The 54062-nt window shown below is 67.0% G+C and carries 61 protein-coding genes (2 of these 61 cut by a window edge); 36 read left to right on the top strand and 25 right to left on the bottom strand.

Annotated elements, in window-relative coordinates; all coding sequences use genetic code 11:
- The 3 genes from ACOGXD_RS05345 to tatA form a co-directional block, all read left to right on the top strand.
- Window positions 1-34: the end of a hypothetical protein gene (locus tag ACOGXD_RS05345; RefSeq protein WP_419916874.1), read on the top strand. 278 nt of this gene lie to the left of the window's left edge; 34 of the gene's 312 nt are visible here — the last part of the coding sequence; the start codon falls outside the window, past its left edge; it ends in the stop codon at window positions 32-34.
- A gap of 144 nt (window positions 35-178) precedes the next feature.
- Complete coding sequence (locus tag ACOGXD_RS05340) at window positions 179-457, top strand: WhiB family transcriptional regulator (protein ID WP_323672114.1); 279 nt, start codon at window positions 179-181, stop codon at window positions 455-457.
- Between the two features lie 149 nt (window positions 458-606).
- Window positions 607-801 carry a twin-arginine translocase TatA/TatE family subunit gene (tatA, locus tag ACOGXD_RS05335; RefSeq protein ID WP_419917358.1) on the top strand — a complete coding sequence of 65 codons (195 nt, stop codon included), beginning with the start codon at window positions 607-609 and terminating at the stop codon, window positions 799-801.
- 1 nt (window position 802) lies between these two features.
- On the opposite strand, the gene ACOGXD_RS05330 is transcribed toward tatA, so the two are convergent.
- On the bottom strand, window positions 803-1105 hold the full coding sequence (locus ACOGXD_RS05330) for a WhiB family transcriptional regulator (RefSeq protein ID WP_419916873.1): 303 nt from the start codon (window positions 1103-1105) through the stop codon (window positions 803-805).
- A 109-nt stretch (window positions 1106-1214) separates the two neighbouring features.
- Here ACOGXD_RS05330 and ACOGXD_RS05325 point away from each other — a divergent pair, with 109 nt between their 5' ends.
- The 9 genes from ACOGXD_RS05325 to ACOGXD_RS05285 all read left to right on the top strand — a co-directional run bounded on the left by ACOGXD_RS05325 (window position 1215) and on the right by ACOGXD_RS05285 (window position 9874).
- Window positions 1215-1514 (top strand): hypothetical protein, encoded by a 300-nt coding sequence (locus ACOGXD_RS05325; RefSeq protein WP_419916872.1) that lies wholly within the window; start codon window positions 1215-1217, stop codon window positions 1512-1514.
- An 88-nt stretch (window positions 1515-1602) separates the two neighbouring features.
- Window positions 1603-2730: a PstS family phosphate ABC transporter substrate-binding protein gene (locus ACOGXD_RS05320; protein WP_419916871.1), complete on the top strand. Its 1128-nt coding sequence runs from the start codon at window positions 1603-1605 to the stop codon at window positions 2728-2730.
- Between the two features lie 142 nt (window positions 2731-2872).
- Window positions 2873-3805, top strand: coding sequence for a phosphate ABC transporter permease subunit PstC (gene pstC, locus ACOGXD_RS05315; RefSeq protein ID WP_419916870.1), 933 nt, complete (start codon window positions 2873-2875; stop codon window positions 3803-3805).
- A complete protein-coding gene (pstA, locus tag ACOGXD_RS05310; protein ID WP_419916869.1) occupies window positions 3805-4743 on the top strand; it encodes a phosphate ABC transporter permease PstA in 939 nt (312 codons plus the stop codon). Before pstC ends, pstA begins: the two co-directional genes overlap by 1 nt.
- A gap of 144 nt (window positions 4744-4887) precedes the next feature.
- Window positions 4888-5688, top strand: a complete 801-nt coding sequence (gene pstB / locus ACOGXD_RS05305; RefSeq protein WP_419917357.1) for a phosphate ABC transporter ATP-binding protein PstB — start codon at window positions 4888-4890, stop codon at window positions 5686-5688.
- Between the two features lie 46 nt (window positions 5689-5734).
- Window positions 5735-6442, top strand: a complete 708-nt coding sequence (gene phoU / locus ACOGXD_RS05300) for a phosphate signaling complex protein PhoU (RefSeq protein WP_419916868.1) — start codon at window positions 5735-5737, stop codon at window positions 6440-6442.
- On the top strand, window positions 6439-7740 hold the full coding sequence (locus ACOGXD_RS05295) for a sensor histidine kinase (protein ID WP_419916867.1): 1302 nt from the start codon (window positions 6439-6441) through the stop codon (window positions 7738-7740). Before phoU ends, ACOGXD_RS05295 begins: the two co-directional genes overlap by 4 nt.
- Entirely contained in the window at window positions 7737-8441 is a 705-nt protein-coding gene (locus ACOGXD_RS05290) for a response regulator (protein WP_419916866.1), read from the top strand. Before ACOGXD_RS05295 ends, ACOGXD_RS05290 begins: the two co-directional genes overlap by 4 nt.
- Window positions 8442-8536: 95 nt before the next feature.
- Complete coding sequence (locus ACOGXD_RS05285) at window positions 8537-9874, top strand: hypothetical protein (protein ID WP_419916865.1); 1338 nt, start codon at window positions 8537-8539, stop codon at window positions 9872-9874.
- On the opposite strand, the gene ACOGXD_RS05280 is transcribed toward ACOGXD_RS05285, so the two are convergent.
- Window positions 9871-11007 carry a zinc-dependent metalloprotease gene (locus tag ACOGXD_RS05280; RefSeq protein WP_419916864.1) on the bottom strand — a complete coding sequence of 379 codons (1137 nt, stop codon included), beginning with the start codon at window positions 11005-11007 and terminating at the stop codon, window positions 9871-9873. The genes ACOGXD_RS05285 and ACOGXD_RS05280 overlap by 4 nt on opposite strands.
- 140 nt (window positions 11008-11147) lie before the next feature.
- Between ACOGXD_RS05280 and ACOGXD_RS05275 the strand changes: the two genes are divergently transcribed.
- The 5 genes from ACOGXD_RS05275 to ACOGXD_RS05255 all read left to right on the top strand — a co-directional run bounded on the left by ACOGXD_RS05275 (window position 11148) and on the right by ACOGXD_RS05255 (window position 15662).
- The gene (locus ACOGXD_RS05275; protein ID WP_419916863.1) at window positions 11148-12095 is read left to right on the top strand and encodes an NAD-dependent epimerase/dehydratase family protein; all 948 of its coding nucleotides are present in this window, start codon (window positions 11148-11150) and stop codon (window positions 12093-12095) included.
- Complete coding sequence (locus ACOGXD_RS05270) at window positions 12095-12565, top strand: molybdenum cofactor biosynthesis protein MoaE (RefSeq protein WP_419916862.1); 471 nt, start codon at window positions 12095-12097, stop codon at window positions 12563-12565. Before ACOGXD_RS05275 ends, ACOGXD_RS05270 begins: the two co-directional genes overlap by 1 nt.
- Window positions 12562-13179 (top strand): hypothetical protein, encoded by a 618-nt coding sequence (locus ACOGXD_RS05265; protein ID WP_419916861.1) that lies wholly within the window; start codon window positions 12562-12564, stop codon window positions 13177-13179. The genes ACOGXD_RS05270 and ACOGXD_RS05265 overlap by 4 nt, the downstream gene beginning before the upstream one ends.
- A 34-nt stretch (window positions 13180-13213) precedes the next feature.
- Entirely contained in the window at window positions 13214-14173 is a 960-nt protein-coding gene (locus ACOGXD_RS05260; RefSeq protein WP_419916860.1) for a rod shape-determining protein, read from the top strand.
- A 124-nt stretch (window positions 14174-14297) separates the two neighbouring features.
- Entirely contained in the window at window positions 14298-15662 is a 1365-nt protein-coding gene (locus tag ACOGXD_RS05255; protein ID WP_419916859.1) for a hypothetical protein, read from the top strand.
- A gap of 119 nt (window positions 15663-15781) precedes the next feature.
- Here ACOGXD_RS05255 and ACOGXD_RS05250 read toward each other — a convergent pair whose 3' ends face one another.
- From ACOGXD_RS05250 to ACOGXD_RS05240, 3 genes are all read right to left on the bottom strand, one after another.
- Window positions 15782-17095 carry a hypothetical protein gene (locus tag ACOGXD_RS05250; protein WP_419916858.1) on the bottom strand — a complete coding sequence of 438 codons (1314 nt, stop codon included), beginning with the start codon at window positions 17093-17095 and terminating at the stop codon, window positions 15782-15784.
- A 153-nt stretch (window positions 17096-17248) separates the two neighbouring features.
- Window positions 17249-18025 carry a HEAT repeat domain-containing protein gene (locus ACOGXD_RS05245; protein WP_419916857.1) on the bottom strand — a complete coding sequence of 259 codons (777 nt, stop codon included), beginning with the start codon at window positions 18023-18025 and terminating at the stop codon, window positions 17249-17251.
- A 55-nt stretch (window positions 18026-18080) separates the two neighbouring features.
- On the bottom strand, window positions 18081-18305 hold the full coding sequence (locus ACOGXD_RS05240) for a hypothetical protein (RefSeq protein WP_419916856.1): 225 nt from the start codon (window positions 18303-18305) through the stop codon (window positions 18081-18083).
- A gap of 71 nt (window positions 18306-18376) precedes the next feature.
- On the opposite strand from ACOGXD_RS05240, the gene ACOGXD_RS05235 reads away from it, so the two are divergent.
- On the top strand, window positions 18377-19717 hold the full coding sequence (locus ACOGXD_RS05235) for a PDZ domain-containing protein (protein WP_419916855.1): 1341 nt from the start codon (window positions 18377-18379) through the stop codon (window positions 19715-19717).
- A gap of 165 nt (window positions 19718-19882) precedes the next feature.
- Entirely contained in the window at window positions 19883-21508 is a 1626-nt protein-coding gene (locus ACOGXD_RS05230) for an RCC1 domain-containing protein (protein WP_419916854.1), read from the top strand.
- A 53-nt stretch (window positions 21509-21561) separates the two neighbouring features.
- Here ACOGXD_RS05230 and ACOGXD_RS05225 read toward each other — a convergent pair whose 3' ends face one another.
- From ACOGXD_RS05225 to ACOGXD_RS05215, 3 genes are all read right to left on the bottom strand, one after another.
- On the bottom strand, window positions 21562-22140 hold the full coding sequence (locus tag ACOGXD_RS05225) for a hypothetical protein (RefSeq protein ID WP_419916853.1): 579 nt from the start codon (window positions 22138-22140) through the stop codon (window positions 21562-21564).
- 95 nt (window positions 22141-22235) lie between these two features.
- Entirely contained in the window at window positions 22236-22382 is a 147-nt protein-coding gene (locus tag ACOGXD_RS05220; protein ID WP_419916852.1) for a hypothetical protein, read from the bottom strand.
- 79 nt (window positions 22383-22461) lie between these two features.
- On the bottom strand, window positions 22462-22650 hold the full coding sequence (locus ACOGXD_RS05215) for a hypothetical protein (RefSeq protein ID WP_419916851.1): 189 nt from the start codon (window positions 22648-22650) through the stop codon (window positions 22462-22464).
- A 203-nt stretch (window positions 22651-22853) separates the two neighbouring features.
- On the opposite strand from ACOGXD_RS05215, the gene ACOGXD_RS05210 reads away from it, so the two are divergent.
- Window positions 22854-23510: a GNAT family N-acetyltransferase gene (locus tag ACOGXD_RS05210; RefSeq protein ID WP_419916850.1), complete on the top strand. Its 657-nt coding sequence runs from the start codon at window positions 22854-22856 to the stop codon at window positions 23508-23510.
- Between the two features lie 67 nt (window positions 23511-23577).
- Here the strand turns inward: ACOGXD_RS05210 and ACOGXD_RS05205 are convergent, their stop codons facing one another.
- A complete protein-coding gene (locus ACOGXD_RS05205; RefSeq protein WP_419916849.1) occupies window positions 23578-23835 on the bottom strand; it encodes a hypothetical protein in 258 nt (85 codons plus the stop codon).
- Between the two features lie 335 nt (window positions 23836-24170).
- A complete protein-coding gene (locus ACOGXD_RS05200; protein ID WP_419916848.1) occupies window positions 24171-24830 on the bottom strand; it encodes a DUF6338 family protein in 660 nt (219 codons plus the stop codon).
- 401 nt (window positions 24831-25231) lie between these two features.
- On the opposite strand from ACOGXD_RS05200, the gene ACOGXD_RS05195 reads away from it, so the two are divergent.
- A complete protein-coding gene (locus ACOGXD_RS05195) occupies window positions 25232-25417 on the top strand; it encodes a hypothetical protein (protein WP_419916847.1) in 186 nt (61 codons plus the stop codon).
- Window positions 25418-25496: 79 nt separating this feature from the next.
- On the opposite strand, the gene ACOGXD_RS05190 is transcribed toward ACOGXD_RS05195, so the two are convergent.
- The 6 genes from ACOGXD_RS05190 to ACOGXD_RS05165 all read right to left on the bottom strand — a co-directional run bounded on the left by ACOGXD_RS05190 (window position 25497) and on the right by ACOGXD_RS05165 (window position 29970).
- Window positions 25497-26789 (bottom strand): RCC1 domain-containing protein, encoded by a 1293-nt coding sequence (locus tag ACOGXD_RS05190; RefSeq protein ID WP_419916846.1) that lies wholly within the window; start codon window positions 26787-26789, stop codon window positions 25497-25499.
- A gap of 219 nt (window positions 26790-27008) precedes the next feature.
- The gene (locus ACOGXD_RS05185) at window positions 27009-27389 is read right to left on the bottom strand and encodes a hypothetical protein (protein WP_419916845.1); all 381 of its coding nucleotides are present in this window, start codon (window positions 27387-27389) and stop codon (window positions 27009-27011) included.
- Complete coding sequence (locus tag ACOGXD_RS05180; RefSeq protein ID WP_419916844.1) at window positions 27373-27672, bottom strand: hypothetical protein; 300 nt, start codon at window positions 27670-27672, stop codon at window positions 27373-27375. Before ACOGXD_RS05180 ends, ACOGXD_RS05185 begins: the two co-directional genes overlap by 17 nt.
- Window positions 27673-27716: 44 nt before the next feature.
- On the bottom strand, window positions 27717-28901 hold the full coding sequence (locus ACOGXD_RS05175; protein ID WP_419916843.1) for an ATP-binding protein: 1185 nt from the start codon (window positions 28899-28901) through the stop codon (window positions 27717-27719).
- A gap of 223 nt (window positions 28902-29124) precedes the next feature.
- On the bottom strand, window positions 29125-29523 hold the full coding sequence (locus ACOGXD_RS05170; protein ID WP_419916842.1) for a VOC family protein: 399 nt from the start codon (window positions 29521-29523) through the stop codon (window positions 29125-29127).
- Window positions 29524-29775: 252 nt separating this feature from the next.
- Entirely contained in the window at window positions 29776-29970 is a 195-nt protein-coding gene (locus tag ACOGXD_RS05165) for a hypothetical protein (RefSeq protein WP_419916841.1), read from the bottom strand.
- A 163-nt stretch (window positions 29971-30133) separates the two neighbouring features.
- Between ACOGXD_RS05165 and ACOGXD_RS05160 the strand changes: the two genes are divergently transcribed.
- The 6 genes from ACOGXD_RS05160 (at window position 30134) to ACOGXD_RS05135 (ending at window position 35658) form a co-directional block, all read left to right on the top strand.
- Entirely contained in the window at window positions 30134-30379 is a 246-nt protein-coding gene (locus ACOGXD_RS05160; protein WP_419916840.1) for a hypothetical protein, read from the top strand.
- Window positions 30380-30530: 151 nt separating this feature from the next.
- Window positions 30531-30728 (top strand): hypothetical protein, encoded by a 198-nt coding sequence (locus ACOGXD_RS05155; RefSeq protein WP_419916839.1) that lies wholly within the window; start codon window positions 30531-30533, stop codon window positions 30726-30728.
- Window positions 30709-31377 (top strand): hypothetical protein, encoded by a 669-nt coding sequence (locus tag ACOGXD_RS05150; protein WP_419916838.1) that lies wholly within the window; start codon window positions 30709-30711, stop codon window positions 31375-31377. The genes ACOGXD_RS05155 and ACOGXD_RS05150 overlap by 20 nt, the downstream gene beginning before the upstream one ends.
- Window positions 31378-31465: 88 nt before the next feature.
- Window positions 31466-34279 carry a cell wall-binding repeat-containing protein gene (locus ACOGXD_RS05145; protein ID WP_419916837.1) on the top strand — a complete coding sequence of 938 codons (2814 nt, stop codon included), beginning with the start codon at window positions 31466-31468 and terminating at the stop codon, window positions 34277-34279.
- Between the two features lie 207 nt (window positions 34280-34486).
- On the top strand, window positions 34487-34816 hold the full coding sequence (locus ACOGXD_RS05140) for a hypothetical protein (RefSeq protein WP_419916836.1): 330 nt from the start codon (window positions 34487-34489) through the stop codon (window positions 34814-34816).
- 131 nt (window positions 34817-34947) lie between these two features.
- On the top strand, window positions 34948-35658 hold the full coding sequence (locus tag ACOGXD_RS05135; protein WP_419916835.1) for a fibronectin type III domain-containing protein: 711 nt from the start codon (window positions 34948-34950) through the stop codon (window positions 35656-35658).
- 42 nt (window positions 35659-35700) lie between these two features.
- Here ACOGXD_RS05135 and ACOGXD_RS05130 read toward each other — a convergent pair whose 3' ends face one another.
- The 6 genes from ACOGXD_RS05130 to ACOGXD_RS05105 all read right to left on the bottom strand — a co-directional run bounded on the left by ACOGXD_RS05130 (window position 35701) and on the right by ACOGXD_RS05105 (window position 41815).
- Window positions 35701-36114 carry a type II toxin-antitoxin system VapC family toxin gene (locus tag ACOGXD_RS05130; protein WP_419916834.1) on the bottom strand — a complete coding sequence of 138 codons (414 nt, stop codon included), beginning with the start codon at window positions 36112-36114 and terminating at the stop codon, window positions 35701-35703.
- Entirely contained in the window at window positions 36111-36392 is a 282-nt protein-coding gene (locus tag ACOGXD_RS05125; protein WP_419916833.1) for a type II toxin-antitoxin system prevent-host-death family antitoxin, read from the bottom strand. Before ACOGXD_RS05125 ends, ACOGXD_RS05130 begins: the two co-directional genes overlap by 4 nt.
- A 159-nt stretch (window positions 36393-36551) precedes the next feature.
- Window positions 36552-36989 carry a hypothetical protein gene (locus ACOGXD_RS05120; protein WP_419916832.1) on the bottom strand — a complete coding sequence of 146 codons (438 nt, stop codon included), beginning with the start codon at window positions 36987-36989 and terminating at the stop codon, window positions 36552-36554.
- A 311-nt stretch (window positions 36990-37300) separates the two neighbouring features.
- Window positions 37301-37798 (bottom strand): hypothetical protein, encoded by a 498-nt coding sequence (locus ACOGXD_RS05115; protein WP_419916831.1) that lies wholly within the window; start codon window positions 37796-37798, stop codon window positions 37301-37303.
- The gene (locus tag ACOGXD_RS05110) at window positions 37795-38610 is read right to left on the bottom strand and encodes a ParA family protein (protein WP_419917356.1); all 816 of its coding nucleotides are present in this window, start codon (window positions 38608-38610) and stop codon (window positions 37795-37797) included. The genes ACOGXD_RS05115 and ACOGXD_RS05110 overlap by 4 nt, the downstream gene beginning before the upstream one ends.
- A gap of 454 nt (window positions 38611-39064) precedes the next feature.
- Complete coding sequence (locus ACOGXD_RS05105; RefSeq protein ID WP_419916830.1) at window positions 39065-41815, bottom strand: cell wall-binding repeat-containing protein; 2751 nt, start codon at window positions 41813-41815, stop codon at window positions 39065-39067.
- A gap of 205 nt (window positions 41816-42020) precedes the next feature.
- On the opposite strand from ACOGXD_RS05105, the gene ACOGXD_RS05100 reads away from it, so the two are divergent.
- Window positions 42021-42620 (top strand): hypothetical protein, encoded by a 600-nt coding sequence (locus tag ACOGXD_RS05100; RefSeq protein WP_419916829.1) that lies wholly within the window; start codon window positions 42021-42023, stop codon window positions 42618-42620.
- Window positions 42617-43189, top strand: coding sequence for an RES family NAD+ phosphorylase (locus tag ACOGXD_RS05095; protein WP_419916828.1), 573 nt, complete (start codon window positions 42617-42619; stop codon window positions 43187-43189). Before ACOGXD_RS05100 ends, ACOGXD_RS05095 begins: the two co-directional genes overlap by 4 nt.
- 343 nt (window positions 43190-43532) lie before the next feature.
- Here ACOGXD_RS05095 and ACOGXD_RS05090 read toward each other — a convergent pair whose 3' ends face one another.
- Window positions 43533-43694: a hypothetical protein gene (locus ACOGXD_RS05090; RefSeq protein WP_419916827.1), complete on the bottom strand. Its 162-nt coding sequence runs from the start codon at window positions 43692-43694 to the stop codon at window positions 43533-43535.
- Between the two features lie 354 nt (window positions 43695-44048).
- Here ACOGXD_RS05090 and ACOGXD_RS05085 point away from each other — a divergent pair, with 354 nt between their 5' ends.
- From ACOGXD_RS05085 to ACOGXD_RS05055, 7 genes are all read left to right on the top strand, one after another.
- Complete coding sequence (locus ACOGXD_RS05085; RefSeq protein WP_419916826.1) at window positions 44049-44714, top strand: helix-turn-helix domain-containing protein; 666 nt, start codon at window positions 44049-44051, stop codon at window positions 44712-44714.
- Window positions 44711-45463, top strand: coding sequence for a hypothetical protein (locus ACOGXD_RS05080; RefSeq protein WP_419916825.1), 753 nt, complete (start codon window positions 44711-44713; stop codon window positions 45461-45463). Before ACOGXD_RS05085 ends, ACOGXD_RS05080 begins: the two co-directional genes overlap by 4 nt.
- A 1478-nt stretch (window positions 45464-46941) precedes the next feature.
- Window positions 46942-47550 carry an NYN domain-containing protein gene (locus ACOGXD_RS05075; RefSeq protein ID WP_419916824.1) on the top strand — a complete coding sequence of 203 codons (609 nt, stop codon included), beginning with the start codon at window positions 46942-46944 and terminating at the stop codon, window positions 47548-47550.
- A 261-nt stretch (window positions 47551-47811) separates the two neighbouring features.
- Window positions 47812-48084: a prevent-host-death protein gene (locus ACOGXD_RS05070; RefSeq protein ID WP_419916823.1), complete on the top strand. Its 273-nt coding sequence runs from the start codon at window positions 47812-47814 to the stop codon at window positions 48082-48084.
- Window positions 48084-48515, top strand: coding sequence for a type II toxin-antitoxin system VapC family toxin (locus ACOGXD_RS05065; RefSeq protein WP_419916822.1), 432 nt, complete (start codon window positions 48084-48086; stop codon window positions 48513-48515). Before ACOGXD_RS05070 ends, ACOGXD_RS05065 begins: the two co-directional genes overlap by 1 nt.
- 98 nt (window positions 48516-48613) lie before the next feature.
- The gene (locus ACOGXD_RS05060; RefSeq protein WP_419916821.1) at window positions 48614-48928 is read left to right on the top strand and encodes a type II toxin-antitoxin system prevent-host-death family antitoxin; all 315 of its coding nucleotides are present in this window, start codon (window positions 48614-48616) and stop codon (window positions 48926-48928) included.
- Window positions 48925-49347 carry a PIN domain-containing protein gene (locus ACOGXD_RS05055; protein ID WP_419916820.1) on the top strand — a complete coding sequence of 141 codons (423 nt, stop codon included), beginning with the start codon at window positions 48925-48927 and terminating at the stop codon, window positions 49345-49347. Before ACOGXD_RS05060 ends, ACOGXD_RS05055 begins: the two co-directional genes overlap by 4 nt.
- On the opposite strand, the gene ACOGXD_RS05050 is transcribed toward ACOGXD_RS05055, so the two are convergent.
- Window positions 49344-52277, bottom strand: coding sequence for a cell wall-binding repeat-containing protein (locus ACOGXD_RS05050; RefSeq protein WP_419916819.1), 2934 nt, complete (start codon window positions 52275-52277; stop codon window positions 49344-49346). The two genes, ACOGXD_RS05055 and ACOGXD_RS05050, sit on opposite strands and share 4 nt — an antisense overlap.
- A gap of 265 nt (window positions 52278-52542) precedes the next feature.
- Window positions 52543-54062: the 3' portion of a cell wall-binding repeat-containing protein gene (locus ACOGXD_RS05045; RefSeq protein WP_419916818.1), read on the bottom strand. The gene runs 1369 nt beyond the window's last position; 1520 of the gene's 2889 nt are visible here — the last part of the coding sequence; its start codon lies off the right edge, out of view; its stop codon occupies window positions 52543-52545.

The following is a 54062-nucleotide window of genomic DNA, read 5'->3' as shown; positions in this document are numbered from 1 at the left end:
CGCGGCGATGCCCGACGAGCGCCCGCATCGCTAGAGAACAGCCGCCGAAATTGCCGCTTGCGCATGTCACACCCATGGGGTTCAATGGCAAGTCACACACCTGTAATTACAGGCGAGCGATCTCGGCCGCCGATGAGCGCAGCGGACACGGCCGCCGAGTTGAAATCGGGGAGGGCCCATGGCATTCGCAACTGACGTAGCAGTCGAGCTACCAGCAGGGAACTGGTGGGACGAGGCAAATTGCCTCGGGGTCGATCCCGACCTGTTCTTTCCCGAGCGCGGGGCGAGCACCCGCGAGGCCAAGGCGGTCTGCCGCGGCTGCGTCGTCAGCGATGAATGCCTCGAATACGCACTCCAGAACAGCGAGAAGTTCGGCATCTGGGGCGGCATGAGCGAGCGGGAACGCCGCCGGGTGCGCCGCCAGCGAGCCCTCACGAGGCGCGCCGCCGCCGGCTGATGCCGCGCGCCGCCGCGTCATCGGCTGGCCGTTAGCCGACGGCAGAGCAAGTGCGGTCGCCGGCTGACCTGTTTCAAGCCGGCTGACCTGTCCCGGCTGACCTGTCTCGGCTATCGGTCTGATCGGGCACTGGTACGCTCGCGAGCGTGATGGCCATCGCGCTCGGACCACCCGAACTGCTCATCCTGCTCATCATCGTGCTCGTGCTGTTCGGAGGAGCCAAGCTGCCCAAGCTGGCGCGCTCGCTGGGCCAAGCTCAGCGCGAGTTCCGTGAGGGCGTGAACGACGAGGACAAGGCGGCCGGCGACAAGACGTCTGGCGACAGCTCGTCAAGCGATTCCTGATTCAGGCAGCGCGGGCGGCCTTGCTGGCCCGGCGGCGATCTCGCAGGATCCGGCGGCGCTGCCGCTCTGAGGTGCCGCCCCACACGCCGTGGGTGATGTTGTTGGCTAGCGCGTACTCACGGCAGGCGTCGGCCACGGGGCACTGGGCGCACACCTTCTGAGCCACGATCACGCCGGCGCCGTCATTGGGAAAGAACACGTTGGGATCCATGTCCGCACACCTGCGGAACGGGACCCACTCCGCGGCCAGGCTCTCGGAGCCCTGAGACATCTGCGGCTCGTACACCGGATTGATCTGCAACATCACAAGAACCAACGCCCCAACCAGCCAACCGGTTCCCTGATTCAGCCACTCTCACCGAATTCTCATGTAGCGCGTCGGTACCCTTGCGCCACCGCAGACAAGGACAACCGTGACCGACATCGCCACCGAAGCCGAACAGCTCCCGCCTGAGGTCGGCATCCGCATCATCTACCTGGGCCCCGTCGCACCGCACTGGGAGATCGAGGGCATCTACGGCGACGAAGCAGCCGTCGACGAGTTTCGCCGCCGGACGAACGCGCGCCTGCAGCTCCTGCCGCCTCACGACCCGCAGTTCCGCCGCAACCGCGAGCGGGTGGTGCGTGACGCCGAGCGTGAGAACTACGAGCTCCACTGGGACCTCGGCATGCCCGAAGAAGAAGACGAAGAGACGCGAAGAGACGCGAGTTAACGCGTTCACGGATTGTTCACGGCATCCGTTCCCGTCGTTCACCACGAACCCGCGAGGCTGTCACCGTCCGTTCGTAGCGTGCGCGTCCATGCGAAAGACCCCCTTGTCATCCCGCCGCGGCACGAAGCTGCTAGCGGCACTGCTCACCGCGTTCGCTCTGATCGCCGCTGCATGCGGCAGTGACGACGACTCGTCTGACGACGGCGCCGCCAGCGCTCCTGCGACGACAGCCGCAGCGGCGGCTCCCGCCGCGACCCAGGCCCCCGCGGACGACATGGCCGACGACATGTCGATCAGCGGTTCCATCGACGTCACCGGCTCCTCGACCGTCGAGCCCGTCACCAACCTGCTGGCTGAGGCCTTCTCCGAGCAACATCCCGACGTGGCGTTCTCGGTCGCAGGACCCGGCTCGGGCGACGGCCACAAGGCCGCAGCGGCCGGCGAAGTGCCCATCTGGAACAGCTCTCGCCAGATCAAGGACTCCGAGGCCGAAGACATCAACGCCGCCGGCATCGAGTTCATCGAGCTGCGCGTCGGCATCGATGGCATCTCGGTGATCACCGCCGCCAGCAACGATTCAGTCGACTGCCTCAGCTTTGAAGACCTCTACAGCCTGGTCGGCATCGAGTCGACCGGATTCGACTCATGGGCAGATGCCAACAGCCTGAACGCCGAGCTCGACGGCAGCGGTCCATTCGCCGACGGCGCGCTCGAGATCTTCGCGCCGGGCGAGGAGTCGGGCACCTTCGACAGCTTCATCGAGATCGCACTCGAGGACGTCTGGGAGCACCGGGTCGAAGAGGGCCACGCCGATGAGAACTTCGCCGTGCGCCCCGACTACAACGCTTCGGCCAACGACAACGTGATCATCGACGGCATCGCCGGCAACCAGCACAGCCTCGGCTGGGTGGGCTTCGCCTTCGCCGACGAGAACCGCGACAAGGTGAAACTGGTGGAGGTCGACGGCGGCGACGGCTGCGTGGCGCCCACGCCCGAGACCATCGCGTCGGCCGAGTTCCCGATCGCTCGTTTCCTCTACACCTACATCGACGCTGCGCAGGCCTCCGACCCCGCCATCAAGGCGTTCGTCGACTTCATGCTGAGCGACGAGGGGCAGACCTACGTGGTCGATGCCGGCTACGTGAACCTCGACCCTGCCGACCTTGAGCAGTCGCGCAGCAACTGGGCCAACCTGACCACCGGCAAGACGTTCTAGCCACCGGCAGGCTCAGCCCACTGATCCGGGAATCCCTCCCTCCCGCTGATGGTCCCCCTCTGGTGCCCTCTCCCTTGCGCACATGCGCAGCGGTCGGGGTACCCGAGGGGGACATCGGCGTGTTTCTAGAATGACACCGCCCATGCCACAGGACACCTCCGACCTGAGCGTCGCCGACTTGCGGACGTCGGCGAGCCGGCGAGCTTGGTCAGCAGGGGCACGCTGGGCCTTCGCGCTGGCCGCGCTCGCCACGGTGATCGTGAGCGCGCTCATCATCTGGACAGTGGCGTCGGGGGCGTGGACGTTCATCAGCCAGGTGGCTTGGGGCAACCTCACCGAGATCGGCTGGTTCCCCCGCCGGGGCCTGTTCGATCTCAGCACGCTGCTGGTCAACTCGGTGCAGATCTCCGTCATCGCGATGCTCGTGGCGGTGCCGTCGGGATTCGGCGCTGCGATCTACCTCTCTGAGTATGCGCATCCCAAGGTGCGCAAGGTGATGAAGCCCACCCTCGAGCTGCTGGCCAGCGTGCCCAGCGTGGTGCTCGGCGTGTTCGCCATCAGCTTCATCACCCCGTCGATCCTCAGCAACTTCTTCAGTGAGATCAACTTCTTCAACAAGCTGGCGGCGGGAATCGCGGTGGGCCTGCTGGTGATCCCCCTCATTGCCTCGATTGCCGAAGACGCGCTGCGCGCCGTGCCGGTGGCACTGCGGGAAGCCTCCTCGGGCCTCGGCGCTCGCAAGGTCACCACGTCCATCCGGGTGGTGCTGCCCGCCGCGATGTCGGGGCTGATGGCGGCCATCATCGTCGGCTTCAGCCGCGCCATCGGCGAGACCATGGTGGTGACGATCGCGTCGGGCGGCGGCGACACGTCGCTGTTCAACCTGTCGCTGTTCGAGTCGGGCGGCACCCTCACGTCCGCCATGGCGGCGCTGGGCCTGGGCACCGACCAGGTGGCCGGCAGCACCCTGGCGTTCCAGAGCCTCTACTTCCTGGGCGCCCTGCTGTTCGCCATCACGCTGGTGCTCAACATGCTGGGCGATCTGATCGTGCGGCGACTGCAGAACAAGTACTGATGGCTGTTCTCACCACTCCCGCAGGCATCGCCACCGGCGCCGCCGATGCCCTGCGCCGCCGCCCCGGCGCCGACGTGGCCGGCTCAGCCTTCAAGTGGCTGCTCATCGGCGCCACCGTGTTCGCCACGGGCTTCCTGGCCGTGCTGCTCGCGGTGATGATCGTGGACGGCTGGGACGTTCTGTCGGGCAACCTCTGGCACTTCCTCACCCACGGCTTCTCCCAGCGCTCCGCTGGCGAGGCCGGCGTGTGGCAGGGCATCCTCGGCAGCCTGCAGGTGGCGCTGGTGACCGGGGTGTTCGCCGTGCCGACCGGCGTGGCCACGGCGATCTATCTCGTCGAGTACGCCCAGGGCAGCCGCTTCGCCCGCATCGTCGAGCTGAACATCCGCAACCTGGCCGGCGTGCCTTCGATCGTGTACGGGCTGCTCGGCTTGGCGGTGTTCGTTCAGACGATCGACGGCTTCACCAAGGGCAAGACGGTGATCGCCGGCGGCATGACGCTGGCCGCCATGGTGCTGCCGATCGTGGTGATCACCTCGGTGGAGGCGCTCAAGGCCGTGCCCGATTCGCTGCGCGAAGCTGCCTACGGTGTAGGGGCCACCAAGTGGGAGGTGCTCTCACGCCAGGTTCTGCCTGCGGCCTTGTCGACGATTCTCACCGGCACGGTGCTGGCGCTGGCGCGCGCCCTGGGCGAGGCTGCCCCGCTGATCTTGGTGGGGGCGGCCACCGGCTTCATGAGCTTCGGCGATGCCAACGTCTTCGAGACCTTCACCGGCCCCTACACGGCACTGCCGGTGCTCATCTTCAACTTCGCCCGCCAGCCCGGCGCCGACTGGGGGGCGAATGCCGCTGCGGCCAGCGTCATCATCCTGGCGCTGGTGCTGGCCGTGAACGGCCTGGCCATCTACCTGCGCAATCGCTTCGAGAAGCAGTGGTGACGGCGCCGCCATGAGATCATCCGGAACAGGTGAAACGTGAATCCCGAGAAGGCCCTGATGACCGACGAGTCCGAAGCACCAGAGATCCTGGCGCCATCGGCACCCCACACGCAGACCCGCATCGACGTGAGCGCGGTCGCGGCCATGGCCGGCCAGCGCGCCGATACCGAGACGGTGTTCGAGTGCGGCGACATCAACGTGTACTACGGCGACTTTCTGGCCCTGCGTGATGTCACTCTCGACATCGCAGCGCATGAGGTGACCGCGTTCATCGGCCCGTCGGGCTGCGGCAAGACCACGTTCCTGCGCTGCTTCAACCGGATGAACGACCTCATCGAGGGCGCCCGGGTCGACGGCACCATCCACTACCACGGCGTCAACCTGTATCAAGACGAGGTCGACCCGGTGGAGGTGCGGCGGCGGGTGGGCATGGTGTTCCAGAAGCCGAACCCGTTCCCCAAGTCGATCTACGACAACATTGCGTACGGGCCGCGGCTGGCGGGCGTGAAGCGATCCGCGCTGGACGACGTGGTGGAGGGCTCGCTCATCCGGGCGGCGCTGTGGGATGAAGTCAAAGACCGTCTCAAGATGTCGGCGTACGGCCTGTCGGGCGGCCAGCAGCAGCGGCTGTGCATTGCCCGAGCCATTGCGGTGCAGCCCGACGTGGTGCTGATGGATGAGCCCTGTTCCGCGCTCGACCCGATCGCCACGGGCCGCATCGAGGAGCTCATCGCCGAGCTGAAGACCGAGTACACGATCATCATCGTGACCCACAACATGCAGCAGGCCGCTCGTATCAGCGACATGACGGCCTTCTTCTCGGTGCAGGCCAACGAGATGGGTCACCGCACCGGCGAGCTGGTCGAGTACGCCCCGACCTCGCTGATCTTCACCAACCCCGACGACCCCCGCACGGAGGCCTACATCACCGGGCGGGTCGGCTAGCCAGAGAACTGCGACCGAGCAGCGCAAATACGCCACACTGCATGACATGACCGAAGAAGTACGGACCGAGTTCCATCAGCTGATGGACGAGGTTCGTGCCGATCTCGTGCAGATGGGCGGCATGGTGGCCGAGGGGATCTCGGCGGTGAGCGCTGCGCTGCTCGCCGGCGACATCGGCGGGGCCGACCAGATCATCGCTGCCGACGACGAGCTCGACCTGCTGAGCCTCGAAGCCGAGGAGAAGTGCGTGCAGCTGCTGGCCCTGCAGCAGCCGGTGGCGGTGGACCTGCGCACCATCCTGACCGACCTGCGGATGATCTCCGAGATCGAACGCAGCGGCGACCTGGTCACCAACATCGCCAAGGCGGTGGCCCGGCTGCACGGGGCGGAGCTGGAGCCCCGGGTGCGGGGGCTGATCGACCGCATGCGCGAGCAGGCGGTGAAGCTGACGGCCAGGGCCATGGATGCTTACGCCGAGCGCGACGCCGGCCTGGCGTCGGTGCTCAACGACATGGACGACGTGCTCGACGACCTGCACAACGAGTACATCGTGTCGGTGTTCGCCTCGCACGAGCTCGGCAAGATCAGCATTCAGCATGCCGTGCAGCTCGCGGTGGTGGGCCGCTTCTACGAGCGCATCGGCGATCACGCCGTGAACGTGGCCGAGCGCGTCGAGTTCCTGGTGACCGGAGAGCTGCCCGAGCATCTGGGCGCCAACCGGGCCCGAGCCCGCCGGGAGCAGGACGAGATGTGATTGCGGCGCTGGTGGCGGTGGCAGCCGCACTGGCAGTTGCGCTGGTTGTGGTGTTGCTGCTGGTGCGAGGGCGCAGTTCGGCCGCGGAGCGGCTGGGGCGTGTGGTGCACCGGTTTGCCGGGGAGGGCGAGGCGCCCCGTCCGGGCGAGGCACGGCTCGACCACAACAGCCTCGACGACTGGATCACCTACCTGGAGTCGGTTGCCACCACCGCGGCCATGACGGCCAACCTGGCCGAGCGCGACCGGGCTCGCTGGCAGCTGGCGATGAATGAGCTGTCGGTGGGCGTGGTGCTGGTGGACGAGGACGGCAACGTGTGCGCCAGCAATGCGCTGGCCGACGAGATGATGTCGGCCCGTGATGCGATGGCGCTGGTGGGCGCGGGGGTCACGCAGCTCCTGGAGTCGGCCCAGGAGGGGCAGGCTCGTTCCCGCACGGTGAAGCTGACCGGGCCGCCGCCGCAGGTGATCGAGATCAGCGCGCATCCGGTGGCGGGCGACAGCCATGCGCTGGGCGCGGTGGCGGTGATGGCCGACCGCACCGACGGCGTGCGGGTGGACGAGGTGCGCCGGGATTTTGTGGCCAACCTCAGCCATGAGCTGCGCACGCCGGTGGGTGCCATTGCGCTGCTGTCGGAGACGCTGGCCGGGGAGGATGACGCTGCGGTGCGCACCCGGCTGGTCGACCGCATTGGCACTGAGGCCGACCGGGTGAGCCACATCATCGACGACTTGCTGGAGCTGAGCCGGGTGGAGCTGGAGGGCTCGATGCGGCAGGAGCCGGTGCCGGTGGTGCCGCTGCTGGGCGAGGTGGCGCACCAGTATTCCGAGCACGCTCGCAAGCACGACGTGTCGCTGGTGAGCCCGGCGGAACCTGAACAGCTCGTTCTTCATGCCGACCGGGGTCAGCTGCTGCGGGCGGTGGGGAACCTGGTCGACAACGCCATCAAGTACAGCGACCCGGGCGCGGAGGTTCGGCTGTCTGCCGCGCCGAGTTCTCGTGCCGATGGGCCCCCGTCGGAGGTGCCGGCCGATGCCGATGAGCAGGCGTGCGTGGATGTCGTGGTTGCCGACGACGGCATCGGCATTCCCGCCGACGAGACCGAGCGGGTCTTCGAGCGCTTCTACCGGGTCGACAAGGCCCGTGCCCGGGCCACGGGCGGCACCGGGCTGGGCCTGAGCATCGTGCGACACGTGGTGATGAACCACGGCGGCGAGGTGATGCTGCACACCCGTGAAGGCGTGGGCACCACGTTCACGCTCAGGCTGCCGGCAGAACAGGACGGGGCGAGCACATGACATCGGTACTGGTGGTCGACGACGAGCCGTCGTTCACCGAGGCCCTCACGGTGGGCTTGCGGCGCGAGGGCTTCGAGGTGCGCACGGCGGCAGACGGCCGGGCGGCGCTGGCCGAGATCAGCGAGTCCGAGCCCGATCTGGTGTTGCTCGACGTGATGCTGCCGGGCATGTCCGGCCTCGACGTGTGCCGTGAGATTCGCAAGCAGTCACGCGTGCCGCTCATCATGGTGACCGCGCGGGCCGAGGAGATCGACGCCGTGGTGGGCCTGGAGGTGGGGGCCGACGACTACGTGGCCAAGCCGTACCGGATGCGTGAGCTGGTGGCCCGCATGCGGGCGGTGCTGCGGCGTGCTTCGGGCCAGCCGCCGGCGCAAGCCGACTCTGCGTGCTTGGCGGAGGGCGATGTGGAGCTCGACATCGACCGGCACGAGCTGCGGGTGCGAGGCGAGCTGGTCACCCTGGCGCTGAAGGAGTTCGAGCTGCTGGCGTACCTGCTGGCCCACGCCGGGCGGGTGGTGACCCGTGACAGCCTCATGCAGAACGTGTGGGAGTACAACTACGTGGGCGACACCAAGACGATCGATGTTCACGTCAAGCGGCTGCGGGCCAAGATCGAGGACGACCCGTCGAACCCGCAGCGCATCACCACCATTCGTGGGCTGGGCTACCGCTACGAGCGGGCCGCGCCGCCTGTTGCTTAGAACGTGCGCCGACTGGCCCTGCTTGCTGAGTAACGCACAGCCTGTTTGTCACATCGAGGGCGCACAATGGTGCTGATGACCTGGGGCAGCGGCTGATGCAGCCGTTCACGTGGCTTGCGCGTACGCATCTGCTGTCTGCTGCCGGCGATGCGCTGATTGCGATCGCGCTGGCCGGGTCGCTGTTCTTCAACCTCGATCCGGCGGCTGCGCGGCCCAGGGTGGCGCTGTACCTGTTGGTGACGATGGCGCCGTTTGCGGTGGTGGGGCCGCTGATCGGGCCGCTGGTGGACCGAAGCCGTGGCGGGCGGCGGGGGATGATCATCGGCGCCGGCATTGCCCGGGCGGTGCTGGCGCTGCTGATGGTGCGCCATCTCGATTCGCTGTTGCTGTTCCCCGAGGCGTTCGGCGCGCTGGTGGCGGGCAAGACGTATCACGTGGCCAAGAGCGCGGTGGTGCCGGGGCTGGTGCGCGAGGAGCGCGACCTGGTCGAGGCCAATTCGAAGCTGATGCTGCTGAGCGGGCTGGGGGGTGCGCTGGCTGCGGGGCCCGGTGTGCTGCTGAGCCTGGCGTCGTCGCGCTGGGTGCTGGTGCTGGCGGCGGTGGTGTTCGTGCTGATGACGTTCCCGGCACGGCGGCTGCCCCGCTTTGCCGTGCGGCCGCGGACCTTGGACGACGCGCCGCCTGCAAGTCCAGCACCGGAGCCGCCGAGTCCGCCGCCTCAGCGCTGGCGCCGTCCTTCAGACAACTACACCGGTCCATGGGTCGATCCCCCCCACGACATGAGACCAACGCCCGCCGCAGCCACACGACGGCGAGGCGGGATGCTGCTGGCGGGTTCGGCCATGGGCGTCGTGCGGGCCATGACCGGCTTCACGCTGTTCCTGATCGCGTTCTGGCTGCGCACCGACGACGCAGCGCCGTGGTGGTTCGGCTTCATGTTCACCGCCAGCGCGGTCGGCCAGCTCATCGGCGCCGTGGGTGCGCCGTGGCTGAGACGCCGTGTCCGTGAGGAGGTGCTGCTGGCCAGCACGCTGCTGCTGGCGGCTGCGGTGTCGTTCTATGTGGTGACTGCGCCCGACCGCTTCTCGGTGCTGGTGCTGGCCATGGTGATCGGCCTCATGTCTGCGCTGGGGAAGCTGTGCTTCGACGCGATCGTGCAGCGCGACGAGGTGCCCGCCGACCGGGGCCGCACGTTCGCCCGCTTCGAGACCCGCTTCCAGCTCATGTGGGTGATCGGCGGGTTGGTGCCGGTGGCGGCGCCCAGCGGCATCCTGCCGCTGCGGGCCGGGGTGATGCTGCTGGGCATTGCCGGCCTGGTTGCGGTGGTGCTGTATGCGGGCGGGCTGTGGGCGCTGGCGCGGGGCCGGCGTCCGCCGTCGGAGATCATCGCCACCCGGGTCCGCACCCGCATCCGCCGCCCCAGGGACAGCTAGAGCGGCAGGTCGAGGCGGGCGAGCCAGAGGCCGGGTGCGACGAGCTCGTTTGGCGTGGGAAGGCCGCCGGGCTCGAAGAGGCGGGCCAGCCCCTCGCGGCCGGCTCGCTCGATCACGCCGGCGATGAAGCTGTCTCCCCGGTCGCGTGCCTCGGCGGTCAGCCGCACGCCGAGCAGACGGTCGGCATAGTCGGCGCCGGCGAGGGCGCGGCGGCGCACGGCCTCGCTGAGCGCGCCGAATCCGCCGATGAGGCGGGGACCTGCCTGGGCCACCACGTCGTCGACGTAGGCGGTGAGCACGCAGATCAGCGTTTCGAGGTGAGTCTGTTGCTCGTCGCGGGTCACGCCGAGCAGCAGCTCGGGATTGCCGAAGATGCGCTGGAGCTGTTCACCGAACTGCGCCTGGAGCTGCTGCGGGTCGCTGGCGTCGTCGAGCGACGGCAGCTCCAGCTCGCCGAAGTCCATGGGGTCGCCGCGGCGGAAGCCGTCGACATGTTCGACCAGCAGCCGGTCGAGCTGTTCCCGGATGTCGGGCTCGGCCAGCACGGCGTGCATGGTGTGCTCCCGGATGGCCACCCACAGCATCACGTCGTCGACGTCGAGGCTCCATTCGTTGGCGAACTCGGCGATGTTGGCGGTCACGATGAGCACGCGGGGCATGGGGATCATGAGGTCCGAATTGCCGAACGCGCTGGTGGCGAGGTGGCCGGCCATCATGCCGGCGGTCATCGCCACGGTCATGGGGCTCATCATGGCGAGCAGGCCGGCGAAGGGATCTTGAGCCGTGGTGCTCGCTGGATCGGGTTGCTTCAGCCGTTCCGACAGCCGGTCCATGAGCGGGCGGATGGTCTCCAGCGCGCTGGTGGCCCAGCCCGAGCGGGTGACCGGCTCGAGCTGCGGTGCGACCTGCAGGCCGGCGACATGTGCCACGTGCAGCTCTGCCACCCGGCTGATCTCGCTGAGGCGATGCCGCTCGACCGGATCGACGTTGTGCTCGAGCTTGCCGCCGGTGGCGAGCTGGTTGGCGGCCTGGCGGGCGCCTTCCCAGAGCTGCTCTTCGTTGCCCCCGAAGATGGATGCGATGTCGCCGAGGAACGGGATGCCCGAGAACGGGTTGTCGTCATCGTCGGCCACAACGGCATCGTACGACGGGTCACGGTGCACCGGAGCAGCGCCCCTGCCGCTGTGTGCTGCGATCGACTACGGCTGCCAACCGCCGCTGCTGTGGGGCGCAGTGACCGGGGGCAGGGTCATGAGTGAGGCATCGTAGGGGTATGAGCCGGATTGCCGTGTCGGGTGCAGGCGGCGTGATCGGCGCCCGGGTGCTTCAGTGGCTGGCCCAGTCGTTCGATGTGCTCGACGTCGACGCCGCCGATGCCGACCGTCAGCACGACCTGGGCGGCGCCGAGGTGCTGGTGCACCTGCGGCTGACCCGGGAGGTGACCTCCGACCGGGTGCGGCGGGTGCTGGCCGCGGCCCACGGCGTGCGGCACCTGACCATGGTGTCGAGCGCCAGCGTGTACGGGGCCTGGCCGAACCATCCCACGCCGATCTCGGAGGATCTGCCCGTGCGCCCCAACCTGGAGGCGTCGTGGGCTGTGCATCATGCCGACGCCGAGCGGATGGTGCTGGAGTGGTGCGATCAGGGTGATCGCTCGGTGGCGATCCTGCGGCCGGCGCCGGTGGTGTCGAGCGGCCTGGGCGGCCCGATCGGCGAGGCGATGCTGGCCGCGGCCCCGATCCGCACGGGCAGCGACGACCCGCCGGTGCAGTTCCTCCACCTCGACGATCTGGCGTCTGCTGTGGTGCTGGCCACGCAGCGCCGGCTGTCGGGCGTGTTCAACGTGGCTCCCGACGGGTGGCTGTCGCCGGGAGAGCTGCGGGCGCTGCTGGGGGCTCGCCCCAAGATCCGTCTGCCGATGCCGCTGCCCAAGCGGCTCGACCGCTACGTGGCCCGGCGGGTGGGCCACGCGGCGCCCGAAGGACTGCTCCCGTACACCCGCTACAGCTGGGTGGTGGCCAACGACCGGCTGCGGGCGGAGGGCTGGGAACCCCGCTACAGCAGCGCCCAGGCGTTCGTGATCGCCGACGTCGGGATGCCTTGGGACGACCTCAATGCTCGCCAGCGCCAGTACGCCACGCTGGTCGGCGCGGGGGCCGCGGTGGCGGCAGGCGGCTGGGCTGCCGCGGCCTGGCTCCGGCGCTCCTACGCTTTGCGATGATGTCGCCCGACGGGATCCATGCCGACACGTGGGTGGAACTGACTCACGACGAGCTGCCGATTGCCGCCATCTATGCATGGGCGCTTGATCCGGCGGCGGGAGCGGTCGTGCTGTTCTCCGGCACGGTCCGGGATCATGCCGAGCACCGCACGGGTGTGACCCAGCTGGTGTATGAGGCGTACGAGTCGGAGGTGGCGCCTCGCTTTGCCGACATTGCCGCCGAGTTGCGTCGGCGGTGGCCGAGCGTGCGCAAGGTGGCGCTGCTGCACCGGGTGGGCATGTTGAGTCTCAAGGAAAGCTCGGTCGTGGTGGCTGTCTCGGCACCACACCGGGGTGAAGCATTCGAAGCTGCCCGGTTCGGCATCGACACGTTGAAGGCCACGGTGCCGATCTGGAAGCAGGAGCATCATGACGCCGGCACCGACTGGGGCCTGCAGTCGCAGCCGATCGCGCAGGTGCCCCGGTCATGAGCCCGCTGTTGTTCCTGGCGATCGCAATCGTGGTGCCGTTGCTGGGGATGGTCGTCTTGGGCATCGGCGCTCGCATCAAGCACCAGAAGGCGACCGACGACGAGACAGGGCTGTTCCGGCGCAAGCTCGAGTCGATCGCCCCTCCCGATTCGCAGGACATGCCAGCGGGCACACCGGGACTCGTTCGGGCGATGCGCAGGCGCAGAGGCAGCAGTTCCCGCGAGCAAGCACCCGGCACTGCTGACGCCGTGTCCGACGACGCCGAGCACGCCGGTCATACCGCTGCCGCGATCGAGCCAGCCGTTGCCGCGACGACTGACGCCGAAATCGACGGGCGGCGCGGCCGACGCCGAATTCGGCGAGCGGCACAAAGGCCTGGAGCACTCATTCCGGTCCAGAAGCCATCAGCGCCGGCCAGCATCCGGCTGGTCGAGCGCGACTACTCGGTGCCGCTGCTGCCGCCGCTGAGCGCCGACCTCGAAGAGCTCCCGCTGCAGCCAGGCGAGCGGCGGAGCCGTCGGGCGGTACCCCGCCCACTCGAAGCCGAACGGCGGCACGACCGCGTGATCTCCGCCAACCAGAGGCCCAACCAGAGGCATCGTTCTGGCTCGTGACCTGGCGATCGATCTCGGCACCGCGAACACGCTGGTGTACGAGCGGGGGCGCGGCATCGTCTTCAACGAGCCGTCGGTCATAGCGCTCAACGAGCGTTCTGGCGACGTGCTGTCGGTGGGGCGCGAGGCCTGGCAGATGATCGGGCGCACGCCGAGCTACATCATCGCTGCGCGGCCGCTGCGCCATGGCGCCATCACCGACTTCGACATCACCCAGCGCATGATCCGGCTCATCCTGCAGGGCGTCGGCGTCGGCCGTTTCGGCCGCACCCGTGTCGCCGTCTGCGTGCCGTCGCTGATCACCCCGGTCGAACGGCGAGCGGTGATCGAGGCGGCCCGGCGTGCCGGGTCGTCAGACGTCCGGCTCATCGAGCAGCCGATCGCTGCGGCCATCGGCTCGGGCCTGCCGATCCACGAACCCACCGGCTCCCTGGTGATCGACATCGGCGGCGGCACCGCCGAGATCGCCATGGTGTCGCTCGGCGGCCTGGTATCGCTGCGTGCGGTCCGTGTGGGATCGTTCGACTTCGACACCGCGCTGATGAACTACTCCCGCCGCGTGCACGGCATCGCCATCGGCGAGCGCACGGCGGAGGAACTGAAGATCAGCATCGGCTCGGCATGGCCGGTCGACGACAAGTTCGACGCCGAGGTGAAGGGCCGTGACCTGTCGACGGGTCTGCCCCGCACTTTCGTCATCACCCCCACCGAGGTGCGCTCCGCATTGGCCGACACGGTCGAGCTCATCGTGGAAGCTGTCCTGGAGTGCCTGGGCGAGGCGCCGCCCGAGCTGGCACAAGACCTCATCCACACCGGCGCCCTCATGGTCGGCGGCGGCTCGCTGCTGCAGGGCCTTGACCAGCGCATCGCGTCCGAGGCACGTGTGCCCGTGCTGCGCTCGGAGTCGCCGCTTGAGACGGTTGTGCTGGGCGCTGGCCGGGCGCTCGAGAACTTCGAGTCGCTCCACGCTTCGCACACGATTCCCGGCCGCTGATCCGTCCCGGCGGTGGGGCACGCTGGTTGGGCGTGCTCATCGGTTTGCTGTTCATGAGGTCATGCTTTCGCGGGGGTGTGACACGACGAGGCCTGCACGAGGCTGAGTCGATGGAGTTCGGCGCGTGTTGAACGCTGTGCTGGCGCGATTGGCGGTGCGTCGGGCTGCGGCGCTGCTCGCAGCGGTGCTGCTCGCCGCAGGCTGCTCGGAATCGCTCCCCGAGGTCAGCCCGCCGGTGCAGCCGCAGCTTGCTCCTGCCCACGGCTATGACGCCGGCGTGTTCACGCTGGGCGTGCTGGTTGACCTGACGGCCGCTGCTGCGGAGGCTGAGAGTGCGGCGCTCGCCGGCGTGCAGGCCTACTGGGCCGGCGTCAATGCCCGCGGCGGCATCGCCGGGCTCTACCCGGTTGAGCTGTCGGTGAAACACCTCGACGCCGTTGGCACATCGGCGGGCGACGCCACTGCACTTGGCGACGGCGGCGCCGCCGCAATCGGTGAATGGGATGTCGCAGCGCTGGCCTACGTCAGCAGCGTGATCGACGCCGCCGACGTGACGGCCGGGCTGCCGTTGCCGGTAGTGCCGGCCGTGGCCACGCTGGCCGGCGAGGATCTGGACTGGGTGCTCACATCGGCCGCGCCGGTCGAGCTGACCACCGTGGCGTTGCTGAACCGCTTCCGAGCGAGCGCACCAGGCGCCACCTGGTGCGTCATCGTCGACGGTTCACCCCCGGGCCGCCGGGTCGCCACGGCGGCCTATGCCGCAGGCGCTGCCCGTGAGACGGTGCCGGCAATGCTCGACCTCGACGTGGGCGAGATCGAGGTGCTCGATCTGGACGCGTCCGTCTTCGACGTCACCGACGCGGTCAGCGACCGCCAGTGCGGGTACGTACTCGTCGAGGCGGCCGAGCCCGGAGCAATCCACGTGCTCGAACGGCTCCCGCCGAACCTGACCGTCGTACGACGCTCCACCCTGGCCGCTGGCCTTGAGCTGCCAGGACAGGTGGAGCTGCTTATCGACCCCGCCCCGCCCTGGCAGACCGGCCGCTCCGCCGTGATGGATGCGTTCGCCGCCGACTGGACGAGGTTCCACGCCGACACCGCAACCGAGCCGCTCACGCAGCCTGCGTCGCCCACTCAGCCCGACGGCCGCCCGCTGGCAGACCCCCGGGTACGGGCCGGATGGCTGTCACAGCTGCGCCTGCACCTGTTGCTGGAGCAAGCGGTCGCTGCCGGCGATGTGAGCCGGGAACGGCTCGTCGCTCTCGCTCCGCAGGTCGATCCGGTCGACCCTGACCGCAACACGCTGCCCGGCGTGCCTCGCATCGGCATGGACATCTCCGAGCCGATCGGCGGCGGACCGCTGCGCACCCTCCGTCTCCACGGCCGCAGCGATGTCGCCGCCGACGAGCTCGGGCTGCGCCAAGTGCTTGCCGTCGATGTGACTCACCTGGTGGAACTGCTGCGAGACCGCCTGAGCGACGTGGGTTAGCTGGCGTCTCGTTCTCTCAGAATGCCGCGGTTCTGGTACGGCCGCGGTTCTGGTACGGCCGCGGTTCTGGTCCGGCCGCGGTTCTGGTCCGGCTTCAGTTCTGGCCCGGCCCGAGCGGGTCACGGGGCCCTCGGTTGTCGGACATAGGCTCCCTGCTCGACCTTCCGACGCTCGACGGCCTTTTGCCCTGGCGTCCAGCCGTCGGGGCCCACAACGAGTTCGAAACCGTGCTCGTGAAGGTGCTGGTGGTGGGTGTGGCACAGCAGCACCAGGTTGTCGAGATTGGTGGGGCCGCCGTCGGCCCAGTGGACGACGTGGTGCGCATCGCAGCGCGAGGGGGGCGCATGGCAACCCGGCCACTGGCAGTGCTTGTCGCGTGCGATAAGCAGCCGCCTGAGCCGCAACGGCACGGTGCGTCGTGCCCAGCCGATGTCGGCGGATCCACCTCGCCCGCCCAAGATGATCGGAATGATCTCGGCGTCGCATGCGAGGCGCCGCACAGTCTCCGGCGCGAGCTCGGTGCCGGCGTCGGTGACGCCGGCCTGGTCGGTGTGGCCGCGCAACGCATCAAGGCCAATGAGCACGCTGATCTGCGCGGGAGACAGCCGCTGCGCCTGCTCGGCATGCCCGTCGCGACATGCGCGTGCATGCAGACGGTCGACCGCAGCGGCGTCCTGCTCGGTGAGGGTGACGCCAGCCAGCGCGTACGCGAGCGTGTCGGCGTCGCGTTGCGCCGGTGTGCGCTGGTGCTTGTCGTCTTGCCACAGGGCGCGGCGCAGCGGTTCGAGCGCCGCTTCGATGCCGGCTCCCGTCTCCGGATCGAACGTTGCCCACAGCTTGAGCATTCCTTCGTGATCGCGGCCCCATCCAGCGCCCCGAGCCGCGCGCTGGCGCAGGAATCGCTCGGTCGGCGTCTCGACGCCGTGTGTGGCTTCGGCTTCGCGTAGACATCGACGGGTGGTGTCGGTGTCGTGTGAGGCGGCAGCGGCCACCAGCTCCGTGCGCACCTCGTCGGGGACGCGAGCGTCGCACAGTGATTCAGCCTGATCGGCGTTGATGTCGCCCGCCGCCAGCGCGTCCAGAACGGCTGCGTGCTCGCGAGCCTTGCTCGCGACGCGGCACAGCCGGCGTGCTTCCCGCTCGGATACGCCGGTGGCGTCCCGCAACGTCAGATGTGGCATCGGATCCGGAGCCACGCCCGAGCGGCTCAGCTCGTGCAGCGCGCCGAGCACTTCGGCCCGGTAGCCCGCCAGCCGGTTGGCGAGCTGTTCGATATCACCCAGCGCATTGACCAGCTCGTCCCGGCGCAGCAGCGTGAGCTCACCCCGGTCGAGGCGCCGCAACACGAGCATTCCTGGCCGATCGGTCGTGAGATCGATGGGTCGGGGGGCTGTCGGGGTTGCCTCGGCGCTGCCAGAACCGCTTCTCAACATGGGAACAACCGTAGAAGCGGGGTGTGACACGAATGACTGAAAACAATCGAACAAACAGAAATGAGAGGGAATGATTTGAACCGGTGTCGCAGGGGGTCGGGGTGGTATGTGCGGCCCGCCGACTGAGGTTGCGTTGGCGTCGAGCGACCCCGCTCAGCGCACGGGCACGCCGAGCAGTTCGCCGGCGATGGCCCGCACCTGGCGGTCACGATCCTCGAGCGCTGCCCGCACGGCATCGGCGGCCCGGTCGTCGTCGAACTGGTACAGCCCGAGCAGCGCACGGCGGCGGATCTGCGGCCGGTCGTCCATGGCGGCCAGCAACATCTCGAGCGCCATCCCACGGGCAGCGACGTGCGCCGCACCTGGCTCGGCCTGCTTGCTTGCCGCAGCGGTGGGGGTCGCACCCGGTCCGGCCACTGGGTCGGCGGCAGCCTCCTGGGGCGCGCCCGCTTCGGCGTCCAAGCCAGCAGCGATCGCCCCCAATGCCGCCACAGCGCTCTCCCGGCACAGCGGATCGTCATGGCCGCCCGCCACCCGGCACAAGTCCTCGACTGACCCAGGATCCCGGTCACGCTCGCCGAGCGCCGCCGCTGCCACCTCAACCACCGACGCATCCGGATCGCTCAGCAGCTCCACGAGCTCGACATCGGGCGGCGCCAGCTCCGCGGCCCGGCACCGCACCGCCACCGCCTCGTCCCCCAAGGCCCGCCTGACCTGCTCCGCTTGCAGCGCCCCGCACCGAGCCAGCGCTCCGAGCGCCGCCGCCCGCACGCCCGGATCGTCGTCGTCCAACAGCCGCTCCGCCACGGCTGCCTCGCCCCGATGACCCGCCACGACCGCTTCCAGCCGGCGTGCGTACGCCTCGCCCTCCGCCCTGCTGTCATCGCCTGCCATCAAGAGATCACCGAGACCGTCCGCGGGCTCACCCACAAGTCATCAGACCAGCGCCAGTGCTCTCGCTCGTAGCCCGTGGCCTCATTGCTGCTCACCCGATCAGCGCTTCGAGCACCAACGCACCTACCACTGCGCCGACCAGCACCAGCGCCACCAGGGCAATCACACAGATCGCTGTGAACGCCCCCAACCCGAGCACTGCAACCAGCTTGCGCCAGATCGCAGTGGGCTTGTATGGCCACCGCCCCGGTTCTGTGCACCCAGATTCCAAGTGCCCCGGCTCGACCCGCTGCGCTTCGATGCGCCCCGGTTCCATCTGCCCAATATGCCCCATCTGCGACCCCACCGCGCGTGCCCTCGCCAAGGCGCATGGCACGCTGTGCGCCTGTGACCGATACGACCGGCGGCCTGCCGGAAGACGATCCCGGCGACGGTCCCGACGACCGGCTCGACGATGGGTCCGACGATGGCCCGGACCTCGGCTGGCGCGCCCTCGCTGGCTCACTTGACGACCTCGGCTTCGCCCTGCCGCCCGCCGCCGACACCGCGGCGCCAGCCGCTCCCGCTCCCGCCGCCGAAACCGCCGCGCCCGCTCCCGCCGCCGAAACTCCCGCCGCCGACACTGCCGACACCGGCGCTCCCGCAATCGACACCGCCACCACCGCAGCCGACCCGGCCGAACACCCAGACCCCGCCCCCACGCGCTCGGGCCACCCGCGCCCCCGCCAGTATTCCCGCGGCTCCAACGCCTTCATTGGGAGCATGCTCGTCCTGGCGCTCCTCATCTTCACCGGCTTCACCGTCACGCTCAACGACAAGGCCATCATCGCCCCCGGCCACACGGCCGACATCGAGGAATTCGTCGACGTCCGCGACCACCCCGCCTACGCCTCCGACGCCACCATCTCCCTCGTCAGCGTCCGCACCAGCTTCGCCCCGTCGCTGTTCGAAGTGATCGGCGGCTGGCTCGACGGCGCCCTCGAAGTGGTCGACATCGAAGACATCCTCGGCGAGCGCACCGTGGCCGAGAACCGCGACGCCGGCCGCCTCCAGATGGACCAGTCCACCCAGGTGGCCGTGGCCGTCGCACTCGAGCACCTGGGCCACGAGATCATGACTCCCATCGGCGCCCGCATCGAGCGGGTCATGCCCGACGCCCCGGCCGACGACGCACTGCGCGAAGGCGACATCGTGCAAGCCGTCGGCGACACGGCCATCACCACGGCGCAGCAGCTGTCCGACACGGTCAAGGCCCACGAGCCGGGCGCCACCGCCACGTTCACCGCCCTCGCCCCCGACGGCCAGACCCGCACCGTCACCGTCACCCTGGCCGACCGCGACGGCGTCGCCCTGCTCGGCGTCATCGTCACCACCCACGTCGAATTCGCCGAGCCGCCCATCGACGTGCGGCTCCACATCGAGAACATCGGCGGCCCCTCGGCCGGCCTGGCCTTCACGCTGTCGGTCATCGACGCCCTCACGCCCGAACCGCTCACGGGCAACCTCGACGTCGCCGCCACCGGCACCATCCACCACGACGGCAGCGTCGGCCCGATCGGCGGCGTGCCGCAGAAGTCCCACGCCGTCGTGCGAGCCGGCACCGACCTCTTCCTCGTGCCCGCCGCCCAGGTGGAAGAAGCAGTAGCCGTGGCCGAGCCGTCAGTCGCCGTCGTAGGCGTCGAAACCCTCGAAGAAGCCCTCGCCGCCATCGAAGCCCACCGGCGCTAGATGTCTGGGCCATTGAAATAGTTACAACCACTATTGCATCACTAGATTGCACCGATGCACTTGTGCCGACGACGTTCCCCAGCTGCCCGTGTCTTCGGAATGCCGGGCACGAAGCGTCGGCGGTGTCAGTCCGCCGCCTGGAGCGCGCTCGTTGTGGCGACATCGATGCTGGCGATTGCGAGCCCCGCGGGAGCACATGGCCAGGAGGCGGTACTGCCGCCGCCGAGCTACACCGAGACGGACTGCACGGACAAGGTGCCGATCGTGGTGGCATCCGACGCCCCGGCGCAGTCGGATCTGTACAGCGCCGTGACCCTGGCAGGGGTGCTGGATACCCGATGCGTCGTGCTTGCTGGACCGCGAGACGAACCCATGCCAGAGGCGCAGCTCGCTCGCTTGGAAGCTGCTGCAGACGGCGGGTTCATCGTCGGCGGCAGCGCAGCAGTGCCCGATGCCAAGGTGGCCGATCATGCCCTGACCCGGCTGGCCGGCACCGACCGCTGGCATACGGCTCGCCTGGCGGGCGCGCAGGCGTTGATCTCTGCCGGCGGCGCCGACACAGGCACAGTCGAGGCGTCGGCGGGCGCCGAAGACCCGACGACCGACTGCACTGGCGACGTGGCGATCTTGGTGGCCTCTGACGAGGCGGCGCAGTCCGACCTGTACAGCGCCGTGACGCTGGCCGGCGTGATCGGCACCGACTGCATCATCGTCACCGGGCCGCGTGATGCCGATTGGCCCGAGGATCAGCGGCAGCGGGCGAGCGTCACGGGGACCGGCAGAGCCTTGGTGGGCTACGTCGTGGGCGGCCTCGACGCGGTGCCCCAAGAGAAGTTCGAAGGGCTGAGCCACTCGTTGACCCGGATAGCCGGCGACGATCGCTGGCACACCGCACAGCTCGTCAGCACCCAGGCACGCCGCATCGCCCAAGGGGAGCCCACTGAGGCCACCGAGGAGGGCACCGTGACCTACACGGCGCTGTCGTCGGGGTTCGAGCATTCGTGCGCCCTGCGCTCCGACGGCACCGCTGTGTGCTGGGGCTCGAATGTCGAGGGCAAGGCGAGCCCGCCCGAGGGCACGTTCACTGCTGTGTCTGCGGGCGGGCACCATACGTGCGCCCTGCGCTCCGACGGCACCGTCGCGTGCTGGGGTTCGGACGAGTTCGGCCAGTCCAGCCCGCCCGAGGGCACGTTCACTGCTGTGTCTGTGGGCGGGCAGCACACATGCGGGTTGCGCTCCGACGGCACCGTCGCGTGCTGGGGATTGGACGAAGACGGCCAGTCGACGCCGAATGTCGGCAAGTTCGCAGCGGTCTCGGCCGGGGAGTTCCACACGTGCGGGCTGGCGGCGACCAACGACATGTTCTTCTGCTGGGGACTGCTGACGGGCAGCGGATCGGGAGACTTCGCGCAGCTGTCGGCGCATCTCGGCCCCCAAGTGTGCGTGCGGCACGGCGACGGCACGGTCACCTGCTGGGGTGCGATCTACGAAGGCGGGGGGCCGGCGAGGATCAGCATCCCGCAGGGCGCCATTACTGCGGTGTCGACCGGGGGCCGCCACGCGTGCGGGATCGCCTTGGGCACCGTGTTCTGCTGGGGAGAGGACTCGCACGGCCAAGTCACAGGCGGCGGTGAGGGCAACGCCCACGTAGTCCAGAATCAAAACGGTGACGTCGTGCCGTTTGTCGCACTGTCTGCTGGCGGCTTGCACACCTGCGGACTGGCCGAGGACGGCACCATCCACTGCTGGGGAGACAACCGCGGGGGCCGAGCCACCCCGCCGATGAGCTAGCTACTGCGTCACGTGAGGCCGGCGAAGATCAGCGCTCATATCACGTCAACCCATCAGCACACATAGCCGCCGACAAGCTCGAAGCCCGTGCCCGTGATCCCGAGTTCCGTGCAGTAGGCCGCTGGACTCGTCGGCAGCGTGTCGGTGCAGCCCTTCTCCACAGCGCAGTAGCTGTTCCATGCCTGCGCCACAGCCGTGTAGCCGGAAGCACGCGTCCTGCCTTCCTCGGCGGCGAACCAGGCGTTCACCACGGCAATGGACTTGGTCTCGACCGCTGTGTATTTCGGGGTCGACGGTGAAGAGGAAGCGCACGAGGTCGAACCGGTGACGGGTTCAGTCTTGTCGTTGGAAACGAACTGCTGACCATTGGAGTGCAGATCCCAGCGCTCGCCGTACGCCATGAATCTGGCGTCTGCCGGATCCACCTCAAAGGTCACCGGCGTTTCGGTGTCGGGGTGCAAGGTGGCGCCTGGCGTGTTGCCCACGTTGTCCAAGGAGACCTCGTAGTGCAGCGAATAGCTCATGCACACGCCGGTGATCGTCATGTCGTTCGTTGCCACCGCGGGTCCTGCGGCCACCGCCAGCAGCCCGGCTGCAAGCACGGCACAGGCCCCTGCTCTCGCTGTCCTCATCACCACTCTCCTTGTGCTCACCGTCGAGGGCGGGCGTCGTCGAAGCGATCAAGCTAGATGAAAATAGTCATGACTACGTGGCAATCGCGTCCGATTCAGCGGAACCTGCCATGCGACAGGTGCAGTCGCTTCCCCAGCATGTGTTCTGGGCAGACGAGATCGGCTTCGACGCCACAACGCTCGCCGGCGTCATCGGGCATCGCCAAGTGACCGACGCCTACCTCGCCGCGCTCGCCCAGCACTTCGGGGGCCGTCTGGCAACACTCGGCCGCGGCCTCGCAGCGCTGCCCGGCAGGTCTTGGGCCCGGCGCGAGCTGGTAGCTATGCGCGCACGATGTCGATGTCGATGCGGGCCGCGTCGGCGAGCGCCGCTATGTCGTGAGGGTCAGAGGTCAATATCTGGTCGCCTCCACGGCACAGGGCGACGAGCGCGGCATCGATGGCATCGACAAGGCCTGTCCGCGCCAGCAACACACCTGCCCGGCGGCCCAGCTCATCGTTGAGCGGCACAACGCGAGTACCCAGCAGAGCTTTCGCCAGCCGGGCTTGACGCCCTGAACCGCCCCGCCACACCTGCGCCACCACGCCGCCATGGGTCAGCGGGGGACGGCCGGTCAGGTGATGTTCAGGAGCCAGGACACGCCGAATCGGTCTCGACCCAGCCGAAGCGCTCCAGAGCCTTGTCTCCACGGCAGATGTGGCAGCGTGGGGCGGTGACGGTCACGATCCGGCGAGTGCAACGTCATGAGCGAGCGCATTTCGCTGCGCCGGTACTCGATCTGCTGTTCTCCACCGGCCCAGAGACATTCAGCTACCAGTTCGGCGGACGAGCATTGTTCGACAAGATGCTCGGTGTCTCGTGGACGACCGCCGGCACCTTGGCCGGGTTCGACGCAGCGTATGCAGCATTCGACTTGGCCGCTGCCGCTGAGGTCGAGCCCGTCGGGGTCGAATTCGGAGGCACTGCCGCTGACATGGAAGCCCGGACTGTCGCACTCGAATCGGCATGGGAGACCATGGCCGCCGAAGGCGCACTCGCCGCGAGCGTGCTGCTCGGCGTTCGCGGGCGGCGTCGTCTCGCACGCTGGCTGATCCCGAAGATCCCCGAAGACGCCTACTACGTGGACATGCTTGCAGTGGCACCCTCACGGCGTGGGGGCGGCATTGGACGCCGACTGCTCGAGCATGCCGCTGCGCGGGCCGCCGCCGCGGGCCTCGCCAGCGTCCATCTCGATGTGTTCGAGAACAATCCGGCTGTGCGGTTCTACGAGACACTCGGCTTCGAGACGGTCGCCCGCACGATCGCCCCGGATCCGCACACTCATGGTGTGCCTGCCGAGCTGCGCATGATCCGAGAACTCGGCGACTGAGCCCTTCTGCCCCAGCGAAACGGAGGCAGCCCAACGAGAGTCCGACCGCAAAGACTGGGGCGCCCAGCTAGATGCCCTCCGCGCCGAGGTGATGCACCAGTTCCGCTGGCTGGTCAGGATCGGCGTGGCAATCCTCGACCCAACCGAAGCGCCGTCCGAACCCGTAGTCGCCGAGGGGCATATAGACCGTCCCGCCGTCGGCGAGCGCATCGAAGAGCCGCTCGATCTCGGAGTCGTCGTCATCGTATATCTCGCCGTAGCGCTCCAGAGCCTGTTTCGCCTGTCCGTTCTGGAACAGGCTGTGAAAGCCGATCGACTTGGCCATGGGTTGGTCTCCTCGTTGAACCGTTGCTAGGGCCAAGAGTTAAGACCAATCCTGGCTAGCTGGCCTTGGTCTCGTTCGTCGACTGGGCGTCGTGCGGTTGGGGAGTGGTCGCTTCGGCGGGGACTGGCGGGAAGAAGTCGCGTGGGATTTTCTCAGTCGGCACCTCGGTACGCGGCATCGCGCCCCCGCGGTATTCGAATCGAGTCGATCTGGCGGATCGCTGCGCTTTGGTGGCCCGCCTAGTCTTTGCCGCACGAGAGGCCTTTGAAACCCGCTGTGACTTCGCCACGCGCTTCGTCTTCGTTGCTGGCTCGCTCACGTCTCGTATCCCATGCCTACTCGGGGATCAACTCGTGGGTGGATGCGAATCCTAATTCCTCGATGTCTTCCCACTTCACCAGAATTCCGCCTCCCACCAGTGTCATCGTCTCACCTGATGGTCCCTGATGCCATAGGGGCATCCCATCAACTTGGTCGAGATGGACCGCTTCGGCGATGTAGATGTCGCGCTCGGCACTGTGGAGTCCTGCGTAGGAGGAAAGGTACGCATAGCGGCTGTAATGCCCGCCGACCCATCGGCCTGACTTCAGCCGGCAACGCACAAATCCTGATTCGCGTTCGCTGAACAGGTAGTCCCATGCCGTCGGAGCGCTGCGCCGACTCTTGAACCACGACCACTGGCCGAGCTGGGCTGACCACAGGCCGAGTAGCCACCCCGCCAGCGCCGGCAATCCGATGTACGCGAACGGCACGACGACGAGCCAGCGCGGAAGGGACTCCCGAGCTGCGAACTGATCCCAGTACTCGGTCCACAGCCAGTACAGAGGCCATGCGAGAGCTGCGACGCAGAGCGCCGTGAGTGCGGCGAGCCGTGCGTACCAGTCCCTCAGTCGGCGGGAGTAGATCTCCTTCGACTGCTCGTAGCCCCACGCTGCGAAAACGCCGGGGACCAGCAGAATCAACAGCAGCAGGGTTGCGACGGCCAACGCGGACATTCGGGGAGTTTCGCACGACGTCGCAAGCGGAAGCACGTGATTTTTTGTATGAGGACGTCGATGCGATGCGTGCACTTCGCGCACAGCCGGCTTGGCGCTGTTCGGCTCGAGGCGCCGTGACGACGCGGGCGCGGTGATCCCTGGCGTGAGGCTCTGACGGTGGGGTCGCTGAGTTTGGTGCAGGTTTCGGAGCCGGTAGGGCTACGTTGTGGGTGCCTCGCTGCCCGGCTGATGCGGCGGTCGAACAAGAACCACACGTGCGCTATCCAGCGTCGCGAGACCCAGCGAGGCCCCATATCCACCCTGATCGGGAGGACTGCCGATGGCGGTCCGCCCCCGGATGGTCGCATTGCTGGTTCGACTCCAGCAGCGGGACCCAGTCAAACAGAGGAGAAGAGCCAATGAGTGAAATCAAGTTCACAGCGGAATTCGAGGGCAAGACCTACGATCTCGGCACCGTCGACGTGCCCGACAGCGTTCAGCGCGACACGCTGGTGGCCGCAGGCCTTGCACAAGGCGTAGAGAAGGACACCCGAAAGTCCTGGACCGGGGTCGGCGGTGACAGCCACCCTGTGCCAGTCGGCTGACCGAGGTTTCGAGCCGGGCGAGACGGTCGGTGCGCGCTGCGTTCCCGGCTTTACGCTTGGCGCCGATGCCTGCGATGCGTTACCCGTTCCGGTGCCGGGTGTAGTCCCAAGCGGCCCAGTGCCAGGGGAACTCTGCCTTGTGCCCTCCGGTCGCGTTATCTATCCAAGCCAGCAGCAGGTCCCGGTCGAGCTCTGGTGACTCATCGGTCGGAAACGACGTGAATACCTCGGCGCGTTGCGGGTACGGCCGATGCTCGCTCGTGCCGTCGCCGAGCTGGCCCCGGTCATTGCCTCCCCAGCACGAAACCCCGCCGTCACGGTGCAGCACGCATGAGTGAGCGGTCACTTCGGTGGTCTGCCGACCGAGGCTCACGTCGATCGCGTCGGTGATGTCCGCGAGCCGCACGGGTTCGGTTCGCGCCTCTCTCGTGCCGTCCCCCACCTGTCCCACGTTGTTGTCCCCCCAGCAGGAGACGCCGCCGTCGCGATGAACTGCGCAACCGGTGCCGAATCCCATGGCCACGTCAACGACGTCTCGCAAACCGTCCATCTTCCAGGGCGTGATGGGATCGAAATAGGTGGACCAGCAAGAGACCTCTCCTCCCGCGACCACAACGCAGGTGAATTCTCCGCCAATGGAGATGGCCGTCACGCCGCGGAGCCCATCGACAGCGCGGGGCGGTCCTTCGAACGCTCCCCACCCCCAGCACGTCACCCCGCCGCTGCCGTGGATGACGCAGGTCGAATCGTTGCCAGAGCTGATTGCGACGGCATCGGTCACGCCTGGCACTCGCGTGGGGCGGCGGAACTCAGTTTCCTCGAGGCCGTGGCCTATCTCGCCGAAATAGTTCGATCCCCAGCAGGAGACGCCGCCGTCGCGATGCACCGCACAGGTGAATCTCAGCCCTGCAGATATTGCCACGGCGTCATCGAGGCCTCGCACCCTCACCGGCGTGTAGTGATCGTCGCCGTCGCCCTGCCCGAGTTGCCCCCAGCCCCCCGAACCCCAGCAGGAGACAGTCCCCGCCGCATGCAGTGCACACACGTGCAGCTGCTGGCGTCCACCGAAGGTCTCGTCGCCACTGGTCAGCGCAACGACGTCGTGCAGGCCCGCAACACTCAACCGCTGCCGCAAGCCATGGTCGCCCCAGCACGTCACCGTGCGGTCCACACGCACCATGCAAGTGCGTCCACGTGATGCAGCAAGGAGCATGTCGCCGCTGCGCGGCCCCTCGATGGCCGGGTACGACGTGGGGGGCTCGAGCGTCGAGGCGCTGCCGGCGTCGTCACTGGCTGCTGCGGTGACCGTTGCCGACGGCACAATGGCAGCGCCGAGCGCTGTAATTCCGACGAGCACCAGCAGCACAGCCATCCTCGTACACCGCACCCGGCGGACCCTAGTGATCAGCCCGACATGTGGTGGCGGGCGAATGAGGTGACTATGCGTCGGCGGTGAGCGCTTCGATGTTGTGGGTGCCGGCGGCGGTTGCGAGTTGGGTGTCGAGGGTGGCGAGCGCCCGGGCGTCGTGGCGTACGGCGGTCTCGAGCACGATGGCGTTGGGCAGGCGCAGCCCGGCGCGAGCGCTGGCGTCTATGCGCGCACGATGTCGATGTCGATGCGGGCCGCGTCGGCGAGCGCCGCTATGTCGTGAGGGTCAGAGGTCACTATCTGGTCGCCTCCTTGGCACAGGGCGACGAGCGCGGCATCGATGGCATCGACAAGGCCTGTCCGCGCCAGCAACACACCTGCCCGGCGGCCCAGCTCATCGTTGAGCGGCACAACGCGAGTACCCAGCAGCGCTTTCGCCAGCCGGGCTTGACGCCCTGAACCGCCCCGCCACACCTGCGCCACCACGCCGCCATGGGTCAGCGGGGGACGGCCGGTCAGATGAGCAACCTCCACACGTTCCCAGAGCACCTGCTCGTCGCGTTCGAGGGCGATCAGTGCCCCCGCATCAAGCACCAAGCTCACGCTCGGCTCTCCGCTGCTGCCATTCGATGCGGAACCGCTCCGCCTCTTCGCGATCAAGGCGGCGCCGTTCCTCGACTTGCTCCAGGGTGATCTTGCCGAACTCGGCCTCGTAGTCGGCTATTGCCTCGCCGAGGGCATCGAGCAGCCGCCGCTGCTCGCACTTGTCGGCCAGTGCCTCGTTGATCCATGCACTCACCGAGGAAGCATCCCCGGCGCTCACAGCGGCGCCGGCAGCTTCCAGGAGGTCTTCATCGATGGTGACCGTGATGCGGCGCTTAGTCATACCTTTATCTTATTCCGCCCAATTTCCGGCGGGCGAGAGGGCTGTCAGGGCCAGAGTTCGTCGGCGGCGAGGGCGTGGTGGAGTTGGGGCATGGTCCACACGTCGATGCCGTCTTCGGTGCGGAAGGATCGCTGGCCGCGGTATGCCAGCACGCGGCGGCGCAGGCCCGGCAGATCCGCCAGGGCGCGCAGCCCTTTGAGCATTGAGGTGTTGTAGCGCTCGGCGGCCTTGACCTCGATGCCGAGGTGCTCGTGGTGGCGTGTGAGCACGAAGTCGACTTCGGCGGAGGATTCTGTGGCCGCCCAGTAGCCGATGTCGTCGTAGAGGTGCTGTTGCTCGTTGTGGGCTCGCAGCAGGCCCAGCACCCAGCCTTCGAGCAGCGCGCCGCGCTCTTCGGCGGCGACGGGCCCGAGCTGGCGCTTGACGGCGCGCACGAGCCCCGGGTCGGCCCAGTACAGCTTCGGGCGTCGCCGCTCGCGCACGCGCAGCTTGGCCTCGAACGCCGGCAGCCTGACCGCCAGCAGCGTGTCGTCGAGCAGCTCCAGGTAGCCGCTGACGGTCGGGCGGGCAACGCCGGTGTCCCGGGCGATCGACGCTGCGTTGATGCTCTGGCCGTGCATCAGCCCGGCCACGGGCAGGAACCGCACGAACCCCGCCAGGTTGCGCACCGCCGCTTCGGACCGGATCTCCTCTCGCAGGTACATCTGGGTGTAGCTGGTCAGGACCTCGCGGCGCTCTGAGGCCGCCCACACCAGCGGGATCGTCCCCCACGCCAGCGCCTCGTCGAGGTCGAAGCTGTCGCCGAGCTCGGCGGGGGTGAACGGGTGCATCTCCTTGCGCAGCGCACGTCCGGCCAGCAAGTTGGTGCCGGCCGATTTCAGCTTGCGGGCACTCGAGCCGAGCAGCGCGAACAGCACCCCGCGGTCCTCGATGTGCCGGTGCACCTCGTTGAGCAGGCTCGGGATGCGCTGCACCTCGTCCACCACCACCCATCGGCCGCGCTCGACGCCCGACAGCAGGTGGCCGAACAGCGACGGGTCCCCCAGCAGGTCGGTGAACAGCGCCTCGTCGAGCAGGTCCAAGCGCAGCGCGTCGGGCAGGGCGCGACGCGCCCATGTGCTCTTGCCGATCCCTCGCATCCCCAGCAGGAAAAAGCTCCGATCCGGTACCTGGGTCAGCCGTTCGTACTGCATTCCTGCAAAAATAGCCGAATTCTGATATATAGCCATGCACTTTTCGGCAGGAGCCTCGTGTTTGCTGTCCGAAAAGGCGTAACCCCGGCCGTTTGCCGAAGCATTGACGGTTCCGGGGTCTTCGATCGAGAGCTTACGGCTGGCGAGTCAGCTGTCAACGTTTGATCTGCAACGCGTCGCTGTAACGATCACGCCGGCACGACTCAGCTCCTATCTGAGAACAGCCACAGGAGATCTTGAGGCCGCGAGGCGGCGCCGGTCAGGTGATGTTGAGGAGCCAGGACACGCCGAATCGGTCCTCGACCCAGCCGAAGCGCCGTCCGAACCCGTAGTCGCCGAGGGGCATGTAGACCGTGCCGCCGTCGGCGAGCGCATCGAAGAGCTGCTCGAGCTCGGGGTCGTCGTCGCATTCGATGAACGGCGCGATGCCAGGCGTCATGTCCCACTCGTGCTGGATCGGGGAGTCGATGCAGACAAATCGCCTGCCCAGCACTCGGAATTCGGCAACCTTCACTTGGCCGGCCGGCCCGTCGCCGTCGCCTTGGTAGAGGTCGAGGCGATCGAGCGTGTAGTCGTCGAAAATCTCGCCGTAGCGCTCCAAAGCCTGTTTCGCCTGCCCGTTCTGGAACAGGATGTGAAAGCCGATGGACTTTGCCATGGGGCGGTCTCCTCGTTAAGCCATCGCCGCTCGCAGCGGTGCAGGCCGTTGGCTATAGGTTGGATGAGTCTCGCAGTGTTGCTCTGCGAGGAAGTCGCAAGCCCCGGAGGGCCAGTCCGAGACTCCGCCAGGAGTGCCTAGGACGGGAGCCGGGGCTTACGCATGTCCCGGCGCCGCGAGTTCCGGGTTTTGGGTTCTATTCCAGTGTCAGGGTCGGCAGCACTTGGATGCCGAACTGCCGCCAGTCGGCGGTCATTGGGCGAGGCGAAGCGCTGCCTGGTCAGCCGAGCGGACGACTGACCGGTTGTCGAGGCCTTGGGCGATCCACGCCGCCGGTGTGCTGCCGTCGAGGTCGTCGTGCTGGGCGGTGGTGGCCCACGCGGCGACGATCTGCGGGTCGGCGGAATCGAGATAGTCCCTGAACGCGGCGACGATCTCGGCGACCACAGGGCGAACCGATCGCGAGCCAGCGTCGAACTGCCACGCGGGGAACCAAGTGGTGCTTCTGCCCCGCAGCCCGATCAGCGTTCCGCTGCGCTACCAGCCCATCGAATGGTCGATGAACAGACCGAGCAAATAGCGCGCCGAGGAGAAGGGCATCGATGTCCTGATGGCACTCGACATCGCCCTTGGCGCCTGTGACGACCTGTACGACGTTGCGATAGTTGTCTCGGGCGACACGGACCTGATTCCTGCGCTTGAGTACGCGCGTCGGCCGCGGGGCCAACAGTTCGCCGCGTCGCACGCTCTGTATCGGGCTGCGCCATCGAGGCAACCCGAGCGCCTTGCGCTGAGACGCTCGGGGACTGTCAGGGCTCGAGATCGCACGGAAAGGAGCCGAACAAGGAGAGGCTGAACCTTGGCTGCTCGGGCGCGTGAAAATCGTTGGACATCGGCACGGTCGGTCACCCATGATCGAGCGATCTGCTGACCGCTCAGCCGACCTGCCTTGGAGTCGCCCGTACACTGCGGTGCTGTAGGACGGCGTGCCGGGGAGGTGTATTGGCATGAGCGACAGCGGCGACGATGTCAAGGTCATCCATTACACCGACGACGATGTCCGCGAAGGCAATCAGCGCATGCTCGATGATGTCGGTTGCACTTGGGAGCAGCTGCAGGCGCAGGCCCAAGCCGGCCGTTTCGAGAGCGCGAAGGCCCGCGACGTGTGGCTCGTCATCTCGTCCTTTGAACCAGCTACAGCGTGACCTGGAGCGCCAGGCGAAGCAGTTCGCCGGCGAGACAGCGGATGTGCTCAATGGCACCGTCACTGACGGCATCCGATTGGACTGCGGGCTGTACACGCTCGGTTCGCACGGGCAGGCGATAGTCACCTACAAGCTGGACCGCATAAACCGCCGGGGCGAATCCATTCCGCTGAAGATCTCACGTACACCGGCAAAGCTGTCCCTGCGTGTGTTCCATGCGCTGCGAATGGACGACGAGAGCCGTCATCTGGCCAACATCAAGAGCACGTACGGGCTCTACGTTCAGCACAAGAGCGCCTTCGCGTATCACTACGAGCGCGATGCCGACAACAACTACCCGGCAGCGCACCTGCACATCGACGGCAAGGCCAAGCGCTTGCAGGGGATTCTTGACGTCGTCGGCCGCGGCAAGGACAAGCCGACCGCTCTGCACTTGCCCGTCGGGGGCCGCAGGTATCGGCCGAGCCTCGAGGACATCATCGAGTTCTGCATTGTCGAGAGACTTGTGGATGCCCGTGACGGCTGGCAGCAGCGGCTCAGCCAATCACGCGAGAGGTTCCACGAGCAACAGCTCAGAGCAGCAGTGCGAGACAAACCCAGTGTGGCTGCCGAGGCCTTGATGAGCCTCGGTTGGACGGTCCACGAATAGGCGCTGGGCACGGCGCTTCGCCGCCGCCGAGCCTCAGCCGTCTCGCCCGGCCGTCACCTGACGGTGCGACGGCTTCTGATCTAACGCCTTGGCGGCCGCCGGGCGAGCTGTCAGGGCTCGAGATCGCACGGGAAGGAGCCGAACAAGGAGAAACATAACCTTGACTACCTACTCGAAGCGGCGAGGCAGGCGTTCCCTCGCTGCGATCCTGGCGGCGATGCTCATTGCATCGGTGCTCGCGGTCGTAGCGGGATCCCCAGCCCAGGCCGCAAACACAGCAAGCGAAGTGCTGGTCGACGATGCCCGTGAATTCGCGGGTCAGGATCGTTACGACACTGCGCTCCGCCTTGCCAAGAATTTCGCCACGAACAAGGGCGGTCTTGGTGCCGTGCCGGCCGTCTTCATTGCTTCGGGCGAGACCTTGGTCGACTCCATCTCCGTTGCCGGTTTTGCCGGTTATGCCGACGCCCCGATCCTGCTGACCCCTACGGGCAGCCTGCATGGCGGCGTCGCTGACTTCATCGAGGACTATGACGTTAAGACGGTGTACGTCTTGGGCGGCTCGGCCGCAGTGGGCGACGCGACCTTGGGCGCGATCGAGGGTCTGTTGTCGAAGCCGACGGTCACCCGCATTGCGGGCGCTGATCGGTACGGGACGGCTGCTGCAGTCGCCGGGATGATCGAAGCTGAGTCGTCGTGGTGCGGAACCGACGCTGTGAGCGCAGTGCTCATCAACGGCAGCTCCGACGCCTTGCCGTTCGGCGTGGCCGTCCAGACGACCGCATACCGGCTGCAGCTCCCGGTGTTGATGACCCTTGCCGATGAGCTGCCTGACGCGACAGCCGACTACATCGACAAGAACGACGTGGAACATGTGCAGATCATCGGCGGCACGGACACGGTGTCGGCTGGTGTCGCGTCTGCGCTGACCACGCTCGGTGTTGACACGGTGGCCCGAGTCGACGGCGACTCCGCTGCGGCGGTGTCGGTAGAGCTGGCCAAGCTCGCTGGCAACGGCTGCGGCGATGACTTGGCGCCGGTGTCGACCAACCGCGTGGTGCTGGTGCGCGGCAACCCGGACGGCGTCGCTGCCGCTCCGGTGCTTGCCTCGACGTTGGCCAATGGCGATCTGGTGACGCCGCTGATCGTCGGCGACACGTTGCCGGCTTCGGTGCGCGACTATCTCGCGGCCACGCCGCAGGTCGTCGGTGGCAGCAAGCTCGCGCTGGGCATTGTCGCCATCGGCGGTACAGCCGCAGTGAGCGCAGACGTCATGGCTGCGGCCATCGACGCGGCCGCGTCGTCGGGTTCTCTGTCGGTGGGCATCGGCGCGACGACCGACACCAACCGCGACAACAAGATCAACGCGGACGATCCGGTGCGGCCTGGCACGGCCTTCTCGCTGTACTTCAGCGACGATGTGGCAGGCACTGATGCGGAGTTGCTGGCGAAGGTGCGAGACATCGTCGAGGTGAACGGTGCCGTGGCGCAGGTTGCTACTGCGACGACGGCGACGATTACCGGCGTGTGCACGCCGCGCAGGGTCGATGTGACCCTCAGCAAGGCTCTGACGAATGGCGACACGCTTTCAGCTGCCTCTTCGGTTCATACGTTCGGCACGCAGTCCGATCAGCGCAGGCTCGCGCCGGTCACTCCTGAGAAGGTGGTCGCGGCACCCGCGGACACGACGAGGCCCAAGGTGACCATCATCGGTATCGCCAACGAGACGGCGTTCCAGATCCGGATCGCCGATGCTGGTGGGCTTGATTCCGGTGCTGAGATCACCGCGGACGAACTGACGTTCACGTCGGGCAAGGGCACTGCGACGCTGGGCGCGGTGACGCACACTGCCGGCGAGACGACGGCAACCGTCGCGGTGACCCGCGCAGCTGATGCCGGCGGCAACGCGACCGCGGACACGTTGGTGGTTGGCGACCGTCTGACGATCAAGTCGGGCGCTCTTGCTGACACCTCCGAGAATGTGAATGCCTCGACGACGGGTCGGGCGATCGCCGAGCCGAAGAGCCCGCGCATCACGTCGGTGCTCTTGAGCAACCCGCTGTACAGCGCGCAGAACGTTTGGACTGTGCCGGACAGCGTGGGTGCCACGGGTGACAATGCGATCACCATCACGGCCAAGGCGAGCGGCGATGCCGCAGGTGCCGCAGGCAATGCGTGGAGTGTTGTGTTCGACACTCCGAGCACCTACAGCGCCGAAAAGGCAAGCGACATCGACGTGCGAGTCGACACCAAGGGCAAGACGGTGACGGTCCGGTTCGTGAACGGCCCGGCGACCGTTGGCAGCCTGCTGGCAGCACTGAAGGCCAACAGCGCCTTCGATGAGCGCTTCTCCGCTGGCACCGGCTGTGACGCCGTCGCAACGACCGCGTTGACACCGTCGAACGCTGCTGATGACCGCGATGCGGCGGCTTCGGCCACTGGTGCGGGTCGGACGCAGTTCGCTATCGAAGTCCGCTTCGGCGCCTACATCGCCACGCACGTCGATGACGAACTGCTCGCGGACATCTTCGCCCGCACCCTTGCCCGCAACCGCAACAACGAGGACGCGGACACCCAGTCGGAGCTGATCGCCTTACTGGGTACCGATGCGGGTACCGGCACCCTCGTCGGCACCGCGCCGAGCAAGACGGTGCGCTACGAGATGGAAACGGCCTCGGTCGCATACATGCCGATGGACCGGGATCGCGTCCTTACCCTTGCTGGCGCTGAAGCTGCAACTGACGCAGATGCCAACAAAGCCGGCGACCAGGCAAGGGCTTTGGTGGCGCATGTGGCCACCGGCTACGCACCTGACGATCCCAACGAACCGGCTGACGAGTCCAAGAACGGAAAGTCGGATCTTCGGATCTCCCAGACGAGCAGCATCAAGGCCCGCAACTAGCGAGTTACTGCACAGTTGACCTGAACTGATCGGGGGATTGCCCGCCTGATCGGCAAAGACCAACAACGAAGGAGCCCCGGGGTTTCGGCCCCGGGGCTCTTCGCGTCTGCGGTCGTCAACTTCCGGGACTCCGGAACAGCAACGCACCAACTTCTACAATCTGCTGCGTGAGCAGACCGACGAACAGACAGCGGAGTTCGTGATGTCGTGCCTCGCTCCGGCACCGCTGTCGGACCTGGTCGCCAAGGGCACCTGTCAGCAGAGTTCTCGAAGTTCTCGCTCATGATGTCCAACCAGCGCCAGGCCGACCTCCAAGAACTGGCCGCCCAATGCGAGGCCGACCGCCGAGCACACGCCGCCCAATGCGAGGCCGACCGCCGAGCACACGCCGCCCAATGCGAGGCCGACCGCAAGGAACGCCGCGAGGACATTGCCTCCCTCAGCAAGCAGATCAGCCGGCTGGCGTTCTGGGTGCCGATCGAGATGCTCTGTGCCCTTGCGGCAGTCGTTGCCATCACCGAGTGGCTGCGCGGCTGACCAGCGCAGAGACGCCGCACTAGCCAACACCGGGGACCGAAAGCGGGCGACCACGGGCCGAAACCCCGGGGCTCTTCGCGTCCGGCTTTTGGTAGTTGCACAGACTATTTTCTGCTTGCTAGGAGATGCGTATGCGAGAACTGCGAGAGACGATCGACGAGGCCAGCGCTCGACGCGGCTCGCTGCGGCGCCGTGCGTCGGTGAGCGCGCTGGCGGCGCTCGCCGTGCTCACTCTGATCGTGCCGGGCACGCCGGCTGCAGCGCAGGAATCTGATCGCCCGCCCGCACCACAAGGGCTCTCGGTGGCCGCGGCGACGCACAGCTCGGTGACGCTCTCGTGGACTGCGTCGGACGACGGCAGCGTGACCGGCTACCAGGTGCTCCGACGCGACCACAGCGACGGCGCCGCCAGCACCTATGCCGTCGTGGCGGATCTCCTCGGCAGCAGCGTCAGGTCGTTTGTCGACTACGGAGTCTCGCCGTCGTCGACGTACTTCTACCGCATCAAGGCACGCAACTCGGCCGGGTTGAGCGGGTGGTCGGCCTATGTGCGCGCCGACACCCCAGCGGCACCGGCTGGGAGCCTCAATTGGGACAAGCAGTCGCTGCCGGTCAGCGACGACAAGGAGTCCGACGACGGGTCGGTCGGGCAACGCTCGAGTCATGACGAGACGCCGCCGGCCAGCACCCCGCCGAGCCAGCCGACGGCCAGCGCATCTGGGCCCAGCAACGAGCCGCCAGACGACTCAGATGAGTCCGACGGCGAGCAGGAAACCCAGCCGCCTCCGACCGAGGAGCAGAGAAAGGACCGCCTGGTCGTTCGAGTGGCTCCGTCTCAATAGATCCAACCCGGAGCCGAGCTGACAGCCCGCCCGCGCCGCAGGCTATGCGTCACCGAAGGGGTTGAGCACCTTTGCTCCGGTTGGCTCGAAGTCGCGGGTGTTGCGGGTGACCACGGTGAGCCCGTGCTCGAGTGCCGTGGCGGCGATCAAGAGGTCGGCATTCGCATGCCCGAGCAGCTCAACGAGGCGGCCCCACCGCCGAGCCGTGCCGGTATCGACGGGGAGCACGCGGTCGCCGTACCAGGTGAGCACCTTGTCGAGCCAGTCGGCGAGTTCCAGGGCGAATGCGGGGTCGCGATCGCGCTGGCGGGCAATGCCGCGCTCGATCTCGCCGATGGTCACCACGCTGAGATGCAGGTCGGCTGTGCGTTGGCTCTCCAGCCACCCGACGACCGACGGGTTCCGGTGGCGACGGCGCAGCGCCGAGAGAACATCGGTGTCGAGCAGCAAGCTCACAGCTCGATGTCCCTGGGTGACACATCGAGCCGCTCGAATTCGCCGCCGTCGGTCGGCATGGCGGCCAGCAGGCGGCCGAACGTGGGCGCGGCAGCACTGTCGAGCCGGCAGAGCCGCTCGAACTCATCCACCGCCACCACCACGACCACGGGCTGGCCTCGCCGCGTCACATGCTGCGGCTCGCCGCCCAGCGCCGCCTCGACAACGGCGCTGAACCGGTTCTTGGCGTCCTGCAATTGCCACATCTGCGCTGCATCCGCCACAATGACCCCCTGCATCGACGCCACTACAATCTAGACAGACAATCTAGCCAGCGGACTGGCTCATAGCCCGACCAGCCGCCTCGACGTCGAGCGAACCGCAACGAACCAACTTCGGCAATCTGCTGCGCAGCATCACGGGGCTCAGCCTCAGCGCGCTGTTCGTGCAGCCGGTCCCTATTGGGGGGCGTCGGCGCTGCGGGGCAGCCCTGCGGCGGCCTCGAGGCGAGCGAGACGGTCGGTGTGGTCCAGCAGAATCGCGTTGATCTCCCGGAAGCCCGCCTGCATCTCAGCCCGCAGGCCGCCGATCTCGGCGCGCAGCTCGTTCCGCAGCTCGGTCCGCAGGCCGCCGATCTCGGCGCGCAGCTCAGCGCGCAGCTCGGTACTGAGGCTGTCGATGCGCGCGCCTTGAGCGTCGATGCGGCCGCCCAGCGAGCTGAACTGCCACATCATCAAACCGATCAGCGCTCCCAGCAGCGTGGTCAGCAGCCCGCCGAACACGCCCATCACCACATTCGGCGACACGCCCTGCCGCGCCGCCTCGCTGCCGACAGCGGGCGTGTGCTGTGGGGCCGGTTCGGTCATCGCGGCGGTCGTCTCGACGGGTGCGGGCATCGGGCCTCCTTCGGCTCTGCGGCGCTGACAGCGCACATCTGGTTCCAGGAAGGTCGCCGCATGAGCCGGGCAACGAGGCAGTCACACCGTAGCCCGAAAGGCTCAGGAACCTGCACCGAATTAATGGCATCGACGAGTCTGCTGCATGCAGTCCGGTGCCGCCGCACACGGAACACCGCTGCCGACGTCGACGCTCGCCTGAGCGCAGTTCGTGCTTGCTTGGAGGTGCCTATGCGGGCCTTGTCCGTTGCCTCAACCGTGAGAGCCGCCATGACGGTGAGGTCGCTGTCGCGGAGCGCAGCAGTGGGTTCTTACGCTTGCGTTCGGCTGCGGCGGGCGATTGCGTCAGATATCGGGCCGAGACGCGCCGGGCCGGAGAACGCGCCGTAGTCGACCAGTATCCGGATGTCCTCGGCGCTCATGGCCGCGATGGTGCTGAAGACACGTGCTATCGCGGAGGCACGGGACCTCGACGCCGGCACCTCGATGTCATAGACACTGCAGAAGTGAGCGATGTCGCCGAAGGTCGGCATGAAGGATTTCTCGTCGAACCGCTTTGCGAGCTGCACGACATCGTCGGCAGTCTCGCTCGGAAGATCCATCTTCTCGACGCGCTCTAGGGCGGTGGCTGCACGCTTCCGCTTGACTCTCGGACCGACAGCACGCTGTGCTGATCTGCCGGAACTAGGCGCGGCGTCCTGGGCCTGGCCGTCGAGCCCGCCAATCTCGTGAAGCGATCGGCTCACCTGCTCGAGCCCGTGTTCTCGCACGAGCTCTCGCAGCGAGGCAACGAGTCGGTCTCCCGTCACAGCAGGTATCCCTCCTCAGACAACGTGCGGCGCAGTTCCCGTTCAAGAGCGTAGAACGACCTTCTGGCGTTACCGAGCCGGCTGTAATTTCCTCGCATCATCTTTGGGAACCCACGGGAGTACGGGAGCTGCTTGGAGAAGATCCGCCAGCTGTGCTTTGCGGCTTCGCCCCTGATGTCGGTCATGGCTTGTGCCTTTTCGGGTCCACCATCATTTCCGCCCTTGTACCCGGCATCGTTGATCACGATGCCGAGCACATCGAGCTCGTGACCGGGGTTCTGCTTCCTAAACCCCTCCAACGATCTGTGCAGTAGCGGGAATCCGATGGTGGCGAAGTACTCGGGGCGAACGGGAACTAGCACATACCGCGAGGCGTGATAGGCAGCCCGCGTGAGAACCGACTCCGTTGGAGCACAGTCGATCAAGACAATGTCGATGTCATCGAATCCATCTGCGATGAAGCGCGCTAGGGCCTGATCGTCCGTTCTCGTCGCCTCACACAGGTTGTCGGAGAAATCGAAGCGAGAAGGAATGATGCGCAGTTTCTCGCCGCGGCCCGGAATTGTCCGTGCTACATCGGCCGGGTCCAGCGGGGTCGGCGAGGCCGCGCTGCGCGGAGGCTGATATCCCTTGAACACCTCAACCACCGACGGCGACTCGTCATCCATGAACCGCCGGTAACCAGCCTCACCCATGAGCGCCTGGGACATGTTCGCCTGAGGGTCCAAGTCGATCGCTAGGACCTTGTGGGTTCGCGCAAGGTGCCGACAGAGCAGCGTTGCGATCGTCGTCTTGCCGACGCCGCCCTTCATGTTGATCACGGAGACCGCGACTCTCGCGCTCGGTTCAGTTCTTGGGGGTGTTGCTGCGGTCATGGCGGCGGTCGATTCGTTCGTGGCGGATACCGGGCCTCGCTGAGCCTTGCGGCGCTGAAGAGCGCTCTCGTGGTTAGGAATCGACTGCCGCATGAGCCGGCAGCGAGGCTGAACGCACCATAAGCCGACCAGCACAGGAACCTGCACCGAATTAGTGGCGTACGCGGGTGCGCTGCATGCAGCGGGCGCACGGTTCGCAGCCGCCCGCGTGGGCAGGTTCAACCAGCCCGGAAACGGGAAGGACCCCCGACCTAGTGGTCGGGGGTCCGTTCCCTCCCGAAGAGGGACTCGGGTCTAAGTGGTGTTGGCCAAGGGAGAGGCCCCCGCCCGGACGCAATGTGATGCCTGCATCGGACGGGGGCCTCAGGCCCTCAGCTATGTGACAACCGGTCTAGGCGGGAGCCTTGACAGAGCTGCTGCGGTGCATCCACAGACCATCGTTCTTGGCGTTGGTGGTCTCGTCACCATCGGTGTCGTCGGTGCCGGTGAGACCGTCGTCGGCGTAGCCGGTGGCGACATCTCCAGCAGCGACAACCACACGGTCCTTGCCGGGCCCGGGCTGCAACAGCAGACCGGCATCGCCCGCAGTGGCGACGATGTTGTAACGGACCCTGTCAGATGGTGCCACGAACACCTGTGTCACACTGCTATCGGTCGCCAGGTTGGCCAGATCGACGCCGCGCTCTGCGACAGCGTCCGCGAACACGTCGTCACGCAGCGCGTTGTCGGTCACCGTCTGGAGGTAGCCGTTGAAGATGACTTCCACAGCCATAGTGGTACGGCCCTCAGCGAAGGCAACGGGAGTGTCCAGACCAGCCGGTGGCGAGTCTCCCGTGAGAGTGAGCTTCGTGGTGCTCTTGGGAGCCCCGCAGGTGCCGGCTGCCGCATTGTCGGCCGTCTTGGCGATAGCAACGTCGAACAGCGCTGCGAATGCCCTGTGACCGTCGAGCGCCGTTTTGAGATCCCCGTAGGTCGGTGCGCCACGACGGACTGTCGCGACTACACGTCGGCCCTTGGTATCGACTGACACAGCGATGTCGGCGTCACCAGCGGGCACGGTGCTGGCGTTGCGCAGCCGGAATGTCCAGCCGTTGCCGCGCACACCTGCCGCTGCGCCGTCCTTCTTAGCGGTCAGCGTGATGTCCGCCACTCCGCCTGTTCCTGCGATAGCGACCGGAACCGTTGCAGTTGCTTGGTTGGTGTGGTTCTCGTCGCTAACGCGGATCGCTGTCGGCTTCGGGGAAACTTTGGCTGCGGCAACCCTGCCATGTGCACGTGGGCTGTCGTTGCCTTCAGCGTCGACAAGCGCGCCTCTCATGAACGTGATCTGGTCCCCGGCCTTCCACTCAGCGACGAGGGTGGTGTCAGTCTGAGTGCCGAGCGTCAACTCGAAGCGTGCCGTGCCGTCTGCTGCCAACGACACATCAGTGATGGCTGCGAGCACGAGCGACTTGCCGCCACGGGTTGCACGCACTTCACCATCGTTGGCGATATTGGTGGTCGCGGCGTTGTCGATCGTCAACCCTGTGTCGGTGCCCGTGCCGAGATCGTCGGAAGCAACCGTGACCCAGACGGTGCCAACGTCGCCGCTGTTCTGGTCCTCAACACCGACGATGGTGATCTTCGGGCCAATCTTGTCGACTGGGTTCGCGGGCACCGTCACCGAAGTCGACACGACATTGCGCTGGTCATCGCCAGCACCAACCGTCAGCGTCGAACCGGCGACCGAGATGACATCGCCAGCTTTGAGAGCCGGCACACCGGTGATGCGCACGATCGCGGAATCGCAGCGATAACTCGACTCTGTGGCTTCCACAGTGCCGTCAGTATCGGCGTCAGCAACGGTGAAGACAGCTGGAGCGCCGTTGATCTCGACAATGTCACTGAGCTTGGCTTGCAGGCCGGTGCTGTTGACACGGTCGTTGAACCGCAGCGTGAAGCTTGTCGCATCGACAACGGGCGGCTTTCCGAAGTCATCATGCGTCGGCATATCAACGTTGTTGGTAATCGACACAGTGAGCGCATCAGCCGAAGCAGCAGCATCAATCGCCGCTGCCATCACAGCCTCCGACACCGCAGCGGTGCCGCCGATAGCGAGCAGCTGATAATGCACCTTGTTGCCATTACGCAGCGACGGCGTCGCGGCGAGGTAATCACGCACCGATGCGGGCAGCGTGTCACCGACCAGCAGGATCGGCACGAGATTGCCGTCCGACAGAACCGGCGCAGCGGTGATGGCGTCAGGGGCGACATCGCGTCCCCAGCCGTTCACCAACGCAGCCCGATCAAACGCAACCGGCGCCAGATCGTCAGCGCAATCGCCAGTGACGGTCTTGGCGACGTTCACCGACAACTCACCGGCGTTGTCGCCAGCGATGCGCTCAACGACATCGACACCGTCAGCCGCCAGCATCTTCTCGATGCCCGCGGACACGTCGGCGGTCGAGCCGACAATCACAACATGCTCGATGCTGTTCTCGTCGATCCAGTCGCGGGTCGCGTCAGGCAGTTCGTCAGCGGCGGTAAGCAACACTGGCACCGCGAGACGGTTCGCAACCGGCCCGATGACTGTCGCACCGGCCAGCGACGTGCTGCCACCATTGACCAGCACCGCAGCCTCATTGTCGGAATCGCACCACGACCGAGAACCATTCAGAGCCGAAGCGATCGCAGCAGCAGTCGCATACCGGTCGTCGCCAGCGATGCGCGTCACGGTCGGCTCGTGGACCAGGCCCTCGATGGCGGTGACAACCGCATCGGAGACAGCGGCGGTGCCGCCGAGCACATGGATCGTTCCAATGCCGTAGTCCTCGAGGAATGTGCCGACGCCTCGGTGCAGTTCCCCGCCAGGGGTGAGCAGCACCGGTGCGTTCAGGTCGCCTGCAAGAGCTGAGACAGTCACGGCGTCGACCAGCGACTCACCCGACGCGACGAAAGCGACGGGAACTCCGCCGATGCTGCCGTTGTTCTCAGCAAAGTCCTTCGCGAGTGCCAGAGCAGTCTCATAGCGGGTGTCGCCGGCGAACTGGCGCACCTTCGGAGTCTTCGCGTCGTTGTCATGGTCGACGAGTACTTCGCCGGCCGTGTTGGCCGCGTGCGCCGGTGAGCCGGCGACCACGGCGAGCACCGATGCAATGAGCATCGCCGCCAGGATCGCAGCGAGGGAACGCCTGCCTCGCCGCTTCGAGTAGGTAGTCAAGGTTATGTTTCTCCTTGTTCGGCTCCTTTCCGTGTGATTTCGGGTCTTGACAGCCCCAAGAGGGGCGCTTGTCAGCGGCCGGCTGAGCAGCCCGAGACGGTTGGTTGACGGGTTGACGGGTTGACGGGCCGCGGCGTAGGCTGCGGTCATGGCGATGGCGACAGAGGCGACCGGCGAGCGCTCGCTGCGCGAGGCTCTGGATCGGTTCTTGCGCTCCAACGCGGGCGAAGGGGCATCGGGGTCGCCTGCGGTCATCGTGGCCGAGAGCTTCCTGCGGGAGCTGCGGTCCTCCATGGAGAGCCTCGGGGATCTCGACGAGACCGCCGCGCAGCGCATCGGCGGCTCCGCGGCAGAGTCGGTCATTGCCTCAGCGGCGTGGTCAGCCGCTGTGGGGGAGCGCTATGACACCGCCCAGGTGTGCGCGATGCTCGGGGTCTCCCGCCAGGCGCTGTCCAAGCGGCAGCGCAGCGGAACGCTGATCGGGCTGCGCGGGCGCAGCACCACCTGGTTCCCAGCGTGGCAGTTCGACTCGGGCTCGCGATCGGTTCGCCCGATGGTCGCCGAGGTCGTCGCCGCGTTCAGGGACCATCTCGATGCCGCCGACCCGCAGATCGTCGCCGCGTGGGCCACCACCGCCCAGCACGACGACCTCGACGGCAGCACGCCGGCGGCGTGGATCGCCCAGGGCCGCGACAACCGGGCAGTCGTCCGCTCGGCCGAGCAGGCAGCGCTTCGCCTCGCCCAATGACCGCCGACTGGCGGCAGTTCCCCACACGAACGCTGCGGGCAGGGTCCTCGCTTCACCGCATCCACCGTGCCGACCGTGCCGCCGACCACTACGACACGACCGACCGGCACAGATTCGGGGCCCCGCCTGGCCACCAGCGATACGGCGTGTGCTACCTGGCGCCGGAACCGATCGCTGCATACATCGAGGTGTTCGGGCGCATCGGCACGCTGGGGACCGCCGAGATCGACAGCCGCAGGATCAGCGAGGCGACCGGTGCCCGTGACCTGCGACTGGCCGATCTGTCGCACCGCTCCGTCCTCGGCCGCTTCGGCGTGACCGCAGCGCATTCGACCGGCACCGACTACACACCGTCACAGCAGCTCAGCGGCCGATTGCACGACGCCGGACACGACGGCATCGTCTACCGGGTCAGACACGACCCCCAGATGCAGCTCGAAGCCGTCGCCGTGTTCGCCCGACAGCCCTCGCCGCTGAACTGGCACGACCCCCAACCCATCCCCAACAGCCTCGTCCGACAAGGACAGCGATTCGGCATCCGAGTGCTCCCGACCCTGACGCTGGAATAGAACCCAAAACCGAGAGCCCGCGGCGGCTCGACGAACCGCCCACCCCGTCTGGTTCGAACGAACAGACACGATCCTGTTTCTCCTTGTTCGGCTCCTTTCCGTGCGAACTCGAGCCCTGACAGCCGTTCACGTGCCGCCCGGATACGGCCCAGTGCGGCGTTGCTGTGCGAACCTCAGGATTCGTCTACGCGAGACCGGAATCGCGACGACAAACGCCGCTCGACCGGTCGGTTGCGGCTGAGCTCAGTCCTGGGCTTCTGCCTCTTCGAGCAGTTCTCGCAGCAATTGCACTAGCGCCGGGATGTCGTCGCGCACGTAGTGATCCCAACGACGCAGCCGGGGATCAGACATCGACGGCCTCGGCCTCCACATAGGGGCGAAGCTCGCTGCGAACCTCGTCACGCACGCTCGAGCCGAACAGCGCAAGACCAGCGACGCCGAACCGGTCGACGAGCTCGCGCTTGTGCTCCCGCAGCAGCGCCAACGTCTCTGCGCCGGTTCTCATGGTCGTAGCGACGCGGCCCCGCTCTCGCCGAGGCGCTCCGTCCCTCTGGCAAACCGGCCTAGAGCCGACCCGCACAGACGCGAGGTGGCCCTCTCAAGGTCGGACCGTGGCGGTTCCCGGAGATTCTCAGTGTGTTGTGCAGTGCGTCACCGGGCCGTGTCGCAAACGCACATCCCGGACGTGTCGCGCGTACCGCAGAAGCCTCTCAGAAGGCTTGCGGTCCGCGGTGTTTGAGCTTCGGACTTGTTGATTTCTTGCGTATTGCTTTGTGCGTAGGGCTCGTAGTGATTTCAACTACGAATTCGGTCTGCAGTCTGAATTACAGATTACTTCGCTAATAAGTATAGTATTGATATGGAGCCGGTCGGGATAGCGGACGCCGCCAAGCAATTGAGCATCAGCCCTCGTCGCGTCCACCAGCTGGTCGCCGCAGGTCGGCTGAGTGGCCGCCGGATCGGGCGATCATGGGTGCTCGACCGTGCCGATGTCCAACGATTTGCGTCCGCCCGGCCCGAGGCCGGCCGGCCGTGGAGCCCGTCGTCGGCCTGGAACGTGCTGGCGCTGGCGAACGGGGACGCCGTGCGGGGCTCGCCGGTCGACCGGTCGCGGGCGAAGCAGCGGCTGCAAGTCGGGCTCGAGCCGCTCGCCAGGCGCCTGTCGAGCCGCGCCCGAAGCCGCTGGTTCTACGCGCACCCAGCAGTGCACTCAGAGATGCTCTCGCACCCGAGCGTGGTCGCCAGCGGCATCAGCGCGCTCGGCGATCACCGCGTCGACTTGGTGGTGAGCGACCAGTCCGAGGCATACGTGCCCCAATCGCGGGTCGCCGAACTGGCCGAGCGCTTCGCCCTCGACGCCCACTCAGACAGGCCCAACGTCCGACTGCGAGTCGTCAGCGACCACGACTGGCCCTTCGAGGCTGGCCAGCGCGTGGCTTCAGCGCCCGTCGTGGCCGTCGATCTGCTGGACTCACACGACCAACGCACCCAGCGCGCCGCACGCGAGCTGCTGGCCAGAGCATGAACGGCCGCAAGATCATCGACCGGGAGCCCGTCGCGCTGCCCGTCCTGCCCGGCATCGATGACCAGCTGTGGCCAGCACTCATCGAGCTGGCCGAAGTTCAGCAGACCACCTGGACGCTCATCGGCGGACAGATGGTGCTGCTGCACGCCCTAGAGCACGGTGCACAACCCTCGCGAGTCTCAACAGACCTCGACATAGTTGTCAACGCTCGCGTCGCCTCCGGGGCAGTGCGAGAGTTCGTAGCCGCTCTCGAAGAAAGCGGCTACGAACTAGCCGGGCATTCGCCTGACGGAATCGCTCATCGCTACGGGCGCGACGGCGTCAGCGTGGATGTCCTGGCACCCGAAGGGCTCGGCGAACGCACCGACCTCACAACCACTCCACCAGGGCGGACGCTGGCCGTGACCGGCGGCACTCAGGCACTCAACCGAACCGAAATGGTGCCGGTCACGTTTGAAGGACAGGTGGGGCTCGTGCCTCGGCCGTCCCTGCTGGGGGCCATCATCTGCAAGGCATGCGCGGTCGACGATGACGACGTTCCACTCGCCCAGCGCTCAGATCTCGCGCTGCTGCTCAGCCTGGTCGAACACCCACTGGCGACGGCCGACGAACTGGACCGCAAAGACCGCCAGCGGCTCGCCAGACGATCAGAAATGAACGATCGACAACACCCCGCGTGGGACACGCTCGACCAGACTGAAGCCGACCGCGGACTGGCGACCTACCGACTCCTCACCCGCAGGCCCTAGCTCGCGGCGCCCCAGATACAACCCAACGATCGAAGCGGGCGCGAAGAACCACCCGCCTCGTGGGTTCGAACGAACAGACACGATCCTGTTTCTCCTTGTTCGGCTCCTTTCCGTGCGATCTCGAGCCCTGACAGCTCGCTAGACGGCCGTTCATGCGCAGCGCGGATCGTGTCGGTTGCGCAGACCTTGCGTCTAGGCCGTGCTTCTGCGGCAGTTCCACGGCAAATCCGGCTCTCGGCGACATTCAGTCAAATTGGTTTTGCCGATCAAGCCGATGATGCAAGGCTGCCTGAGCTGTTGGCCTTGCATGCTGCGAGGACCGCGATTGGACCCGTCGGGATCTTCTCGCCACAGGTCGATCCTGAGTCGTTCGAGAATCGCTGTACCAGGAGCCTGCCGTGATTCTCTAGGAGCCGCAGCTAATGCTCGAGACCCAACTGGACGAGTCTCTTGCACCGGGTGCGACACGATCTCACGGTGACGATGCCAAGCTCGTGGAGACGTCCCAAGCAGTTCATCGGCAGCACCATTCTGAACATCACGTCCGGGCGAGACTGCTGCAGCGAGCCTTGGCGTCGCTCTCGAATGAGTTCGGCGTGGCCGAGATTGTGATCGAGAGCCGTTCGAGACTGCAGTTAGGTCCTGGCCAGCTAGATCAGAAGGACCACCAGGTTCTCAGGAGGTTGCGGGGTCAAGGACTGATCAGCGCGGTTCGACTGCGACATGACAACAAGAGCGAAATCATGCTGAGCTTGCCTGACTTGCTGGCAGGAGCTCGTACCGATCACCTGTGTGGGGTGAACAGGACTGCGTTCGCCTTGATCGCCGGCCGGGTTCGAGCGGTGACACGGTGGCCTGACATCGCGTCCTGACACGCAGAGGCCCCGGAGCTGCCAGCCGGCAGCCGATCCGGGGCGTACTTTCGGCGGGGGCCTATGGGCTAGCCGCCGACCGCCAACAGTATGCACACAACGTCAGATGGAGGGCAACCCAGGTTGACCCAGCTCACGCACAAGGCTCGCGCCGCCGCTTCGCCCGAGCAGCCACGGTTCCTTCTCTCCTTGCTCGGCTCCTTTCCGTGCGATCTCGGGTGCTGACAGTCCCCAGATGGGTCTGTATGTGCGGTGCCTGGGCCGCCGCGGTCGGCCTCGGCCGCAGCGTTGCTCGACGGGGCTGACCGTTACGATCGTCGCCTTCTGGCCCGCATCGCCCGTCGCTAGCCCCCGCTCCACTCGATTCCTCGCACGTCGGGACCTAGCCGGATGCTCAAATCTGCTGTCGACCATGCGGCGGGCAATGGTAGGGTTAGCAGCCATTAGATCCCCAGGCGGTCGGCCATCGCTGCGCCGCCTGTATGAAACCCCCGGGGAGCGGCAATTGCCGCTCCCCGTATTTCGTTTGGCCACGGGGCAGCCTGAGCGCTAGTGCTTCAAGGGGCCGTTCTCCTGACGTCCCCGCGCCTACCCCTGGGAGCCAAGATGCGACTCGGAACTCGTCTGTTCGTCGATTACTGGAACTTTCAGCTCAATTGGAACGAGCGCTCAAGTCGGGCCAACTGTGACTGGAAGGCTCTTCCACGCGTCTTGGTGCAAGAGGCTGGCAAGAGTCTCGAAGTAGCTGGAATCTCTGACTCCCTTGCGCTCGACGAGACACTCGTCTACGCGAGCGTCTCGTCGAGTGAAGGCAACCTCAGCCAGTGGCTCACCAGCTTCATTGACCGCCAACCCAGCTTTCGCGTCAAGCTGCGTGAGCGTCGCGTGCGAACGGGCGGCATCTGGTGCAACTCGTGCAAGACCCAGACCAGCGCGTGCCCCACGTGCGGGACGCCGTTCCGACGAGCTCCCGAGAAGGGCGTCGACGCCGCAATCGCGACGGATCTTCTGTCGTTGGCCTGGGAAGGCGCGCTTCAGGTAGCGGTGCTCGTCTCGGGAGACTCGGACTTCGTGCCTGCCGTCGAGCGAATCCAAGAAAAGGGACTCAAGGTTGTGAACGCAACGTGGCGCAACCACGGGAACGAGCTTGCACAGGCCTGCTGGGCCTCATTCCAGATGGATTCACTCATCCCGAGACTGATGCGCGACCAATGATCTGCTGATGTCCAGCCTGCGTTTGCTGCCGCTGGCTGAAGAGACGGCTGATCCGATAACGAGGGCGTTGGATTATCCTCGGGTCGTCGAACGGTTCGGTTAGTAGGCGCAATCGGCTCCTTGCCGTGAGATTCCGAGCCCTGACAGCCTTCTCAGCGGCCGTTCACGAAGCACTTCGGGCGTGCCGATCGCACACGCCTGTCGTCACTGCGCAACGAGCTGTGGCGGGCTTCTCCCTTGGAAGTAGTAATATTGCTACATATGAAGGCATCGACTGGAGCGGGAACGCAGATGACGAGCCGGGAGTTCAACCAGGCGACCGGCGACGCCAAGACAGCTGCCCGCCGCGGACCGGTCTTCGTGACGAACCGGGGCCAGCCGACTCACGTGCTGCTCACCTATGAGAACTACCGGCTTCTTGTCGGCGGCAGCCTGTCGCTGGTGGACCTGCTCGGCGCCACCCCCGGCGCAAGCGAGGTCGATCTGCCCCTGCCGGCGCGCGACGAGCTCGCACAGCCGGCAGAGCTCGGTTGATGTACGTGCTCGACACCAACGTGGTGTCCGAGCTGCGCCGTGCCCCATCCGGAAAGGCCGACGAGCAGGTTGTGAGCTGGGCGTCGCGGATCGAGCCGGCGCTGGCGTACATCTCGGCAGTGACCGACATGGAGCTTGAGATCGGCGTGCAGCTGGTCGAGCGTCGCGATCGCTCATCGGGCATGGTGCTGCGCCGATGGCTCGACAACGACGTTCATGCGGCGTTCGAGGGCCGCATCCTGGCGGTCGACGTCGAGGTCGCCCGCACCGCAGCAGCCTTGCACGTTCCCGACCCAGCTCCAGTCAGCGACGCCCTCATCGCGGCCACAGCCCTGGTCCACTCGATGAGCGTGGTGACACGCGACGCCAGCGGCTTCAGCCGATTCGACGGGCTGAACGTCATCAACCCATGGGTCGACGCCGGCTCCTAGGAGGGCGGTGCGACGCTGCTGCGGCAGCGCCACAGCGTGATGGGAAATAGTCCAATATGGACTAGTTTGGGTTGAGCGATGGTACTGACGGGGGTCTGATGCCTGCTGGAGAGACTGGAGCGGATCGGGTCTGGACGGTGTCCGAAGCGAAGGCGCGCCTGTCACACATTCTCCGCTGCGCCGAAGAAGACGGTCCCCAGCGCATCGGCACACGCAGAACGTTCGTGGTCGTTCCTGAGCACGTCTGGCGCGAACGGGCCGAACCTGAGGTGCACGTGGGGCGGTGGCTCGTCGAGACACTGCCCCGCGGTTACGAGCTGGAACTGCCGGATCGCCATTCGAGCCGGCCCACTCCGTTCATCGACGATGACGACGGCGGTGCCAGCGCTGGCGCTACGGGGCACGCTTCGTGAACGGCATCCTGCTCGACACCAACGTCGTCTCCGAGGCTGCTCGGCCAGAGCCCGACGCCAACGTCATGGCGTTCCTGTCGGGCGAACCGAACCTGTGGCTGTCTGCGATCGTGCTGCACGAGCTTGAGTACGGCATCGGGCTGATGGCTCCGGGCCGACGTCGCGATGCCATCGCCAGTGCCGTCCGCCAGCTCGCCTCGGTGGTGCGCCGGGTGGTGCCCGTGGGCCCCGCCGAAGCAGAGCACGCCGCCGAGTTGCGGGTACAGGCTCGGCGTGCGGGCCGCAGCCTCGATTTGGGCGATGCGCTCATCGCAGCCACTGCCGGTGTGCGACGGCTGGCCTTGGCCACGCGCAACGTCTCGCACTTCGAAGGCCTCGACCTCCGGCTGATCGACCCATGGGTCGACGCCGGCGCCTAGTCGGGCGGGGTGACGCTGCTGCTGCGGGCTATCCGCACCCGTGAGCCGTAGTTGAAGTCGTTGTCGGTGGTGCCGTCGGAGTGGTTGTCGCCGTAGCCGTCCACCACCGACCGCCCGCCGGTGTCAGTGCGCTGCACCCCGTCGGTCTGGTCGTCGCCGTCCACCGGGTCGCCGTCGGCGTCGGTGTCGAAGCCGTCAGCAATGTCCACGATGTCACGCGGCTGCGGCAGCGCCACAGCGTGGTTCGTCTCCACCTTGAACTCCACGACAGTCCGCGGACCGTCCCCGGTCACCTTCACGAACAGCGCCAGCGGCGTGCCCTGCGTGACGCCGTCGGGGTCGAACTCGCCGAGAATCGCACGCAGGTCGTCGAGATCGGTCTCGCTGTTGTCGCCCTGCACCGGTACCGCGGCCTTGTACCGCGCCAGCGTGTCATCGAGCAGGGCCGCCAGCAGCCGAGCGGCTTGGTCGGCGTTCATGCTCTCGATCCAGCCGTTGAAGTTCACACGGAAACCGGCCTTGGTGACACCCCCCACGAGCGCCTGGACGTCGTCGCCGTCGGCGCCCGCCTCGTCGCCGGTGGCGGGCAGCAGCTGGTGCTGGATCTTCGGGTTCGCCAGCTCGCAGGTGTCGGTGTTGTTGACGTACAGGTTGTCGACGATCACGTTGAACAGGCTGCTGACCACCGGGTGCGCCTCCAGAGCGGCGCTCACGTCGGAGAATCTCGGCTCGCCGTTGACGACGCGCACGAACACCTGCCGTGCCGAGACGCTGGCCAGCACCTCCACCTCGGGATCCTTGCTGCCGTCCCACGAGCTCGACCGGTCGGCCCGAACGGTCCACAGGTTGCCGTAGGCGCCAGCAGCAGCCCCGTCGGCCTTGGCCTGCAGCCACACCGCCGGGTTCGACGGGTTGTCCGACGCGCTCGGCGACGGAATGTTCGGGTCCACGAAGCGCAGCTCGGGCGGCGTCTCGAACCTGTGCGCCGAGGGCACGAGTGCCCGTGCCTGGGCCGTGTGGCTCAGTTCGCTCATCAGCACGCTGCTCACCCGCAGCTTGCTGACCGGCTGCACCGGCACCCCAGTGGTGACCTGGCTCTCGTTGCCCGCAGCGTCCACGATGGCGCCGCGATTCGCCCGGAAGCGGTCGTTGGCGCTCACGATGCCCTCGTTGACGTCCGGCGTAGCGGGGTCGTCCTGGAGGAAATAGCGGAATCGGGCGGTCGTGCGCTGCGCGCCAGGGGTGTCGAAGGCGATGCCTTCGGCGTGCAACTCGAAGAGTCCTGCCGTGCCCGAAGACGATGTCTGCTCGAACAGCGGCTTGCCGTCGGCATTGGTCAGGTTCTCAGCGAGCAGCCCCGCTTCGCTCAAGGCCGTGTCATCGGAGATCAGGCCCCACACAATGTTGTCGCCGACGATGGCGATGATGCGAAGCGACGGGCGCTGCCGGTCGACCGGCGCTGCGGGCACGGTGGCCGAGACGGGCTGCACCGTGCGGCGGTCGCCGTCGGCGCCCACCAGCACTGCCCCGGACACGATCGACACGGTGTCGCCTGCCTTCAGATTGCGCTCCAGCGTCACGGTGACCGTGTCGGGATCGCACGGTGCCTCGATCCCGGGGGCATCGCTTGCGATGTCGGCCGGCACGCCGTTGATCTGCAGGATGTCCTCGAGCTTGTTGCGCAGATTGGCGTTGTCGGCCCGGGAGATGTCGTCGCTGAAGTGCAGGTGCACCGTGTTCTGACCCCTGGCGTCGCCCAGGCCGGCATCTGCCTTGTCGGCCGAAGCGCTGATGGTGACCGTGAGCGCGTCGGCGGCGCCGGCCGCGGCAACAGCAGCAGCCATCACCGAGTCGCTCACCGCCGCAGTGCCGCCCACAGCCAGCACCCGCAGGTGCACCTTGTTGCCGGCCGAGTCCTCCTCAGGGGTCGCAGCCAGGTAGTCGCGCACCGAAGCGGGCAGCGTGCCGCCCACGGCGAGCATCGGCACGAGGCCGCCGCCGAGCTGGTCGGTGTCGTCGGCCAGCACCGGAACGGCCGAGATGCCGTCGGCCAGGCTGTCCTGGTTCACCAATGCCACCGTGTCCACCGAGACCGGCGACAGGTCGTCGGCACAGTCGCCGCCGATGGTCTCGGCAATCGCAACCGAGGTCGCGGCCGCAGAGTCGCCGCCGATGCGCTCCACCGTGTCCACGCCGGCATCGCGCAGCGCCTGCTCGACGGCAGCCGACACGCTGGCCTCGCCACCCACCATCACCACATGCTCGATGTCGTCCGACTCGATGTAGGCGAGCACTGCGTCCGCCAGCTCGTCGCCGGCCGTCAGCAGCACCGGCAGCTCGAGCCGGTTCGCCACCGGGCCGATCGCCACAGCATCGAACAGCCGCTCATCGGCGCCGTTCGCCAAGATCGCCGAGTTCTCATTGGTGCCGCACCACGACTCGCCCGACAGGTGCGACGCAATGGCCGCCGACGTGTCGTAGCGGGTGTCGCCGGCGATGCGCTCCACTGAGCCGACGCCGGCCAGCCCCTTGAGCTCGTCGATCACGCCGTCGCTGACGGCAGCGGTTCCGCCGAGCACGTGAATGGTGCCGATGCCGTAGTCGTCGAGGAAGTCGGCCACTGCGCTGTGCAGGCGGTCCGAGCGAGTCAACAGCACCGGCGCGTCCATGAAGCCGGCGAGGCCGGCTGCCGACACAGCATCCACCAGCGTTTCGCCCGATGCGATGAACGCATTCGACACCGAGCCGATGCCGCCGCGGTCATCGGCGAAGCGCTCTGCGAGCCTCAGCGCCGTCTGGTAGCGGTCGCTGCCGGCGAACTCACGCTCGCCATCGGCGGTGAGGTACTCGCCAGCGGTATTCGCGGCGTGGGCTGGGGTACCCGCTGTCACCGCCAGCACCGACGCGACGAGCATTGTCGCAAGGGCCACGGCAAGCGAGCGCCGGCCACGTGGACGGGGTCGCGTGGTCACAGTTCTGAGTTCTCTGCCTGACGTCAATGGGTTGGGGCCGCCGTGATGCGGCACCGACAGGAACCTTAGTTGTTCTAGTAGTACGAACTAGCAGAAACGAATACAACTCGTGCGGACACGCGAAGAGCCCCGGGGCGGATGCCCCGGGGCTCTTCTCAGTTTTGCTGTTCCGATCAGGCGGGCAAGCCGCCCGAGCGGTTTAGGTCAACTGTGCAGCTAGCTCCTACTCGGGTGCAGGAACGGCGCTGCTGGTGACGATGCGGATCTTCGAACCGTAGTTCCAGTCGTTATCGCCAGCGGCAGTGTCGCCGTAGCCGTTGGCCACCGAGTTGGAGTCCGTCCGGTCAATGGCAGTGGTGCTGGTGTCACTGTCAGTCGGCGTGCCGTCGGCGTTCTTGGCGAAGCCGTCGGGAATCTCGACGATGTCCCGCGCCTTCGGCAGAGCCGCAGCGTTGCCGGTGCTGATGTCGAACATGCCAGTCCGCGTCGGTCCGGCTGAAGCAGCCTTCACGAAGTCATCAGTCGTTGCAGTGAGCGCCGTCAGCAGGGCCGCCTGGTCAGCGACACCAGCGGCCGTCGCACGCTTCAGTGCGTCGGCCAGCACGTGCGTCATCAGCTGGGTGGACTGAGCAGCGGTGATGTCTTCGACGTAGCCGTTGAAGGTCACCCTGATGTTCGCCTGGGTGTTGCCACCGTCAAGAGTGGCGATGTCGTCACCGTCGCCTGCGTCTTCTGCAGTCGACACTGGCAGCAGCGCATGCATCAGCTTGTGGTTCGCAGCCTTGCAGGTGTCCGTGTTGTCGTCGAGGTACGAGTTGTCCACGAGGACGTTGAACAGGCTGTTAACCGTCGCGTTGCCCTCCAGGGCAGCCTTCAGGTCAGAGAACGTCGGCTCGCCGTTGACGATCCGCACCACGATCCGACGGTCCTTGGTGCTGATGAAGACGTCGATGTCGGCGTCCTTCTTCATGTCCCAAGTGCTCGCCCTGTCTGCACGGATGGTCCAGCCGTTGCCGAACGCACCAGCCGCGGCGCCGTCCTCCTTGGCCTGCAGCCACACAGCCTCATTGCCCTGCGCCTGCGTAACACTGCGCCCCGTCGCCTGATCGGGAGCGGTAGCGCCCTGATGCGCCGACGGGATCGGTGCGATGGCCTGAGCGTTGTGCTTCAGGTTGCTCATCTGCACGCTGCTCACTCGCAGCTGGCTGACAGGCGACACGGGCACGCCCGTGGTGACCTGGCTCTCGTTCTCGGAGGCGTCCTCGATAGCTCCACGGTTGGCCCGGAAGCGATCGCTGGAGTCGATCGTGCCGACCTGGGTGCCGTCCCTGTTCGGGTCGTCGCCGAGGGTGAACGTCAGCAGCGAAGTCTTCGGAGCCGCAGTTCCGTCCGTCGGGAACGTCGCACTCGAGGTATAGCTCACGATGCCGACATCGCCAGCGGTCACCTCGAAGAGGTCCGACAGAGCAGTACCGGTCAGTGCTGTTGAAGACAACATTGCTGTCTCGGCCAGCGCCGTATCGTCGGACACCAGGCCGTACAGCTCGGTGTGGCCGATGATGGCCACGATCCGGATCGTCGGACGCTGGTTGTCGACCGCAGCCGCAGGCACCGTGGCCGACGTGGGCTGCACGGGCCGGCGGTCGCCGTCGGCGCCCACCAGTACCGCGCCCTCCACGATGGAGACCACGTCGCCAGCCTTCAGCGTGCGCTCCAGCGTCACCGTCACGGTGTCGGGATCGC

This window comes from Candidatus Poriferisodalis sp. (assembly GCF_965204125.1).
In the GTDB taxonomy this organism is placed as follows: domain Bacteria; phylum Actinomycetota; class Acidimicrobiia; order Acidimicrobiales; family Poriferisodalaceae; genus Poriferisodalis.
The sequence above is the reverse complement of the archived record's forward strand: the minus strand, read 5'-3'. Positions and strand labels throughout refer to the sequence as shown.

What these genes read in the sequence shown, in the direction of transcription:
- ACOGXD_RS05160 (WP_419916840.1), top strand. Translation starts at nt 30,134, where the DNA reads ATGGCACTCGACATCGCCCTTGGCGCCTGTGACGACCTGTACGACGTT.
- ACOGXD_RS05070 (WP_419916823.1), top strand. Translation starts at nt 47,812, where the DNA reads ATGAAGGCATCGACTGGAGCGGGAACGCAGATGACGAGCCGGGAGTTC.
- pstC (WP_419916870.1), top strand. Translation starts at nt 2,873, where the DNA reads ATGCCACAGGACACCTCCGACCTGAGCGTCGCCGACTTGCGGACGTCG.
- ACOGXD_RS05230 (WP_419916854.1), top strand. Translation starts at nt 19,883, where the DNA reads ATGCTGGCGATTGCGAGCCCCGCGGGAGCACATGGCCAGGAGGCGGTA.
- pstB (WP_419917357.1), top strand. Translation starts at nt 4,888, where the DNA reads ATGGCCGGCCAGCGCGCCGATACCGAGACGGTGTTCGAGTGCGGCGAC.
- ACOGXD_RS05225 (WP_419916853.1), bottom strand. Translation starts at nt 22,140, where the DNA reads ATGAGGACAGCGAGAGCAGGGGCCTGTGCCGTGCTTGCAGCCGGGCTG.
- ACOGXD_RS05170 (WP_419916842.1), bottom strand. Translation starts at nt 29,523, where the DNA reads ATGGCAAAGTCCATCGGCTTTCACATCCTGTTCCAGAACGGGCAGGCG.
- pstA (WP_419916869.1), top strand. Translation starts at nt 3,805, where the DNA reads ATGGCTGTTCTCACCACTCCCGCAGGCATCGCCACCGGCGCCGCCGAT.
- ACOGXD_RS05080 (WP_419916825.1), top strand. Translation starts at nt 44,711, where the DNA reads ATGAACGGCCGCAAGATCATCGACCGGGAGCCCGTCGCGCTGCCCGTC.
- tatA (WP_419917358.1), top strand. Translation starts at nt 607, where the DNA reads ATGGCCATCGCGCTCGGACCACCCGAACTGCTCATCCTGCTCATCATC.
- ACOGXD_RS05290 (WP_419916866.1), top strand. Translation starts at nt 7,737, where the DNA reads ATGACATCGGTACTGGTGGTCGACGACGAGCCGTCGTTCACCGAGGCC.
- ACOGXD_RS05125 (WP_419916833.1), bottom strand. Translation starts at nt 36,392, where the DNA reads ATGCAGGGGGTCATTGTGGCGGATGCAGCGCAGATGTGGCAATTGCAG.
- ACOGXD_RS05100 (WP_419916829.1), top strand. Translation starts at nt 42,021, where the DNA reads ATGGCGATGGCGACAGAGGCGACCGGCGAGCGCTCGCTGCGCGAGGCT.
- ACOGXD_RS05135 (WP_419916835.1), top strand. Translation starts at nt 34,948, where the DNA reads ATGCGAGAACTGCGAGAGACGATCGACGAGGCCAGCGCTCGACGCGGC.
- ACOGXD_RS05190 (WP_419916846.1), bottom strand. Translation starts at nt 26,789, where the DNA reads ATGGCTGTGCTGCTGGTGCTCGTCGGAATTACAGCGCTCGGCGCTGCC.
- ACOGXD_RS05065 (WP_419916822.1), top strand. Translation starts at nt 48,084, where the DNA reads ATGTACGTGCTCGACACCAACGTGGTGTCCGAGCTGCGCCGTGCCCCA.
- ACOGXD_RS05105 (WP_419916830.1), bottom strand. Translation starts at nt 41,815, where the DNA reads ATGCTCATTGCATCGGTGCTCGCCGTGGTCGCCGGCTCACCGGCGCAC.
- ACOGXD_RS05090 (WP_419916827.1), bottom strand. Translation starts at nt 43,694, where the DNA reads ATGAGAACCGGCGCAGAGACGTTGGCGCTGCTGCGGGAGCACAAGCGC.
- ACOGXD_RS05240 (WP_419916856.1), bottom strand. Translation starts at nt 18,305, where the DNA reads ATGGAACCGGGGCGCATCGAAGCGCAGCGGGTCGAGCCGGGGCACTTG.
- ACOGXD_RS05195 (WP_419916847.1), top strand. Translation starts at nt 25,232, where the DNA reads ATGAGTGAAATCAAGTTCACAGCGGAATTCGAGGGCAAGACCTACGAT.
- ACOGXD_RS05275 (WP_419916863.1), top strand. Translation starts at nt 11,148, where the DNA reads ATGAGCCGGATTGCCGTGTCGGGTGCAGGCGGCGTGATCGGCGCCCGG.
- ACOGXD_RS05285 (WP_419916865.1), top strand. Translation starts at nt 8,537, where the DNA reads ATGCAGCCGTTCACGTGGCTTGCGCGTACGCATCTGCTGTCTGCTGCC.
- ACOGXD_RS05120 (WP_419916832.1), bottom strand. Translation starts at nt 36,989, where the DNA reads ATGCCCGCACCCGTCGAGACGACCGCCGCGATGACCGAACCGGCCCCA.
- ACOGXD_RS05320 (WP_419916871.1), top strand. Translation starts at nt 1,603, where the DNA reads ATGCGAAAGACCCCCTTGTCATCCCGCCGCGGCACGAAGCTGCTAGCG.
- ACOGXD_RS05205 (WP_419916849.1), bottom strand. Translation starts at nt 23,835, where the DNA reads ATGGCCAAGTCGATCGGCTTTCACAGCCTGTTCCAGAACGGACAGGCG.
- ACOGXD_RS05270 (WP_419916862.1), top strand. Translation starts at nt 12,095, where the DNA reads ATGTCGCCCGACGGGATCCATGCCGACACGTGGGTGGAACTGACTCAC.
- ACOGXD_RS05180 (WP_419916844.1), bottom strand. Translation starts at nt 27,672, where the DNA reads ATGACTAAGCGCCGCATCACGGTCACCATCGATGAAGACCTCCTGGAA.
- ACOGXD_RS05250 (WP_419916858.1), bottom strand. Translation starts at nt 17,095, where the DNA reads ATGTTGAGAAGCGGTTCTGGCAGCGCCGAGGCAACCCCGACAGCCCCC.
- ACOGXD_RS05085 (WP_419916826.1), top strand. Translation starts at nt 44,049, where the DNA reads ATGGAGCCGGTCGGGATAGCGGACGCCGCCAAGCAATTGAGCATCAGC.
- phoU (WP_419916868.1), top strand. Translation starts at nt 5,735, where the DNA reads ATGACCGAAGAAGTACGGACCGAGTTCCATCAGCTGATGGACGAGGTT.
- ACOGXD_RS05200 (WP_419916848.1), bottom strand. Translation starts at nt 24,830, where the DNA reads ATGTCCGCGTTGGCCGTCGCAACCCTGCTGCTGTTGATTCTGCTGGTC.
- ACOGXD_RS05060 (WP_419916821.1), top strand. Translation starts at nt 48,614, where the DNA reads ATGCCTGCTGGAGAGACTGGAGCGGATCGGGTCTGGACGGTGTCCGAA.
- ACOGXD_RS05155 (WP_419916839.1), top strand. Translation starts at nt 30,531, where the DNA reads ATGAGCGACAGCGGCGACGATGTCAAGGTCATCCATTACACCGACGAC.
- ACOGXD_RS05110 (WP_419917356.1), bottom strand. Translation starts at nt 38,610, where the DNA reads ATGAAGGGCGGCGTCGGCAAGACGACGATCGCAACGCTGCTCTGTCGG.
- ACOGXD_RS05340 (WP_323672114.1), top strand. Translation starts at nt 179, where the DNA reads ATGGCATTCGCAACTGACGTAGCAGTCGAGCTACCAGCAGGGAACTGG.
- ACOGXD_RS05265 (WP_419916861.1), top strand. Translation starts at nt 12,562, where the DNA reads ATGAGCCCGCTGTTGTTCCTGGCGATCGCAATCGTGGTGCCGTTGCTG.
- ACOGXD_RS05095 (WP_419916828.1), top strand. Translation starts at nt 42,617, where the DNA reads ATGACCGCCGACTGGCGGCAGTTCCCCACACGAACGCTGCGGGCAGGG.
- ACOGXD_RS05075 (WP_419916824.1), top strand. Translation starts at nt 46,942, where the DNA reads ATGCGACTCGGAACTCGTCTGTTCGTCGATTACTGGAACTTTCAGCTC.
- ACOGXD_RS05330 (WP_419916873.1), bottom strand. Translation starts at nt 1,105, where the DNA reads ATGTTGCAGATCAATCCGGTGTACGAGCCGCAGATGTCTCAGGGCTCC.
- ACOGXD_RS05175 (WP_419916843.1), bottom strand. Translation starts at nt 28,901, where the DNA reads ATGGCTATATATCAGAATTCGGCTATTTTTGCAGGAATGCAGTACGAA.